Here is a 57671-nt window from a genome sequence, read left to right as displayed (position 1 = left end):
TGGTATCCTGAATCGTATTTAAATTTTTCCACTCTGTCAACATCGCCAGATCCTGCTGGCATTGCTCCATCCGGTAATCCTCAAAATGAGGATCTCTTTTTAATGCTTCAAACACATCCTCCTGATAAAGCCAATAGTGAAGTTTTTCATAATTATCAAAAAAAATGCGCATAATGCAACGGTATCTGCTGACATTATCCGCATTTAGATACTTTACCTCTGTCAATGGTTTCATTAATTTATCTGTAATTTGCACGTTTCCCCTCCGGTCACTATAAACATTTCCATCAGACTCTCTTTACATCAGTTGGGGATAAAATATCTTTCGATCCCAACATCATTAGTATAATATATACCCTTTCCCGTAGCAAGCGCATGACGCCTCAGACACGGCATTTTTATGACTCTGCCGTGTCTGAAACGGCAAATTCTCTATTTTTAGCTAATATTTGTCTCTGTTTTTCACATTAAATCATATACAATGACGAAATCAAGAAAAACCAGCATTTCCTCTCGACATTCCCTTAACAGGGTGTTACAATCATTGCAAGTCAGAAAACGATCATACATTCTCAGAAACATAATCTGATAGGAAAGCTTTGAAATCTGTATAGATCAATAAGCTTTCATCTGACCTTTCAAAATTTCATTTTATTTTCAATGAACAAAACACCTTAGATTCTGTTATTGAATTTTAACCGAAAACGGCATATAATAGGGAAAATATACGAAAATAACTTGTTCTGCACAATATTTTCATCACACTCCATTCTGAGTTCCAACATGCCCCGGATATGCTGTTTTCTACAGAAAGGAGCACTATTTGGGAGAGAAAGATATTTCAGAAAAGCTGCTTGCAGATTACGAGGACGTCTTTGCAGATATTGTAAATGTCCTGTTGTTTCACGGCGAGAGACGGGTGCATCCGGACTCCCTGCGATCCACCAAAACTGTATCTCATTATAAGGCAGATGACTCCAGACTCCATGAGCAGGAACGCGATATCCTCAAGGCATGGACAGACGGCAGGATCCAGATTGCTTTGCTGGGGCTGGAGCATCAGACAGAACCGGAGAAGCAGATGGCAGTACGCGTCATTGGCTATGAAGGTGCCAACTACCGCAGCCAGTACAAGGCAAAGCAGATCACTCCGGTGATCACATTAGTATTATACTTTGGCACAGAGAAACGATGGCAGTATCCACAAAATCTTAAGGCACTGATGGATATTCCGGACGGTCTGGAGTCTTATGTCAATGATTACCATATCCATGTTTTTGAAATCGCATGGCTGACCGATGAGCAGATCAACATGTTCCAGAGTGATTTTCGTGTTGTGGCAAGGTATTTTTCCGAAAAACGCAAAAATAAAAACTATGTTCCCCATGACAAGACCATTCTCAGACACATCGACGCCGTCCTCAAGCTTCTCGCTGTGATGAGCGGTGATCACAGATACGAGACTATTCTTGCCGATCCGGAACAGAAAGGGAAGGTGAAGACGATGGATGAGGCTCTTACAAAGGTGATCAACGAGGGACACGCCAGAGGATTAGCTGAGGGACAGATCAAAATTCTGGTATCTCTCTGCAGATCCGGAAATATCTCTGTCGAGATTGCCGCAGATCAATTAAAGATTTCAACGGACGAGTTTCGGAAATATCTGGACAATGATACTGCAGATTCCCAGAAAGCCTGATTTTGTCTGCGCAGATCCGGAAATATCTCTGTCGAGATTGCCGCAGATCAATTAAAGATTTCAACGGACGAATTTCGGAAATATTTAGATAGCGATATGACTGATTATTAACGAAAACTTCCCACACCAAATAGCAATACCAAAAGTTTTCGTTATTATTTTTCAGATATCACCTAATTTAAGAAACTCAAAAGACCACCACGAACCGGTTACAATCCGTACCAATTCATGGTGATCTTTCTTTACACATTTTTACTTGCAGCTGAACTTTCTACGCCACGTACTCAATTCCTTCCATCGAATTACTGAAGGAGTGACAGTACACCCTGGTTTGCCTGATTAGCCTGTGCAAGCATAGACTGACCGGCCTGCTGAAGGATACTGTTCTTTGAGTATGTAACCATCTCTTCTGCCATATCTGTATCACGGATACGAGACTCAGCGGCCGTTGTGTTCTCAACAACGTTATCTAAGTTTGCAATGGTATGCTCCAGACGATTCTGAACAGCACCAAGAGCGGAACGCTGATCGGAAACTTTCTGGATTGAAGTTTTAATGGTGTCGATTGCATTCAATGCATTTGTATCATCACCACCATCTACTTTCAAGCCATTAATTCCAAGACCTTTTGCACTCATAGCTGCAATATTGATAGAAATCTGATTATTTGATGTAGCATCAGCACCAACATGAAGCTTAACAGTAAGGTCAGCTGTAAGGTCCTGAAGATATCCTATATCATCTTTACTGATAGTTGTTGCTTTGCCTAATGCGTCGTATACCTTCGGTGAATCACTACGAGGAGACACATTTGTACCATCAAATTTCACATAATTAGATAACGCATTAGCTGAAATTGCATTTCCATCCTTATCGTAATACTTTGCCTGAGCATTATTGGATTTAGCAACAGTTAAATCTGCATCCTTTGTAATTATGGTATCTGACTGTTTTGGCGAGTTTGCATCTGTCACCGCTGTACCACCTAACGTAACTGTTCCTAATTTGGTACCTTCTTTATCAGAAAGTGTAAATGTTGCTGCACCATCTGCTGTCTGAGTCAGTGTAAACTTATCAGCAATAGAACCCGTTAAGGAAATCTTGTAATCAGCAGCCGCAGTTTTCAGTGATGTATTCCAAAATGACTCAACTTTAACTCCCTGATCACGGGTTGCATTCAAAAACTCGTTTGTCTCATCCTGCATTTTCTGTGTTGTAGACGCTACCGCTGTAAATGCAAAGGTCAATTTTGACTGACCTGTTGTTTCAGCAACAGCACCTGCAGATGGTGTCTTAAAATTCTTATAACTATAAGTATACTGCTTATCCAGGCTCTTATCACCCTTCAGCAGATATGTCTCATTATACTTCGTTGTCTCAGATACACGATCAATCTCTGTAGAAAGCTGATCGATCTCGTTCTGAATTGCGGTACGGTCAGACTCAGAATTTGTACCATTAGCAGACTGTACTGCCAACTCGTTCATTCTCTGAAGCATAGAGTGAATCTCATTCAGTGCACCCTCTGCAGTCTGTACACAGGAGATACCATCCTCTGCATTTGTAGATGCCTGGCTAAGACCACGGATCTGCTTACGCATCTTCTCGGAAATAGAAAGACCTGCTGCGTCATCTGCTGCACGGTTAATCTTGTAACCGGAAGAAAGCTTCTCTGTTGACTTGGAAAGGGAACCTGTTGTCAGTCCCAGCATTCTGTTTGCGTTCATCGCTGTAATGTTGTGTTGTACTATCATAATATTATCCTCCTTGTTCCACATATCGTGGTTTATGATTGGTTGCCCTCTGGAAATCCGTTTCCCGAGGAAGTGATCTATAACAAGCAGAAGTCCCGGGTGTGTTTCTGCCTATTACCATATTGGATTTCTAATTTTCCGCCTCACCCTTATGACGCTCTTCCCACAGAATTCTCTGAATTTTTTTCTGGGCTTCTGCAGAAATTTTTTCCTCCGGATAGTAAGTTTCTCTGCGACGTTCCGGATTCTCCTCAATGTTGCTTCGTACAATCGGGATCTCCTTGGGGGCATCGATCATCAAACGACCGTGGCCACCGCTTCCGCCAACATATACGACGCGGATGTTGTCACCAATATTGATGTATTGTCCCTGTTTCAATGATAATTTCAGCATGCAGTCTCCAATCTGAGTGCCTGCCGTCATAATACGGCGCACCTCCATGTGTGTTTTGTCATTCCTTTGTGCTACGTTTTGTATCTTTTATATCGTCAAATTGTTATTTATATTTAACATTATTTTCCATTTTATGCTACGGATTGTAGCGTTTTGTTTACTTTGTACACCGGATGCCCGAAAATATGTACATTATGCACAACATATCTTTCTTAAATTTCTTGTAAAAATGACATTTTCGCAACATTTCGTATCTCTTTTTGTTAATTTTACATCATTCTTTTAACGTCATATTGTGCATTTGCTACAATCAATAACATCCGCGTTAATAGGGAAAAATACACTAAATAAAAAGAAGGCGGTATTAATTTATGAAAAAAAGTTTACTTCCACAGAAATTAAAACAACTAAGAAAAGTGCACAACTACACACAGGATTATGTTGCAGAGGCACTTGGAATCGTCCGACAGACATACAGCCACTACGAAACGGGCAAACGAATGCCGGACGCCGAATCGCTCTATAAACTGGCTGGATTATACAATATATCCGTAGACGACTTAATGCACCTGACACTACAAATTGACCGGGATGTTTCATATGATGCTCCGACACCTACTTCTTCCAGTTCAGAACTTTCCGAATATCTTGAATTTTATAATAATCCGGCAAACCGCAAAAAATATATGTTTACCTCGACTCTGGAAAAAGAGTTTCTTTTTTATTTTCAGAAAATGTCCGATGAAGACAAGAAAGAAATGATAGAATTTGCAAAGATTAAAGCGCGAAAGCAGATCACAAGGGATGAAAAAGAAATAGAAGAAGATGAATGAAAATATTATGGGTATACCACATCATTCTGTGTGGGAAATTTGAGTAATTATTCTATTCGAGTCCTTCTTTTGCCAATTTCCTGCGGCAAAGGAAGAACGCTGGGATTAAAAATGCATCTGCAAAGATCCATGCCAATGTATTGGCCATGCAGATTCCAAAATATCCACTAACAGCTACCAGGAGTGTTCCCGCCAGAGTTCTCGCTGCCATTTCAAACACTCCTGCAAGAATGGCAATTCCGGAAAATCCCATTCCCTGAATGGTGAACCTCACTGTATTAACAAGCGTCAGCAGACAATATCCGGCCGCTGTGACTGTCATATACTGATATGCATATCCCATCGCCTCAACCTCGTTCGCATCAAGAAACAGGACGGACATTCTGCGTCCAAAAAGAACGACGATTGCCAAAAGCACTGCTGACACACAAAAGCCCATCAGTGATGCCGCTTTTAACCCCTTTCCTACCCGGTCCAGTTTTCCGGCTCCCACATTCTGACCAACATATGGTGCCATGGTCTGTCCAAGTGCTTCTATTGGACAGGAAAGGAAATTTCCCAAACGTCCCGCTGCGGTCACTCCTGCCATAACAGTGGCTCCAAATCCATTGACTGCCGCCTGGATCACAAGAGTTCCGATCGCTGTGATAGAATACTGCAGTCCCATAGGAATCCCGATTGTACATAGACGTACCATATATTTGGGCTGTGCCCTCCACTCGCTTCGGCTGCCATGCAGGATTGGAAATGTCTTCCCCACATACCACAAACAGCATATACCGGAGATTCCCTGTGAAAGCACTGTTGCAAGCGCAGCCCCGATCACTCCCCAGCGGAATAATAAAATAAACAGCAAATCAAGTCCAATATTCAGGACAGACGAAATTGCCAGAAAAACAACCGGTGTTCTGCTGTCTCCCAAAGAACGGATCAATGCCGCAAGAAAATTATATAAAAAGGTACATGGAATTCCCAGAAATATGATCAGCATATACCAATAGGCATACTGAAATACATCCTCCGGCGTCCGCAAAAAAAGCAGAATATCCCTGCAAAAAACAGACGATGCCAGTGTCATCACGACCGCAAAACCGACACAAAGCCATGTGGCGTTTGCTACAAAACGACGTAAAGCACTTTCATCCTTCGCGCCAAATTTTTGTGCAACCGGTATGGCAAAACCATTACACACACCGATGCAGAAGCCGATGACCATAAAGTTAAGAGATCCCGTAGACCCTACCCCCGCCAACGGTTTTAATCCCAAAAACTTTCCCACGATCATCGTGTCCACCATACTGTAAAACTGCTGAAACAGCATTCCCAAAAACATAGGAATTGCGAAGCCGATGATCAGCTTGGCCGGAGAACCTTCCGTCAGATTTTTCATTTTACTTTTTTTTGCAGACATTTTCTTTCCCTCCATTGCAATATTCCAAAAAGCGAAATTATTATACAAAACGGTTATCGGAAATACAATGAATAATCCATTAATAATATGTTTCTTTTTCTTTAACAAAGATACCTCCGGAAATAAATTCCGGAGGTATCTTCAGATCACTTGCTTATACTGCAATTACGTTATTATTTTACTTCTTTACGATTATCTTACACTTTGCTGTTGCGCCGCTTTTCATAATAACCTTGATCGTAACTTTTCCCTTTTTCTTTGCTGCGACAACACCCTTTGCATTGACCCGGACAATCTTTTTCCTGCCAATTACTTTATATCGCTTCACCTTATCGCCGGATGCTTTTACCTTAATAACAATACGTTTTTTCTTTCCACGCTTGATCGTTAATGTTTTCTTTGCTAAACGAAGTGTTATTTCCTCTCCATCCTCTGTCAGATCCTCGTCCTCTGTAGATGGAGATTGTGCCGTACTGCCGGAAGGTGCTGTTGTCGTCTTGCCGCCACCGGATGACGTAGATCCATCCTGGCTCTTTGTCGGTGTTGGAGAAGTTCCCGGTTTTGATGATGTATCCGGTACCGGCGTCCCGGAGCTTCCCGGTACTGGTCCTACAGACTCTCCTGGTACCGGTGCCTCAGAACTCCCCGGTACTGGTCCTACAGACTCTCCGGGTACCGGTGCCTCAGAACTCCCCGGTGCCGGTCCTGCAGACTCTCCTGGTTTCTGCGATTCTCCGGGTACCGGTGTCTTATCCGTTGCTGGATTGGAACTGACCTCTGGGTTGCTGCCTGGATCTGTCCCCGGTTTCGCACTGGCACTTGTTGACGGTTTCTCACTTGAACTTGTACCCGGCTTTGCGCTGGCACTTGTTGACGGCTTCTCACTTGAACTTGTACCCGGCTTTGCGCTGGCACTTGTTGACGGCTTCTCACTTGAACTTGTACCCGGCTTTGCACTGGCACTTGTTGACGGTTTCTCACTTGAACTTGTACCCGGCTTTGCGCTGGCACTTGTTGACGGCTTCTCACTTGAACTTGTACCCGGCTTTGCGCTGGCACTTGTTGACGGCTTCTCACTTGAACTTGTACCCGGCTTTGCGCTGGCACTTGTCGACGGCTTTGGCGTCACCTTGGTATCGATTCCCTCTTCAATATCCTGATGTGCACGATATGTATTGACGAGCCAGATGCCTGTAGTCGCAAGATCTGAAGCTACATATCCTCCTGTGGTCTTACTGCAGGAAGTACTCAAATAAGATGCTGATTCACCTTTATTGCAAAAACTCCAGCAGGCATAACTGATATTATAAGAATCACACAGTTTAATCCACGCATCTGCATTGGCTGTGTCAAAACCACCATTTCCTGAAGCATCACAAATACCAAACTCGGTCACAAAGATCGGTGTGCCATCTGCCGTAGCCGTCTTTACTTTTGCCATTTTATCTGCATAGTGACTTCCGGAATAAAAATGAAACGTATAAAGAATATCTTCAAATCCATCGTCCTTTAACGGCTTCTTTGCAACATCCTCCACATCCTGAGACCATGTATTAGTTCCACAGACGATCAATGCATCACTGCCGCAATCACGGATAATACCGGCAATCTCTTTGCAATAGCTGTACAGATCATTGCCTCCGCCTGTATACCACTGTACACCTGTCGGTTCATTACAGATCTCAAAAATCACATTATCATAATCTTTATATTTCGTTGCATATTTCTTAAAGAAATCCTTTGCCCAGGATTTCGTCGTATGAGGATTTTCTGCGTGAATATGCCAGTCTACGATCACATACATTCCCAGCTCTTTCGCTGCCTGAACACCCTCCTCGATCTTCTGATCCATTCTGCTCTGGGCTCCTACCGTATAACCATCCTGTGTTACATAGCATGCCATGCGGAACAGATTGACACCCCACTCGTCACGAAGACTTTGCATAGCTCCTTTATTGACATAATTATATCCAACATCCCACTGAATACCATGGGAACTTGCCCCCCGCAGCTGATATGGATTGTCGTTCTTATCCACGATAACCGGAGCATTTCCGTAGCCTGCCACCTTCTTCAGATGAAGCTTGCCATGCTTTCCAACCGGCGTCTGTGCATCGGGAATATCTTTTGTGGTTCCGGTCAATTTATAATTTAGTTTGCCGGATTCTGTGCTTTCCCCGGATGGCGGATTGCAGTTTACCGCGCGCACATAAGCTGAACCAACCGTGACAGAGGTAGGATCAAAGCCAATCTTTCCATTAATATTAACTGTAGCTCCTGCTGCAATCTCCCCGGCATAATAAACGATCACGCCGCCAACAGTCGCATTATATACCGCATTGATCGATTCAAAAGATTTAAAGCCTTTTGGCTCTCCACTGGTCTTCATCACTGCCTGCACCTTAGAAACTGCCTGTGATGTATGATTTGTAATAGAAAATGTATATTCTGTCCAATACTGATTACCCGGTTTAGCGGTATATGATGCCGAATACAGGCTGGAATCCTCTCTGGCATTGGCATCCAGACCATCCTCTGTGGTGCCTCCGGCAGAACCGCCTGTGGAAGAAGAATCATCCACAATCACTTTTGCAGAACTGATTTTATATGAAATGGTCGATGTATTCACTGCATTATCAGCAAAACGGATCGCAATATTTTTCAATATTGTTCCCTTCCAATTCATATCGGACAGCTCATAGCTAAGTGTCATTTCTTTCCCTGCCGTCACACTCTGTGCTTCGCTCTGATTCCATGATTTGTCATAATCATCATCCTGTGTGTAGAGCATAGCGTGAATGCTTCCCGTATCACTGCTGACACTATTGATCTTTAATGTCACTTCAATCCTTGAACTACAAGCCTGAACCTTATCCTTCGTAGATATCACATCCGGTACATCAAAGAGAATATCAGATATGTAATCTGTTCCATACGGATTCTTTGCCATGGTCAAAGGACTCTGTCCCTTCTTGACCGTCAGATCATACGACGTCTCCGCCGCCTTTGCTTTCTGTCCGTTTGGCAGTGCCAGACCGGACAATACCATGGCCATAACCAGAAGCCATGATAAACCCCTTCTTTTGATTTTCTTCATATCGTCCCTCCTGTTACTTCATTAGAAATTTTACTTTCTAACAAAAGAAAAACTGCAATATTGTACAACAATACTGCGCCCTGCTCTGTTTCAGAATATATCAGTATAATTGTATCAAATATTGCAGTGTAAGACTACCCTAAAAAATTGACAAATCCATCATTCCTTAAAAAGGACAGATGCCTTTTCAAACGGAATGCCGGCATATACCATATGCATCACGCCCACATTTTCCAGCATCCGCATGGCTTCCTCACGGGATACGGTGATCGTTCCGTCTATAATAAACGTCACTAGTCCCTGTGTATAGATCACGACCGTATTCATAAATTCCCTGGCTTTCTCCTCGCTAATCCCCACAACACGGCAAAGTGCTTCCCGGAGAGATTTGTTCTTCTCCTCATTAAATACAGCTCCGATGCCGCCAAGATTGACAAGTCCCTTTGAATCCGTCCGCAGATAACGGATCAGATTTGGCTCATCAAAGGCCATATTTACATAGGTCTCCCCCACAGAAAATAATGCCGCTGCCGGATTCTTTCCATTGGGTCTCATTTTGGAATTCATATAATTTAATGCATATTGAAAGAGCTCCTCCCGAAACGCTTCCATATTGCCAAAGGACCAGGAAATCGGCTGCGTAGAACAGCCAAGCTCCTTTGCCAGACGTTTAATATTGATCACTTCATAGCCTTCCCGGATCACCAGATCCAAACCGGTCTTTAAAATCATTTCTTTTGGTATTTGTGTCTTCGGTGGCATTGCTGACGTATCTCCTATCATAATAAATATTATATATAACCCGATTTATATATTAGGCGCATGTTGTGCTTTTGTCAAGAAAATTCGCCGTTTCAAGCCTATTTATTTACGAAAATGATTACGAGAAAAACTAAAAAACTGCTTCCCGAAAAACCGGAAAACAGTTTTATTTTTACCATAAATCTTCATCCACATCATCCAGCAAAAACTCTCCAACCCCTTTGAGTTCATCACCATCTGACAGCGAAAAACCTTTCTCTTCTAATATTCGTTTATCTTCCTTCTCCTGTGCTTTCAAAGCCTTCTCTTCCTCTTCTCCAAAAGAAAATAAGTCTCCATCCATAATTTTTCTGCCTTTCTTTTTTGTCTTTACACAGTAATGCTTTGTTTTTTCCTATTACCGTACTGCTTTTACATTACTAAAGGAACTGAAATATTTCTTTCCAAGAACCACTTTGTAGGTTTTTACTTTGTAATAATATTTTTTATTCTTTTTCTGCTTTTTTACCTTCTGGGTACATTTGCAGATTTCCGCTTTTTTAATGGTCTTCACCTTTTTGTATCCGCCATTTTTCTTTTTGGAACGATATATCACATAGCCCTGGGCATCTTCTGTCTTTTTCCAGCGGATCGTCAGTTTTTTTCCTTTTCTTTTTGCGGACTTAAGAGTTGTTTTCTGCACTTTTATATTCAATGCGATCGCGGATGTATCCACGCCCTCAAAGCTTGTATTAGAAATGTAGGTGACACCCTCCGGAATATTGATGGAATGAATATTCCGGCAGCCTGCAAATGCTCCATCTCCAATAGTTTTCAGTGTGCTTGGCAGCACAACGGTATTCAAATTCTGGCAGCCGTTGAAGGTATTGTTTTCAATCGCGGTCACTCCCTCCGGAATATTGACGGTATGAAGATTGCCACATTTGGCAAATGCCCCTTCCTTGATCTGTCGAAGTGCTGCATCAAAGATTACTTCATTCAGATTGTTGCAATCAGAAAATGCGTATGCTCCTACGGTTGTCACGGTCACCGGCAATGTAAGATTGTGAAGATTGTCACAATTATAAAACAGATAATCCGGAATCTCTGTGATCGTGGATTTGGAAATATCAATCTGTATATTGGAACATTCTGCAAAAGCATAAACTCCCAGCTTATTTACTGATGCCGGCAAAGCTGCCTTATCCAGAAGCCGGAGATTGGTGCATTTGTAAAATGCGTATGTTCCTATGATCTGTGTGCCTTCCTCCCAGACACTGACGCCATTAAAATTCTGTGTATTAGCAAAGGCGTAGTCACCGATCACGCGGACATTTGCAGGAATTTCAATACCTGGCGTATTGTAACCTTCAAAGGCATATCCACCGATATTCACAACACTTGCCGGAATACGGTATGTCCCGGAGCTCTGATGCTTTCCTACCGGATAACGCACGCATACTGTGCCATCCTTGCTCAGAAGCACTCCATCTCCGTCGCTGCACAGACTCTGATTCGCCGGATCCACTTCAAAGGCACTGATCCCATAGCAGCCTGCAAATGCCGTTTCATTTACTGATGTGATGCCTGCCGGAATTTTCACTTTGGTAATCTTATTGTGATTCTGATATGTGCCTGACAACGCAGAGACACTGATACCGTCCATGGTTGCCGGCACTGCCACTTCTGTATCCTGTCCCAGATAAGAGGTCAGCACTGCATGTCCGGCTGCATCCAGCTCATAGGTATATTGACCATCCTGCGAAACTGCTGCATTTACTGTGGTAGTATTTGCAAAAATCAATGCGCACAACAGAAATGCCACTGTCAATAAAAATCTTGATCTGCTTTCATTCCATTCTTTTTTGCATCGCTTCATATTATGTATTCCTCACTTTCTGTCATTTTAATTTGTTCGGATAAACGTTTTCTCCGAACTACTTCTTTCAAGTATAACGAATTTCATCCCAAAAAGCGATAGTTTTTTTATTTTTACGGAGGTCTTTATCTATTTTCAAAAATATTGTATACTATATTATAAGTATATCTTGTACATAAAGGCGGTAAGAATGTGATAAAACGATATTTTGTGAGAACACGAGATCTCCGTAAGGGGATGCGGATCGATCAGGAGATTAAAAACAGCTGGGGGCATTCCCTGATCGTACGCGGCTCTTATCTGGATGAATACCAGATTGAGGCACTCAAAAAACTTAATATCAATGGTGTGTATATCCGGGAGGGAGAAGATGATGAGGATCCCTCTTCTGTTGCTGAGCCTGCTTCTGCCATTGCCAAAAACAATATTGCTAAATACCGCGAGGCAGATCCCGCCAAGGTAAGCCTTTCCGTCAGTGTAAAAAAACGTATTTCTGAAGGTATACAACATCTGTACAGCGATACCAACAATCCGCATTTCGCCCAGACAACGACCACGATCACCAGCGATCTGATGCGCGCCATTGATGACAACGCTGCTATAGCCGTGGATATCAGTGCCCTGAAAACAAGCGATGAATACACCTTCAAGCATAGTGTAGACGTCGCTACCATGTCTATGATCGTTGCCAAAAATATGCAGATGTCCCAGCAGGATGTTTACAACATCGGCATCGCCGGACTTCTTCACGACATGGGTAAGTCAAAGATCCCATTAAATATCCTGAACAAACCGGGACGTCTGACGGATGATGAATTTGCAATAATAAAGGAGCATTCCCTGTTGGGCTACCGCATCATTAAAGAGAAAAACGAATTCAACGACAGCATCTGTTTTGCGGTGCTTCAGCACCACGAAAAAATGAACGGATCCGGTTATCCCATGGGCGTTGGCAGCGATAAGATCGTTCCATATGCCAAGATTTTATCCGTCGTGGATGTATATGACGCTCTTGTCACGGAACGTCCTTACAAAAAGGCATTTTCCCAGAGAACAGCAGTAGAGATGGTCATGTCCATGTCCGGTGAGCTGGATATCACAGCCATGCGTAGCTTTCTCTCCAGTGTCATTCTTTATCCGGTGGACTCTACCGTAGAGCTGAGTAACGGCGAGAAAGCCCGTGTCGTAAAAAACAGCGCACTTTCTGTTCTGCGTCCTACCGTCGTGGGGCTGCAAAGCGGCAGGGTCTATAATCTGGCAGAGGATCTTTCCTGTGCTAATATTGTTATTTTATAGCTAGTGGCAAATTCTGCATTTTCTATACACAAAAAACGGACCTGCTCAGGCAGGTCCATTAATGTGTTCGTCTAACTTTTGAATCAATTCATCCACATCGCAGGAATGTACCTGACACGCCTGCTCCAATGTCTCTCTCGGCGACATATGGCAGGATACACAATGCATCCCCATTTCATTAAAGCATTTCTCTGCGGAAGGGTACATCTGAAGCACCGCTCCGATCAGGGAATATTTTGTAATTACCATAACTGACTCCATTCTGCCGCCCCTTTATGCGGCCCGGTCACATAAAACAACATTTTAATATATTCTACACCCTTTTCTTTACAGATATGCTGCAAAAATATAGGCAACCGCCACCAGCACGATCTGATAAATGCAGAACCGAAAGACCACCTGTGTGTCTGACCACTCCTTATTTTTGCGGACGTGATCGTGAAGAGGGGTCAGCGTATTTTTCAAAATACTGATCTTAAAGAATCTCTTCAGGAAGATCTTTACCAGTCCGATTCCTCCATCTATGATAACCACCAGTGCAAGAATTATGTATGCAAACGGATGACCCGATTTCATAGCAATCACGGCAAGATAAAATCCCAGTGCTCTGGAACCGGCGTCTCCCATCAGCATAGAGCTTGGTTTGGAATTAAAATACAGGTATGCCAGCAGGACACCCATAAACATCAGACTTGCAATGCCATACTGTCCCAGCTCTTTGGAAAAGATCACTGTAAAACCGCCCAGCACGACCATACAGAGACTGGCACAAAGCCCATCGACACCATCCGTACAATTTGTGACATTGACCGATACCCACAGTAAAACGACTCCCAAAATGAAATAAACAGGAACCGGAATGGAAATGGTGCTGCCAAACAACATAATATCTGTAGAATTGTTGGAAACAAAGGTCCACATTGCCACCAGTGAAAGAATCAGATCAATGGCTCCCTTTTTGTAATCGTTCCATGGCTTGTCAGAAGCATCATCCAGATAACCGCTGAGCATCATAGCAAACAGGAGAATACAATAAATAACATATTCTCTGGTAATTGGTAAAAATAAAAGAGAACATACAATAAATGCACAAACAAAGGTCAATCCCACACCACGAAGCTTTCCTTTGGAAAGTGCTCCATTTACTGCGAAAGCACGTCCCTGATCCTTCGGCAGAAACGGAAACGGAAACTTCAGCATCAAAAATGTCAGTATAAATGCAGCCAGAACTCCCAGCATAGCAATTTGATTGGTTGTCAATACATCTTTTAGTACATAATACATAATTTATCCTTCCTCACTTGTGTATAACTTCAAATTTATAAGAGTAAAGAGAAAACGCCCCAGATACAAAGTGCCATTACCGCAATAACAACAAGCGCAATGATCCGGTTCTTCCACGCAGCCTTTGTCTCCAGACGAACGATCTCCTTTTTGCAGGCTTCAATCCGTTGCCCACTATCCTTATACTGAGGAAAACGCTCCAGCTCCGTGATCGCTGTACGGTAATCCATTTTGGTTACTGCCTCCCTGCAAAGCTTTACTGCCTGCTGATAAGCCTTTTCCATACCCTTTTTCTCATAGTCTTTCGCCTTTTTGCGGCATTCCTCCGCAAGTCTGGCACTGTCCTCATAGTCGTCAATCTCATCAAACAGCGCTGCTGCATCTAACAATGTTCTGACACCCTGCTCATACCGTTCCACACACTCCAGCGAATCTCTCAGATCTTTTGCGCTGCGGTATTTTGCTTCCTCCGTGGTCAGTTCCTCATCCTCAAAGGAATCCTCGTCCGGCAATGCGGCTCTATTTTTATCTTCTTCCGTCTCTTCAATGATTATCATATCATATACCGATCTTTCTATTTCGATTATATACTCCTAAAGCTACCTACTAATAATAAGCAGAAAATCCCTGCTTGTCAACGCAGGGATTTTCATTCTTTTTTATCGGCCTGCCGACGTTTCCTTTTTATCGTACTATCGTGCGGCATTTATCAACAACCTTCCGTACAACGCCTCTTTTTCCTGCTTCCAGCTGTTTTACTTCTGCACGCTGCAGCTCCAGCTCTCTTTTCATATCCAGCAATGCCTTGCCAAAAAAAAGAACCGTATCCTCATATTGAAAGGAATTGTCCGGTGTCCACTTGGGAAGCGTCCGGTTCTTTTCCTCATTTTCTTCAAAAAGATCTTCACATCCCAGATATTCCTGAGCAATCCGGTGATTGATCTCCCGGAAATTCTCCATATATTTCTGACGATCTTCTGTGGAAAACATAGAACTTTCATACTGCCTTTTTTCTTCTCTGGAACAATCCACCACAATTTTTCCCAGCCATTTCTGCTCCCGTCCCCATTGCTCCGGATCCTCTGAAAGAATACGATTCAAAATCCGTTTGATCTCCGCATAATTATTATTCAGACTGAGATTTGCCTTTGTCTCTAACGGTTGAAATATTTCCGTATGCCGGATACCAAGGAGATGCAGAAATTCAACGCACAGATCAAAATTTTCTTCATGATAGGACTGAACAATCATATTTTTACGGCCTATTTCTTCTGCCAGTTCTTTGAGATGCTCATAATAATTCAGGACAATATATTTTGGCGTCTTTTTTACCATCTTTTTCCATGTCCATGTCACGCCGCGTTTACGAATCTGCTGTTTCCAGTACGACTCCAGATAATAATCCTGGCGGCGCAGATAAACGATCAATTTAATTTCTATATTTCTTTCTTCACAAAATGTCCGGATCAATCGCAGACAGTCCGGCTTATCCGGCTTATATACATTCCAGATTGCCTCATCACTGAGAATCACCTTATCTGCTTTTTTAAAGGTCTGATCCAGCAGTTCAAAGGATTTTTTTATCATATTTTCTGTCTGTGCCGGATCCTCCCGCCCCTGCTCATCCGTAAGCTTTCCAATCAGAAAATGGGCATTTCGGCTTGGTGAAATCATCGGATATCTTCCCGGCATCATAGGATATGCGACTCCATACTGCGCCAGCGCCTCTTCATTTTGCATTAAAAACACCTGCAGAGAACTTGTCCCCGTCTTTGGCATTCCTATATGTAGATATAAAATTTTTCTGTGATCCATTGCTGTGTACTCCTCTTCTATCGTGTCAACGATATGATATTAATCTGTAAAAATGGCATAAATGTTGGAAATTTATGTCATTTTTTTGATAATTTGTCCGTATGAATTTTTCAATATCTACCATACTATTTTTAGATTAAAAAAGAATTAAAATATGGATGGTGTGTTATGGACGTATTTTTATCCGCATTTCAACAAATGCTTTATATGTTTTTATTTATGCTTCTGGGATATGTGCTGCGAAAGAAGAAATGGATTCCTGAAAATTCCAGTTCTGTATTATCAAAGCTGGAAAATCTGATATTTATGCCCTGTCTTGTACTAAATACTTTTATAACCCGGTGTACGGTTGAAAATCTTACGGAAAAAATGTCCTTTCTGCTTTACAGCCTCCTTTCCCTGGCCATCGCCCTTGGTCTGTCTTTACTTCTGACTCCGGTTTTTGCCACAAAAAAAGAAGAGCGCGGTATCTACCGCTACTCTTTTGTGGTCGCAAATATTGCTTTTATGGGGAATGCCGTCGTGGAAGGCATCTTTGGAAACGATATTCTTTTTGACTATCTGATGTTTACCCTGCCGATCAATCTGTTTTTGAACAGTATCGGTATTTCCTGGCTGATGCCGGATAACGGCGAATTATCCTGGCGTCAGAAATGGTTTGGTCCCATCAATCTCGCCTCCCTGCTCGGAGTGCTCCTTGGTATCACGCAGCTTCCTCTGCCGGCACCGCTTCCCGCCGTCATTGCTTCCGGAAGTGCCTGTATGGCTCCTGTCGCTATGATCCTTACAGGTTTTATCATCGGCGGTTATCCTCTGCGTAGCCTGCTTTCTGCCGGAAAAATCTATGTCGTCGCTCTTTACCGGCTGCTCTTTATGCCTGTTCTCTTTGCTCTGCTTGCCCGGTTGATCCGGCTGGCTCCGGATGTCCGTCATGTATTGATCTGCGCCTATGCCATGCCGCTGGGCTTAAATACCATTGTGATTCCGGCCGCCTACGACAGCGACACGACAATCGGTGCATCCATGGCTCTGATCTCCAATTTTCTCGCCCTGATCACAATTCCCGTTGTCTTTTTTGTACTATTGCAGGATTAAAATCTGCCTGGTGCAGCCTGTCCCCGAATACAGTCTGAACCCCGCCCGATTATTTGTTTTTATTAAAGAAACGCATCTCTGACTTCTGCTCTGCATACTGCTTCGCTACGATCTGCAATCCCTGCATTCTATGACATTCCGGGCATAATGTACCAAATTCGATGGGTTTTCCACAAATCTGACAATGAACACCGGATATGGACTGTCCTGCTTCTCCCTTGTACTGTATCCGGCCTTCTCTGATCCACTTTCTCACCTTTGATACCGGGATATCAAAATGCTCCGCCACGTCCATTTCCCGAACATCATTCTCCCGTATAAAATCCTTCACCTCTGCAAACAGGTTTGCTTCCTTGCAGACCGGGCAGATATCATCCTCCTCATAAACATCAGGAAGAATTCTCCCACACTGTGTGCATCGAGGCGCCTCACTAAATAACTCCGCTGATCTTGTAACCACGGAAACACCTCCTCTTCATATCAATATATTTATATTTAATATACCGCATATACCGTATCTCTGCAAGAATGAGTTTGGCGACATCCCATAAGTCTGCCCAAGGATTCTTTTTATCTGTCATTATTCACGACTGTACTGCAGAGATGTTTCTTCTCCCGATGACAGACTGTACAGATATGTTCCCTTAACTGCCACATCATCCTTTGCGCTGGCTGCGAAGTTCACCTTTAATGTATCGTTATCATCAATCTCCATCAGGGAATATACCACGGCTCCGTTTTTTTCAAAGGTAATATCATCGGAAGCACCATATTTCCGAAAAATCTTTTGCAATGCTTCATTACCATTTTGCGGACGGTAACACAGCCTTTGTTCTTTTATATCGTACAGAGAAAAAGTTCTGCCGTTGGTTCCATTATAAGTAAGCAGCGCATATCTCTTCTGATCTTTATCGGCCGGAGCCCACTGCAGATCCAGATAATAGCCCTCCACATCTGTCATGGTTTTTGTCCCGGTTCTCTGATCCAGTCCATCCGGATTGATCCGAAGCTTTTTCACGGACAGCCCTCCATTTTCCTGCTCACTCACAGCCACATCCATCACTTCCCTGCCTTTATCACCCGTGAGCGAATATCGTGTCTGCGCTTTCTGCGTGCCTGCACTTTTCTCGCTACATCGCTTTTCCAGCTGTTCCTCGGTCATCTCCTGCTGCTCATACCGCTCTGTCTGCGTGTTCCAGACATAATAAATCGTCTCATCATTCTCCGTAACCGTAATGACTCCTCCGGCCCCCTGCACATAGGACAACACCATAGAGCCTTCCTGCAATGCTGTAACGTGCTCAAAATGAATCGCCGGACTGACGACCTCCAGATCATTCTTCCTGATATCAATAATATAAAAATCGTATCCCGTTTTTCCCTTTGCTGCCGCCTTTTGTCCAACCGCAAGCTCCGGATTGCCATCCTCATTATAATCTGCAGTTTCCAAAGAAACATTTTCATTAAAATACAGAGTCTCTCTGTCAGAAAATATTTTATTCAGATCAAGGGACACTGTCTGTTTCCCCTGTGTTCCATTCAGCTGAAGCTGACAGGTACCCCGGTATCCTTCTCCTTTCTGATATGTTCCCTTCGATACAACAAGAGACAGACGTACAGCGCTCCCACTGGACACCTGTACATCGCAGCCCGCAATGACACGGTCCGCCACACTCCTTTTCTGTGTACTGTCAAAAAGCTTCTTCGGAGGTTGATCATTTCCCTTTCCACTATGAAAAGCTGACAAAGCAAATGCCCAGAAAACGAATAATGTCACAAGAAATGCCGCCACACCATTCTGCCATAACGGTCTTTTTTTCAGATATAACAGATTTTCCGCCCGGCGGAACAAGTCTCCCTCATAACCGCTCTCCAAAGAAAATGATATTTGTCGTTCCTTATCCTTTTTCATGTTTGCCAGCACCTGCGCACACTGAGCCGGTTCCATTCCTGTTTTTTGGACAAACACTGCATCACATGCCATATTCTGGTCGCGCCAGAACAGATAATACGCCAGCCATATTCCCGGATTCCACCAGTGAATACAACATACCAGAAAGGCAAATCTTCTCCACAGATCGTCTCTCCGCCGCTTCCGGAGCTGTTCATATGCTATAATGTCCTTCATTTCCTTTGCCAGAAGTCCATCCGGCAGATAGATCCTGCCCTTAACAATCCCTGTCCTGACCGGAAATGCGATTAGTCCGGACTGATAGATCCTGTCAAACAGACACCGGGAATGCTGTTTCAATTTTCGCTCAAGCCGCAGCTGCTTTCCTGTGGTCCCAAGAAGTAAAAGTATCATTCCACCAAGCCAGATCAACACACAACTCCGATAGGTGGCTGATGCGCTGATATTCCCTTGAAATACATATCTCCAGCCGGTTAACAGTCCTTGATCCGGTGAAATCTCTAACCCCAGCGAACGCAGTAAAGTATGAAACTGCCGGTTCCACGGATCATACAGGCAAACCGGGCTGCTCATTCCCAACGGACAGACCGCCCGCAAAAACAAGATTCCCCATAAAGCCATAGTGATTTTGCCGGAATGTCCACGAAATACAAACCGGAAAAGCAACACCACCGGAAGCAGTACCAGAGCCATACAGCTCATGGAAAATACGGTATAAAATAACTGATATAAAATATCCATCATATTCCTACATTTCTTTCTCTGCCCGCAAACCTTAGTCCGCAGGCACATTATTTGCAAAACAACAGCATTATCATAACACAATTCTCTCCTGTGGAAAACACCTACTTCCCCCGTCTGTTCCGCCCGCCATCGAATAACGCCTTCCCGTTGGACAGTGATTGCTTTTTCCGCTCTTTTGGGTATAATTAGTAATAATCGTTTATTTATTCAGGAAAGGATGACATTCTTATGAAAGATGGATTTATCAAGGTCGCAGCAGTCACACCGGATATCGAAGTCGGTAATACTGCCTACAACACAGAGCAGATCATTCAATGCATTGGGCTTGCCGGAAAAGAAGATGTCCGGCTTCTGGTCTTCCCGGAGCTTTGTATCTCAGGATATACCTGTAATGATCTCTTTCTGCAAAATATCCTTCTGGAGGGCTGTCTGGAGGGTCTGGAACAGATCCGTTCTGCGTCCCGGACCCATGACATGCTGATCGTTGTGGGACTTCCTTTCCTTTTTAATGCCCGGCTGTATAATATTGCGGCTGTGATTTATCAGGGAGAGGTTCTGGGACTTGTGCCAAAACAGCACATTCCAAACTACTCCGAGTTTTATGAAGCCAGACATTTTGCACCGGCACCTGCCGAAAATGAGGCTGTAGACATTCCGGCTCTGGGCACCCATGGCAGACAGATTCCTTTCGGGGCAAAGCTTCTGTTTGCAGCGGACAATCTGCCGGACTTTGTCCTCGGCATTGATATCTGCGAGGATCTATGGATGCCGATTCCTCCATCATGCCATCATGCCCTGGCGTCGGCTACGGTGATTGCAAATCTTTCAGCCAGTGACGAAACCACCGGCAAGGAAATTTACCGCCGGGAACTGGTAAGTAACCAGTCTGCCCGCCTGATCTGCGGATATATTTATGCAGATGCCGGAGAGGGAGAATCCTCAACAGATCTTGTTTTTGCAGGTCATAATCTGATTGCAGAAAACGGCAGTATCCTGTCACAGTCTGAACGCTTTCATAATGAAATGACGATGTCTGAGCTGGATCTTGGGCGTCTTGTAAGTGAACGCCGCCGTATGGGAACTTTCGAGATCACACCGCCTGCCCAGGCCGGTTACAAAGTATGTCACTTTTCCTTCCGGAATCTGAATAAAACAAAGCTGACACGCTTCTACTCCCGCACCCCGTTTGTTCCAAGTGCCAAAGCAGACCGTGACCGCCGCTGCAACGAAATTTTTAATATCCAGGCAATGGGACTGAAAAAACGTCTGGCTCACACCCACTGTAAAAGTGCTGTTCTTGGCATATCCGGTGGTCTTGACTCGACACTGGCACTTCTTGTCACTGCACGGGCATTTGACCTTTTAGGACTCGACCGTACCGGCATCAAAGCTATTACCATGCCGTGCTTTGGAACCACAGACCGTACCATGAAAAATGCCTGTACACTGACAGAAAAGCTTGGAGCTTCCCTGCAGGAAATCCCAATTCACGAAGCGGTAAATCTGCATTTTCGCGATATCGGTCACGATCCGGAAGTTCATGACGTTACCTACGAGAACTCCCAGGCACGCCAGCGCACCCTGATCCTTATGAACATCGCCAATCAGGCAAACGGTATGGTGATCGGTACCGGAGACATGTCAGAACTGGCTCTCGGCTGGGCAACCTATAACGGAGATCATATGTCTATGTACGGCGTCAACTGCTCCATTCCGAAAATGCTGGTACGCTATCTCGTTCTATATTACGCTGAAACCACCGATGACGAGGAACTCCGTGCCGTGCTGCTTGATATTCTGGATACCCCGGTCAGCCCGGAGCTTCTCCCTCCAAAGGATGGAGAAATCTCACAAAAAACAGAGGATCTGGTAGGTCCATACGAGCTGCATGACTTTTATCTCTATTATATGATGCGTTTTGGTTACACTCCTTCCAAAATCTATCGTCTCGCCTGTTATACCTTCCGGGGGGCTTACGATAAGGATACGATCTACAAATGGCTCCGCACCTTCTACTGGAGATTTTTCTCCCAGCAGTTCAAGCGTTCCTGTCTTCCGGACGGTCCGAAGGTCGGAAGTGTCGCTCTTTCTCCGCGAGGCGACTGGCGCATGCCCAGCGATGCTTCCGTGGCAATGTGGATGAGGGATCTGGACCAGATCAAACTGTAAGTATTACAACAATAAACTCAAACTTCCCGCATCATAAATTGGTAAAACCAAATATATATTTTAAATAAAACGTGTAAGACCACTTTCGGATCTCATACACAGAAACGAGGACTCAAATGGATAAAATTATTGAAAATAACGTAAATGACATTGTTGATACCATATTAAAGGACTACACCCATGATCGTTCCATCGACAAAATGAAACTATTTACCCAGCCGGATCGTTTTGTGATCATCAAGATCATTGACAACCTGATGAAGATTATGTATCCGGGATATTTCCGGGATACCTCCCACAAAATATATATCATGGAAAACAGCACCCGCGTTTTGATTGAGGATACACTGTTTCGTCTGAATAAACAGATCGAACTGGCGTTAAAATATTCTCCAAACTACGAGAATGCAGATGATTGTGAGCTTCATGTAGAAGCACAACGTCTGACCGTGGATTTTTTCCACACATTACCAAAGGTACGCGCCCTTCTGGAGACGGATCTGCAGGCTGCTTTCGACGGCGATCCTGCCGCCTACTCCAAAGAAGAGGTAATCCTGTCTTATCCGGGACTTCAGGCAATCACCATTAACCGTCTCGCCCATGAGCTGTTCCTGTTAAATGTGCCTCTGATCCCACGTATTATGACAGAATACGCACACAGCACCACCGGCATTGACATTCATCCGGGTGCCACGATTGGCGAATATTTCTTTATTGATCACGGAACCGGCATTGTTGTCGGAGAGACTACAACCATAGGAAATAACGTCAAAATTTATCAGGGTGTTACACTGGGAGCTCTTTCTACCCGCGGCGGCCAGAAGCTGCAAGGCAAGAAACGCCACCCTACGATCGGCGATAATGTCACCATCTACGCCGGTGCCTCTATTTTGGGTGGAGACAGCATTATCGGCGAAAACTGCGTGATTGGAAGTAATGTCTTTATCACAACCTCTATCCCTGCCGGAACAAAGGTAAATATCAAGAATCAGGAATTAAAATATCACCAAGGTAAGAAGACAGTCAACGAACCTGTTGATCCTGATGAGACCTGGTTTTATATTATCTGACAAAAAGCTTCCCCTATTCCAAACCTGGATACGGGAAGCTTTTATTTTCTTTACAGAAAACAACGCATGTTTTATCGGAAAATTTCCGGGATTACCATTACTGCTCCGTCAAATACAAATAATACTTTCCGCCTCTTTGTTCCACTTTTATCTCCCCTTTTATCCTCTCCCCTGTCTTGTTGTTTTTCTTTGAAACAGAAATAGATGGCGATACTGTTTTATCCGTTATATCTGCAGATCGAAGAGAGCAGCCAATCTGCGTACCGGATACGCAGGTTATCTTTGATTTCTTATTTCCCTGTAATATAATCTTCTTTTGTTCTTTATCATTTTCTGCGATCAGCTCCATAGATAACCCGGAAGCCTTTAATGTATAGCTGATCCGGTTATCTGTTTCCCCAAACTGTAATGTAAACTGTACCTTTTTATTCTCCCCTTTGCCTATAATATTGGTATGGAGAAGCTGTCTTTCTCCTGCCTGAAGCTGTTCTCCGGCAGAAACCGGATCGTTATCCGATGTATTCTTTTCCGGCATCGGAGCTGTCTCTTTATCTTTAGACTCTCCCCGGCTTTCTTTCTGATTATCTGTACCTCTCTCTTTTTTCACATCTGCATTTTCATCAGAGCTTTCATCCTGACAATCAGAATATACGGTTACTTCATCTTCCGGTCCGGAAGCCATGCACCAGATATCCAGCTCCTCCTGTGAGGCAGACTGCATCTGATCAGAGGCTTTTAACGCAGTCTTTTCTTCTGTCTTATCTATATCTGCCGTCCGTCCTGATATCAATGTGTGATCACTTCCATACAGTACAATAATACATATGACTGCTGCCGCCACCAGACCACCGAAAGCCTCTATGCGATGTCTCCGTTTCCGTTTCTGTTTCCTCCTTATTTTTTCAAACTCCAAAGCATCACAGATCATCTGTTCCGGCAACTCTCCAATGGCATCTGCAATCTGTTCTGCCCTTTTATCTCTATCCTGTTTCTTCACAGATAAACCGCCTCCTTCTCCAGCCATCCCCGCAGATCTTTACGCATCCGGCTGAGTATTGATCTCACAGTCCCTTCCCTTATTCCAAGCTTTTCTGCGATCTCCTTCGTCTGCATCATATAGAAATATCTTTGCAGAAATATCGCCCGGTTTCTCTCAGACTGCCGGTTTAAAAATTTTGCAATACTTGTTGATAATTCCCGAAGTTCTATCTGCTCCTCCACTGTCCTGCCATCGGAGACACATTCCTGTAATTCTTCCAGAGCAATATCCACACTATTTCCCCCTCTTCGTTCTGTATGCATATGTCTGTATCTGTTTAACGACAGATTTCGAACAATCTTTGCCAGAAAACCGGGCAATACTGCCGGCCGTTTCGGCGGGATGGCATTCCATGTCCGAAACCATGTATCGTTAACACACTCCATGGCATCCTCTTCATCATGGACAATCCGATACGATATACTATAACAGTAGTTATTATATTTATCAGATAATTCCCTAAGCCCCTGCTCTTCTCTGTCCCAGATCAGCTGTATGATCTTTTCATCTTCCATACGTTTCTCCATATCTGCGCATCCCCCCTTCCTGTATAATGTTTCGCCCAAACGCTATCCTCTGACCTTATGTTCTGTAATATACCATAGATTCTGACCAGTCATTCCTTATAACTCCGGTCACTCAATCCGGCTCACTGCCCCAACAAACAATGGAATCCCCTTTTCATCCGACACAATAATAATAAATGGCCGGTTGCACTTCATTGTCATCTGTATGTCGGGAATCATCATGGATTCCGTTATTGCAATCTCTGTATAGGATGCCACACTACAGCCATTCTCGTCAACCTTTACCGCCCCCGCTTGTCTCGCCTTGCTTACATAGAGATCCGGTACCGATGTCTCCGGTTCTTTCTCCTTCCAGACACGTCCAAAGTCTGCGTTTTCCACCTGAAAAGCATCCTTAATCCCCATTTCCTGCAGCATCGGGATAAGGTCCAGATCCGACTGAAATTGGAGCTTCGGGAGGGACAGCTTTACAAGACCCTGCTTCCATTTTGGACTCTCCGGATCACACAGCTCTATAATTTCTTTTATACGCTCTGTACTGCTCACCTTATCAAAAGATATCCCTTTCCTTGGGAGCACCAGTGTCATCCGTGTATTCTTCATAGGGATAGATACTGCCTGAAAGTGTTTGTTCTCTACACAAAGACCATTCCAGGAGGTATTCATAAAATCACATGTCACCTTATCCAGCTTTTCCTCCTCAGTGGTATTTCCACAGGTATAATAATTACGTCCATAAAATGTATCCTTTCCTGTATCTTTCCGGTCAAATATGGGTTCCTCCCATTCATCCTTAAAATTAGCAGCAGACAAAAGCAGCATTGCCATATCCGGCTTTGTTTTTATGTTGGAAGAAATCTTCTTCCGAAGCTTTCCTCCTGTCTGATGATCCAGCCACTTCTGTATCTTTTCATCAAAAGCCGGATCTCCCATTCTGCCAGAGTCATATTTTGCATCATAGTTGTTCTCCAGAATATCCTTTATCCGGTCAGAAAAATCATACCGGTCGCTGAACCAGACTGAATTTCCAAATGAGCAGACACCGGAGGCTGCTTTGCCGTACAGCCATTGAGAAGTCTGCCGTATCATAGTCTGCCTTCCATTTCCTTTTCGCTGCTGCTCCTCAGAAGAAACACACATATGATTCTTCACTGCCGCCTCCTCATCCAGGCCGCTTAAGCCGTCCTGTAACTGTAGTCTCGTCTCTCCATCTCCCATCTCCGACAGCATTCCCAATGCCATATAAAGATTTACCGGAGAGTACAATACGGTTCCCTGTCCGGGATTCTCTCCCCAATTTAACTGTAGGAATTTCGAAATCGACGCCTCGCAGTAAGACTGATACTGCTTTTTGAAATCGGATTCCGTGATTTCATCTTCATCATTTACACGGATTTCTGTCCCTCCTTTACTCTCTGAAGAATTCACTGGCGTTGCTTTACCTCCGTTTTCCTCCGGAACCGCAGACTCCTTCTCCTCCACACCTCTGCCATTTGGGCCGGTTCCCGATACTCTGCCGCATCCTGCCGTCCCGATCAAAGAAAATACCATGAGCACTGCCAAAAACTGCTTTCTCCTCCAATACTTCATCTGAAAATCCCCCTTTGTCATATATTAGAATAAAGCGTCTTTACAAAAAACTGCACGTTTCCTGTTAATAAAAAAGGGCAAAACCAGCGTTTTGCCCTCCAAGAATTGCTTCGCAATTCTCGTTGGCTTCCCTCTACGCTACAAGCATTTTCTTATACACTAAAAAAACGCATCTACCTATATAGACACGCTTTTTTTAAAAATGCTGCAATAAAAGCAAAAAATTTATTCAGCTCTGTGACCGTCCGGACTGCACCTGATCCTGCAATCTAAAAACCATATCCCGTGGAATTAAACCATACATCCTGCCCAACATTTGTTATGACCCAGTCTGCCCCTGCCATACACATGGAAAATCCCGTCAAAAGAAATATTACAATGATCGCGGCAAAATCATATTTTTCTGCTTTGCCTGATGCGATACAGGTGTAAAATAATATTTCCATTCCCAGACCGATCAAAATCAACGGCCATAAATGAAAGATTAATTCATAATTCAAAAAACCTCCAAAGATATGTACCAAAAACAGTACACCGAATACTACCAGACAAACTCCCATAGTAATCGTTCCAATCCTGCGCTCTCTCATTCGTCCTCTCTCCCTTCCAGATATTTATCATCGTCATCCTGCAGATCTGATTTTTTGCCAAGGATCATTTTAATACCAAGTCCAATGATCAAGAATGAGATCAACATCTGCGGAATATAACGGGTCAGAATCCGGCTCAGCTCATAGGAAAGGTAAATGCCACACTGTGCCATAATTGCCACGACATCATTTCCCAACAGATAAATTCCAAACAAAATTAGAAATACAGCTGCAAATTTTCTCCCCCTGCCCACAGATAATCTCGGCAGCTCCTGAACATTTTCCAGCAATACATAATGATCCTCCAATGCCGCAAACTCCTCATCCGGCATGGAATTTTTGTTTATTGCGTCAAAAAATGCGTAAAACCAGACAACGATTGCCAGTAAGCCAAGTACATCCACATACAGCCAGCTTGATAATACCAGAACTCCGATAAAAAGCAGCATCAGACTGACGCCCTCCTTAAAAAATCCCAGATACATCTGTCCGGCTCCCGGAATGCAGGATAGAATAAATGTCATAAACGGTCCTCTTTTTCGTTTCATAATGATCCTCCTAATTTCTAATATTTTCTTAAATTTAAAACAGATAAATTTATTTCTTCTTTTTCAGAAACCAGTTACTGATTTCCCTCTTACTTTCCTGCTGCCTTTTTTCTACAAACTTTTCTCTCTGCTCCTTCTGTTTCTGCTTTTCCTCCGCTAATTCCTGTTGGTAAGCAAGCTTTTCAGAATCTTGCTTTGATATGATCTTCTCCGGATCATCCCCGGAAACGGATGTCTCCCAGCCTGAAATGATATGTGGCCGGGTCGTTACCGGCAGATCCACATTTCCCTGGAAATTTGCCGCCACCATAAGTCCCAGTGCCATGCAGACTCCCAGTGCCACTCTGGTGCAATACCGGTAATATTCTCTCTGTTTCTGCCTCCGGTCAGGAATCTTTGCTGCTTTTTCCAAAATTCCTGCTGTTACTCCCCGTGGCAGCGATATCATTTCTATCTCCGGGAGGCCTGCCGCCAATCTTCCGGCACAGTATTCGCACTGTGCTGCATGCTGCAATATTTTTATTTCTTCCTTTGCCGTCAACTCATGCTGATAATATTTCGTGACCTGCTGATCTGTAATATGTGCCATAATATTCCTCTCTTTCTGAGCGTTTATCGCAAAGTGGCGAAGTGAAATTCGTGCAGGCGATTTCACTTCTGCCATCAAAGCTATTTGCCTTCACTCAGAAGCAAATAGCCGTGTGAAAAATGCTGCATCAGTAGTATTTTTCACACTTCCCTCCTTTCATGGTCTGACTATCTTTGGCCCCAGCTTTTTCTGAAGCATTTTCCTGGCTCTCAAAACCTGCGTCTGCACTGTCTTTAATTTGATTCCCTTCTGCTCTGCGATCTCGCGCGCGGTCCTGTCGCAGCAATAAAATTCGTAGGCAATCTGCCCGTAGGGAGGCTTCAGATCGCGGCATGCTTTTGCAAGCTCATCCTTCACTTCCTCCTCCAGGAACCTTTCCTCCGGTGATGAAACCGTCCCGGCCCTGCTTTCCAATACCTCCGATTCCGAAGGCATTTCTTTCCTTCCCTTTTGCTTCAAAAAGTCCAGACATTTATTCGTCGCAATCTTTGTCAAAAATGCTTTCTCATTCTGTCCGTCAAAGCGGTCCAGCACTTTGTAATATGTAAGAAATGTTTCCTGTGTCGCATCCTGCGCCTCAAAATAATCACCCACCATACGATAGCAGATGGAAAAGATCAGTCTCTCATATTTTTCCAGAGCTCTTTCCAGCTGCGCTGTCTGTATGGAATTGTCCGTCAAGTCTCACCACCTCCTTTCTCACCCCTCTCATTATATACAAACGAGTGGATTTTACAAAAACCTTCAGTTTTTTAATTTTTTTTGATTTTTTTTGATATTTATTTTTGACATTCCCTGTTTCATATGTTAGTATAGAACCCGTTCTAAAACTTATGTGGATTTTTCTAAATGTGTAAGCACATTTACTTTTCGCCGCATGGCCATCCGGTCATGTGGCGTTTTTCGTTCATAGAAAAATGCCGGGAAACATATCGCAAAAAGGTAAACACTGTTTTTTCATTTCACAGGAAAGGAAGAAAGATTATGATGAAAAACACAGATCAGACTTATATGAAAACCCAGCCGGTGCTCCGGCTGCTTCTGACCACGGCACTGCCTATGGTCATTTCTATGCTGGTAAACTCTCTTTACAATATTGTGGACAGCTTTTTTGTGGCAAAGATCAGTGAAGATGCCATGACCGCATTATCTCTGGTGTATCCTATGCAGAATCTGATCAATGCCGTGATGATTGGATTTGGGGTCGGGATCAATGCCGTGATCTCCTTTTATCTTGGTGCGCAGAATCAGGAAAAAGCAGACCGCGCCGCAACGCAGGGTGTCATCCTCAGTACAATTCACGGAATCCTTTTAATGGTATTCTGCCTGCTGACGATCCATCCATTTTTAAAACTGTTCACCTCTGATACAACGACGATCCAACTGGGACTGCAATATTCCCATATTGTATTTGCTTTTTCCGTCATGTTCGCCTGGGAGCTCGTCTTCGAAAAGGTGTTTCAAGCAGTGGGACGCATGGCTGTTTCCATGGTTTGCATGATGATTGGGTGTATTGCCAATATTATCCTGGATCCGATCCTGATATTCGGACTTGGACCTTTTCCACGCATGGAGATTAAAGGGGCCGCCCTTGCCACAGGACTCGGCCAGACCATCAGTGCTCTGTCCTACGTTGTCATTTATTTCTGCCGTCCACTATCTGTCCGGATCCGCCGTGACTGCGTTCGTCCTGACCGCCGGATATGCCGTAAGCTATATGCCATCGGCATTCCTGCTTCCCTGAATCTGGCGCTTCCGTCCCTGCTGATTTCTTCCCTCAATGTCATTCTGACGGCATATTCCCAGACTTATGTTTTTATCCTGGGTGTTTACTATAAACTACAGACATTCCTGTATCTTACCGCAAATGGCGTTATTCAGGGAATGCGTCCTTTGCTGAGCTACAATTACGGTGCCGGGGAACATGTGCGTGTACGCAATATTTTTAAAGATGCTCTGATCATCGTTTTTCTGATCCTGCTTGGCGGTATGCTGCTTTGTCTGACAATTCCTCAGCAGCTCATGGGACTTTTTTCGAACAATCCGGACACGATCCGCTCCGGTGCTCTGGCTCTTCGTATTATCAGTGCAGGCTTTATCACATCCTCCCTTTCCGTCACCGCTTCCGGTGCTTTGGAAGCATTAGGCAAAGGGCTTTCCTCACTGATCATCTCCTTATGCCGCTATGCGGTATTGATCATTCCGATCGCCTTTATCACCAGTCGTTTTCTCGGTGCTGTGGGCGTATGGCATGCCTTCTGGATCGCCGAGGCTCTTACCGCTGTTCTGGCTGTCCTGATTTTCGAACATACACTAAAACAGGCAGAGTAATACTCTGCCTGCTCTAATATGATCAATTCTGAATTTACTTTAGCAGATCCTTTAAAAGAAGTATATCATTCTTCTGACAGCCTTTTAGAGATTTTCCTATATCCTGAAAAAAGGCCGCCATACATCGTATAGCAGCCCTCTTCCGGCATATTATTTATTTCCATTATTTTTTCTTTTTCTTACGTTTTACTGCTGCGATCACAGCCTGTAATACGATAAAGAAACAAAGCAGTGCTGACAGTGTAATTCTTACCCACCAGCTTGATAAGGTTCCCTGTGTGGTGATCAGACTGGAAATCGTACCATTGATCAGTACACCAAACAAGGTTCCAACAACGGTTCCAACACCACCGCTGAGGAGTGTACCACCGATTACGGCAGAGGCAATGGCATCCATCTCAAGACCCTTTGCCTGCTCAACAAATCCGGCACAGCTGTTCAGACAGAACAGGAAGCCTCCGAGACCTGCCAGAAAACCATCCAGCACATAAGCCTTCATTTTCGTTTTCTTCACGTCGAGTCCCATCATTACGGCACTCTGCTGATTACCGCCAATCGCATAAAGGCTTCGGCCAAATTTTGTAAATTTCAGCATAAGCGTGATCAGAATGACAACCGCCAGTGCGATAATAACGGTGGGATATATGTATGCCGGAATAAATACTCCTCTCCGGTTATATGTACCAAACGGAAGATTGATGCGGTAGTTTGCCCACTTCAGAAATGTTTTATTCTGAATGGCGATCATATCTGTACTGATCACCGCCGTCAGTCCGCGGCCAAAGAACATACCCGCCAATGTTACGATAAACGGCTGAATTTCCAGATAAGTTACCAGATAACCCTGTACGATGCCGAATAATATTCCGATCAAAAGAGAGATGGCAACGGCTGCCACCGCACTCATTCCTTTGTTTTCCATGGCATATGCGGCAGACATACATACAAGAGCGGTCACGGAACCAACGGAAATATCAATTCCTCCGGTGATCATTACAAGAGTCATACCACATCCGATCACGATAAGTCCTGCATTCGAGATGAACAGATTCATAAACATCTGAGGCTTTGCAAAACCTTTATCGTTGAAAATAATCATTCCTGCAATATACATTACTGCAAATAATACGATAGTAATCATCAACAGGAATGTGCTGCTATTAATTTTCTTTTTTGTCTTTTTCTTTTCCATATCAATGACCACCTTCCAACGCTTTGTTTTTCAAAGCTCTTTTCTGCTTCCAGGCTTCCATATTTCTACGGAATACCGGACTCTGGATGACAACAATAATGATAACAACGATTGCTTTGTAAACCGGGAGCTGATCTGCGGATACTGCCATTGCGTAAAGAGTTGTTGTCAATGCCTGAATGGTATATGCACCGATCACAGATCCCATAATGCTGAATTTACCACCACTCAGTACATTGCCGCCAAGAGCAACGGCAAGGATCGCATCCATCTCAAGATTTAATCCGATATTGTTTGCATCAGCAGAATAGATACGGCTGGATGCCACAATGCCTGCTACACCTGCCAGTACACCACAGATCACATAGGTCAAAAACTTGATCATCGTAGAATTGAGACCTACCAGTCTGGATGCGGAACCATTGATACCTACACTTTCAATATAAAGACCAAGAGCCGTTTTCTTTAAAACAATATTTACTATTATGATCGTTGCTATTGCAAAGAAGATTGGGGTAGGTACCGGACATTTTCCAATATAACCTCCCATTACCTTAAAGGAATCTACTCGTACATATGTAATCTGTCCTTTTGTTACAAGCTGTGCTATACCACGACCTGCAGTAAACAGGATCAGGGTCGCAACCATCGGCTGGATTCCAAGATTTGCCACAAGAAATCCATTAAATGCACCGCATAAACCGGCTACAATGACTGCTGCGATAATGGCTAATGCCATAGAGTTCATCAACTGATCTGTAGTTACCTGGCCACCGGATAAAATCTGACAGCATACAGCCGCTGCAACTGCCATAACAGCACCGACACTGATATCCTGTCCTCCGGATGCTGCTGTCACAAGTGTCATACCGATTGCCACGATCACCAGTTCGGAAGCACGATTTACAACGTCCACCAGATATCCGTAAAGAACCCCGCCTTTCATGGAGATCACAAAGAAATCCGGTGTTTTTATGACGTTTACTAAAAGTACAACAAGCAGACAGACAATTGGTAAAAATAAATGATGATGCGTGATCGCTTTCCAATTAAATTTTTTCTTTTCATTACTCATTGGACTTTCCACCTCCTGCTATGGTCTCCATGATCTTCTCCTGTGTCAGATCGTCGCCCTCAATCTCGCCGACCTTCTTTCCGTCACGAAGAACCGCCATTCTGCTGCAGGTACGAAGCATCTCCTCTACCTCCGAAGAAATAAATGCAATGGATTTTCCTTCATCCGCCAGACGAAGCACCAGCTTCTGGATCTCTGTTTTCGTACCAATATCAATTCCTCTGGTTGGCTCATCCAAAATCAAAAATCTGGGATTTGTCAGCAGCCAGCGTCCCAGGATCACCTTCTGCTGATTTCCTCCGGAAAGACTTTTGATCGGTGTCTCCATACTCGCTGTTTTAATCTGCAGCAAATTGATAAAGTTTGTTGCTGCATCCTCCATCTCTTTTCGTTTCATCGGATGGAACATTCCGCGCTTTGCCTGAAGAGCAATAATAATATTTTCCCGGACGGACAGATCTGCAAGGATTCCGTCCTTCTTTCGATCCTCCGGCAGATATGCCATTCCTGCTTTCATTGCATCGAGCGGCGTGTTAATTTTGGCTTTCTTGCCAAACACTTTTACCTCACCGGTATCCGCCTTATCGGCTCCATAGATTGCCCGGACCATCTCGGAACGGCCGGAACCAAGAAGTCCGGTGAGACCAACAACCTCGCCTTTGTTAAAGGTCATATCGAACGGCTTAATACTTCCATGATGAGAAACTCCGTTTGCTTCGATAACCGGTTCTCCTTCTTTTACCGAACCGACTCTGTCGCTCTTGATATCCGCCAGATCATCAAAGTCTTTTCCCATCATTTTGGCAACCAGCTGAACTCTCGGAAGATTTTCCACATCATATTCACCCACCAGTGTGCCATTTCGAAGAACCGTGATCTTATCACACACCTCATAAACCTGCTCCAGGAAATGTGTGACAAAGATAATGCCGACACCCTTTGCCTTTAACTTTTTCATCAGACCAAACAGCTTTTCTACTTCTTCTTCATCCAAAGAAGATGTCGGCTCATCGAGGATCAATACCTTGCATTCCATATCTACTGCTCTTGCAATGGCAATCATCTGCTGGATCGCAATGGAACATTCATCCAGTAATGTCGTCGGTGCCACATCAATGTCCAGAGATTGAAGCAGCTTACGGGAGCGTACATTCATTTCCTTCCAGTTGATCATTCCAAGTTTTCTCGGCTCCCTGCCAATAAACAGATTCTCTGCTACCGTCAGATTCGGACAAAGGTTTACTTCCTGATAAACGGTACTGATACCATTGTTCTGGGCATCCTGCGGGGATTTATTCACCATCGGTTTCCCATCCATTATGATCTCTCCGGCGTCAAAAGGATAGATTCCTGTCAGCACCTTGATCAGTGTTGACTTTCCGGCACCATTCTCTCCCATCAGAGCATGAATGTCGCCTTCACATAATTTGAAATCTACATTAGATAATGCCTTTACGCCCGGGAAAGTTTTTGTAATGCCTTTCATTGTCAAAATTGCTTTCTCAGCCATTGATTTCACCTGCTTTCTGCCCAAAAAGGGTACAAAAATAGCGCAATACAGCTTCGTGTTGCTTTCTATATTGCGCTATCCCTGAAACACTTTAGCGTTGCTTTTTATGAGATTATATTATGAAAGATTAATATGCACGGCCTTTGATCACCTTGTCATCAACAACTGTGACATCATAATCTTTTCCGTCAGCATTTACGCTTTCTACATCTTTTACTGCTGCGAAGATCTCTTCATCTACATACTGCTGTTTCTCCGGTGTCTCACCGTTTTCCAGAGCCTTGATGATCTCCTCTACACGAGGACCGTGAAGTGGATTACACTCGGTATCAAGAATGATCTTTCCATCCTTTACATCGGTCAGACCGGTCTTAGTAGAATCGAAGGACATTACCAGAATGTCATCCTTGCCGGTTCCAACGGTCTTACCTGCTGCCGTGATGGCATCAATGGCACCAAATGCCTCATTATCATTCTCGCAATATACAACATCAATGTCATCTTTGTGCTTCTTTAACAGAGACTCCATAACCTCCTGGCCTTTTGACTGTGTAAATTCACCTGTCTCTTTTGCCAGCAGATTCCAGTTTTTATTCTCCTTGCAGGCATCCTCAAGTCCTTTTGTACGTCCGATCTGGGCAGATGCACCGATCGTACCCTGAATATCTACGATATTGATCTCTTCATCGCCACGTCCTGTCTTGTCTAAGTATGCCTTTAACCACGCTGCTGCTTTCTTGCCTTCCAGTTCGAAGTTTGAACCAACCCAGGCGGTGTAGAGACTGTCATCGGATACTTTAACCATACGATCTACGATGATTACCGGAATACCGGCATCCTTTGCTTCCTTAAGTACGGTGTCCCATCCGGTTTCTGTTACCGGAGCAAGTACGATGTAATCAACCTCCTGCTGGATGAAGTTTCGGATTGCTTTGATCTGATTCTCCTGCTTCTGCTGTGCATCATCAAAAATTAATGTGTAACCATTTTTTTCACTGAACGTTTCTTTCATAGAAGTGGAGTTTGCGGTCCGCCAGTCTGACTCCGCTCCTACCTGTGAAAAGCCTACGGTAATGTTACCGCTCTTTGCATCGCCTCCGGTCTTGGCTGCCTTCTTGGAGCCACATGCTGTCATTGCAAAGACCATACAAGATACTAATAATGCTGAACATATAATTTTTTTAATTCTCATATTGTTTTCCTCCTCTATCTCCTAATTTGAGTTTGTATGTCGCTTACAAGTATTATTATAGATTTTTTTCTATTTTTTACCATAAAGATACTTATGCAAAAAGTTTAATATTTTATCAAATGATTATATCTTGTTTGTTTTTTTATCCGAAAAGTTAAATTTTTTCGGAATATTAACACGAATGACAGTACCCTCCTGATATTTTGAACAAATATCAAGACCATATTCCTCTCCGTAATAAAGCTTCAGACGCCCCTCGACTGCAGACATTCCAAAGCCTACGCTCTGGTTGTTCTTAAGTCCCTCCTGTACCTCACGCAGACGATCCTCTGTCATACCGATCCCATCATCCTTCACCTGAATGACGATATCTCTGCCTGCATCCTCAAAAGTGATCCAGATGCTGCTCTTTCCTCTTTTTTCCTTTACTCCATGATACAGCGCATTTTCTACCAGCGGCTGCAATGTCATCTTTGGCAGACGGATCTCTTCCATGTCCTGCGGCAGCTCGATGGTATAATCAAGAATATCACTGTAACGGATCTGCTGGATCTCCAGATAACTTTTCGTGTGTAACACCTCGTCATGCAGCGAGATCACATCCTCCCCCTTGGATAAAACAGTCCGGAAAAAGACGGACAAATGGGTCAGCATCTCAATTGCCTCATCATGCATATCTGCCTCCACCATCCATACGATCGTATCCAGAGTATTATATAGAAAATGCGGATTTACCTGTGCCTGGAGAAGCTCCAGCTGGATCATATGCTGCTTCCGTTCTTCCTCCTTAACATTTTCCAGAAGAGTCTGGATGCGCCCCGCCATTTTCAAAATACCGCGGTCCAGTTCCTTTACCTCGATCACATTTGTTTCCACCGGTATGATGTCAAAATTTCCGTGTCCCACTTTTCGGACATTATCGCTGACGCCACCTATGGGATCTGTAATCTCCCCGGCAAGCCGGAAGGATTTTTTTACCACCAATGCAACGATCACAAACACAAATATTCCCAGAATGATCCCCACGGCAAGAATCCGGGCAAACATATCATTTTCTACCTTTTTCAGATATCCTGCCTCATAATAAATATAGTCTCCCATTGCTTTCTGTGTCAGCTCCGTAAGCACATATACATTATTGGTGAGCTGTATCTGTCTGGAATCATACCCTTTCGTTTCCGCAATGGCACGCATTCGCTTTTTCAGATTTTTACAATCTGCGATCACAAGCTCGATAGCTCTGCGGCTTTCCTTTCGTACCGTCGTTTTTTCCAGCTTTTCCGCCAACCGGATCGCCCGGTTCACGTCCTTCACAGGAAGCGTTTTCTGTTCTGCGCTTCCCACACAATAATGGTACATTTTCAGATCCATATTTTCCTTAAAGCTCAGACTGAATTCACTGCTGAGATTCATATTATGGGTGATCGTAGAATAATTTCCGATGGAAATGCACATAGAAGCCACCAGCAGCAAAATACAAAACAGCAATGGCAGTGCAAGGCTCCAGATCAGATATTGTATTTTTTGATTTATGTTTAATTCCTCATATTTTGTCTTTCTCTTTTTCACGAAACTGCCCCCTGATTACGATATTCACTCGGTGTACATCCCTGTGTTTTTTTGAACAAAAAACTGAAATAATGGGAATCCTTATATCCTACCTCCAGTGCAATTTCTCCGGATCGTTTATCTGTACAGCGCAAAAGCTCCTTCGCACGGTTCATTCGCAGACTCGTCAGATATTCAATAAAGGTCTGTCCCATTTTTTGACTAAACATGGCACTGAAATGGTTAGCACTGACATTTGCCACACATGCCACCGTATTTAATGTAAGATTCTCGTCTGCAAAATTTTCTTCCATATATTGAACGGCATTTTGCAAAACATTCTGGTATTTCCCTTTACTTTTCTCTTCCCGCAGCTGAATTGCCTGTTTTAAGGCACCGGATATGCTTGCCGCAATTTTGTCATGATCCAGCGGCCGCCCCATACCGGAGGCTTCCAACAGAGAATGATCTACCACATCCTTTTCATATCCCAGCTTCTGCAAAAAGGATACAATACAAAAATGAATGTTCAAAAGAATGTACTGGCGAAACATTTTTGATTTCAATGCGGACTCTCCTACCATCTGAAGATAATTTTCTACAAAACCGGCAACTTCATTTTCCAGACCATTGCAGAGAAAATTCTGAACGATTGCCGGATTCACAACATTACTGTCCACGCTGACCAGATCCTCGATCTCATTATCCCGGGATTGACTTTCGCCCATGGGAACCATATCCTGGGATATCACATGAGAATATCCAAAATAACGATATGCAAAAAGCTGCATTCCCTCCTTATAGCAATCCGGCATCTGACTGAGACGTTCCACCGGCTTTGATGCACATACGATCCACTCCAGTCCGCTCTGGTCCTTTTCCAGAATATCCTGAAGCAGTTTTACACAGTGCTCCGTATGTGCCTGTATATTTTCCACATCCCCGGTCAAAAGCAGTACATAGCTGAAGGTCTGATTCCGGAACATATATAGATTTTTCTCCTTTTGCAGCGTGTCATCGATCTGCTTCTGTACATCTGCCGCCCTTTGGGAATATTCCTGATCGATCGTATCCGTATCCCGGCTTTCCGCCAGCGAGAAAAATACCAGATTATAGCTTTCTGCCATAATGTCAATGGAAAGCTTTTCTGCCCTGTCATAAATCTCCGGCAGATCTGCGTGCTTTGTCACCAGCAGCTCAAAAAAATCACGCCGGGAGTGGTTTTCATATTTCTTAATTTCCTGTTCAAATTTTTCATAATAATCCTGCTGCTTTCCCTTTTCTTCAAAGTCCTTCTGGATCTTCTGCAGAACACGGACAAAATCTGCTTTGGCAATCGGCTTTAATAAATAATCATCAACGCCAAGAGCAATCGCTTTTCTGGCATATTCAAAATCGTCATAACCACTGACAATAACAATGCGGATCTCCGGAATTTCCTTCTTTACAATACCGCTTAACGTAAGTCCGTCCATAAACGGCATCTTGATATCCGTGATCAACACATCCGGCTTTGTCTTGCGGATCATAGGAAGTGCGATCTCTCCATCCTTCGCCTTACCCACCAGTTCAAAACCATATTCATTCCATGGAATCATCCGTTCCAGTGCTTCCCGAATCACAATCTCATCCTCGATCAAAAATACCTTATACATACACGCTCCCCATTTCTTACAGAACCGGTTTCGATTCTCTCTTATGTCCTATTGTATCAAATCAATAGTAAAATATCTATATAATGCAAGAGTCAAAAGCAGATAACAATGTATGTTTACATACAAATTGCTATCCGCTTCTGACCCCGGCATCATCTATATTGATCTAAATCTTTAATTTTTATCATTGACCATAATATGCGTTTGCACCGTGCTTGCGATAAAAATGCTTATCCCGGATACAGTCCGGTGCCGGCTGTACCTTCGGATTGATCAGCTCCGTCCTGGTTGCCATTTTAGCAACCTCCTCCAGAACTACTGCGTTATGCACTGCTTCAGCGGCATCCTTCCCCCATGTGAAAGGTCCGTGATTCTTGCACAGAACGCCCGGTGTATGCATCGGATTCAGTCCCCGTTCCTCGAAGGTTTCAATGATCACCAGTCCCGTATTCTGTTCATAGGCTGCATCAATCTCCTCCGGTGTCAGACTTCTGGCACATGGAATCTCCCCGAAGAAATAATCGGCATGAGTGGTTCCATATAATGGAATCGACCGGCCTGCCTGTGCCCATGAGGTTGCCTCCGGCGAATGGGTATGTACCACGCCGCCGATCTCCGGATATTTTTTGTAAAGCTCCAGATGAGTCGGTGTGTCAGAGGACGGCTTATATTTTCCCTCGATCTTATTGCCCTCCAGATCCATTACCACCATATCCTCCGGTGTCAGCTTATCATAATCAACGCCGCTTGGCTTAATAACAAAATAACCGCTTTCTCTGTCAATACCACTGACATTTCCCCATGTGTATGTGATCAGCCCCCGCTTCGGCAGCTCCATATTTGCCTCGTAAACCTGCTGTTTTAATGCTTCTAACATATTTCTCCATGCTCCTTTCATCTGTGCCATATTTCGTACACATAGATTTTCTGCTATATATTATCCCATATCTCAGATAACCAGTCTGTAATCCGCTTTATATACTCTCTACTGCGGCACGCTCTATCGCAAGTCCCTTATTGTAACGCACCAGGAAATCATCAAAGCCCTTCACATCTGCAGCATCCGGCTCCAACGTAGTTCCCGTCTGTCCGGCAAACACCTCCTGATCCAGATAATCTGCCAGATCTTTTCCGGCTCCTGTCACCAGATACTGTGCCAGTACCGCAATGCCCCATGCACCGCCCTCACTTGCCGTATCCATCACGGACACTGGTGTATTCATTGCTGCTGCCATAATCTTCTGTCCGGCACCCGGCACGGTGAAGAATCCACCATGTCCGTAAATCTTATCCACAGGCACCTTCTCCTCCTTCAGCAGAATGTCCAGTCCGTTTTTCAATGCACCAAGGGCCGTGAAAAGATGAACCCTCATAAAATTACCAAGGCTGACCTTATCATTTGCATGACGTACAAATAACGGCCGTCCCTCATCAAAGCCTGTAATACTCTCTCCTGAGAAATAATTATAAGAAAGAAGACCTCCGCAGTCCGGTTCTCCCTCCAGTGCTTTCTTGAACAACAGATCAAACAACTGACCCCGGTCAATCTTCATTCCTGCCGCTTCCGCAAACTCCTCAAAAAGATTCACCCATGTATTGATATCAGAGGTACAGTTATTGCAGTGCACCATAGCCACCAGATCCCCTGCCGGCGTAGTCACCAGATCAATCTCTGTATGAAGATTTTTCAATGCCTTCTCCATAACGATCATGGCAAAAACAGAGGTTCCTGCCGATACATTTCCGGTACGCACCTTCACACTGTTGGTTGCTACCATACCGGTTCCGGCATCGCCCTCCGGTGGACACATTGGCACACCTGCCTCCAGTGTCCCGGTAGGATCAAGCATTTTTGCACCGGCCTCCGTCAGGACGCCTGCCTTTTCCCCTGCCGTGAGTGACTTCGGTAAAATATCCTTTAAAGTCCATGGGAAATGATATTCTTCTACCAGCTTGTCGAACTTCGCCAGCTTTTCCTTATCATAATCCTTTGTGCTGCAGTCAATCGGAAACATTCCGGAGGCATCTCCCACGCCCAGTACCTTCTCCCCGGTAAGCTGCCAGTGAATATAGCCCGCAAGAGTTGTAAAAAATGCAATGTCCTTTACATGAGGCTCCTTCCTTAAAACAGCCTGATACAGATGGGAAATACTGTACCGCTCCGGCACATTCACCTGAAACTCCTGCGTCAGCTTTGCAGCGGCCTCCTCGGTCATGGTATTTCGCCAGGTGCGAAATGGAACCAGCAGTTCATCCTTCTCATTAAATGCCATATAGCCATGCATCATAGCACTGATTCCCAGAGAGGCCAGCTTCTTAAGCGGCACCCCGTACTGCCCCTGCACTTTCTCTGCCAAAGCCTTATAACACGCCTGCAATCCCGTATGGATCGCCTCCAGACTGTAGGTCCAGACACCATCCACCAGTTGATTTTCCCACTGATAAGAACCCACCGCCAATGCTTTACAATTTTCATCCACAAGCACTGCCTTGATCCTGGTAGAACCAAACTCAATGCCAAGTGCTGCTTTTCCGTTCACAATACTTTCTTTTGCATTCATAGTAATGATACCTTCCTTTCTCAACCCGTGGACCCGGTCCCACGAGTACAACTTTTCTCCAATACATGTTCTATTATCAAGTTTGTAAGCACATACCGTTTATTCTATCTTTATCATACAACTTGTACACTCGTATTTACAAGTTGTTTTTTCTTTTTTTACATGAGTTTCCCTCTACCAGCTCAGGCTCTATCATAATCCGGTCCTTCTCCCCGTTTTCTTCTCCATGGATCAGCCGCAACAGCAGCTCTGCCGCCATCACCCCCAGCCTCTCCTGTGGGTGCGCAATGGTGGTAAGCCGCAGATTGCCGGACAATGCCATGGAAGAATCATCATATCCACATACCGATATATCCTCCGGCACACGCAGACCATTGTCCTGCAATGCCCGGATCACCTCCCACGCAATCTGGTCATTATAACAGACAATGCCGTCCATAACGGCGGTCTCCCGAATCATCTGGCAGATCTTTTCATAGGGATGCACCGTCCTGTCCTCCGTGTGAAACCAGATCACCTTCCCCGGATCATAGGCAATACCCGCCTCGCCAAGAGCCTTTGCATATCCCTTATGACGATTCTGCCCCTGGGTATCATCCGCCTTAAATACACCGATAATATTCCGATGTCCCAGCCCAATCAGGTGCCTGGTGATCAGGTACCCCCCCTTGCAGTCATCCATCAGCACCTGCGGCTGCTGTTTCATCTGCTCATAGCACCCCTGAATAAATACACAGGGAATCTGAAACTCCCAAAACTTTGCAAACAGCTCCGTGTGCTTGCAGTAAATCTGACTTTTGCTTGGTTCGATGATCACCCCATCAATATCCTTTTGCAAAAGCTCCTGCAGACAACGGATCTCCTGCGTCCGGGAATTTCTTGTGTTTTTGAGAATGATACTGTAACCCTCCCTGGTCAGAACCTTATCAATCCCCCGGATCACCTGCGGAAAAATATAGTCAGACAGATATGTGGTTATCACCGCAATATTTCCCGATTCATGCTTATGACGGACCAGCTCCGTACAAAAGGTTCCTCTGCCATGCTCCGCATAAACATAACCTTCGTTTTCCATAATGGCAATGGCTTTCCGTACCGTCTGACGGCTTACCTGATACTGTGCCGCAAGAATATTTTCAGATGGAATCTTCTCTCCCGGCAGGATCTCGCCGGACAGGATTTTTTTCTTTAGATCTGCCATCAGCTGTACATACTTTAACTGTTTTCCCTTTTGATTTTCCATGTGTCGATGTATTCCTCCGTTTTTTTTCGGCACAAAAATACTCTAATGTATTGATCAAAAATTTTTGCACCTATCCCATAAAAGGGACACGCTGGTTCGTGTCCCTTTATAATTCCACAATAAAAACAATTGTCTCATTGGAGCTCTCACAGGAAATTTTGCCGCCATGAAGCTCCACGATCTGCTTGGCGATCGCCAGTCCCAGTCCGGTGCCGCCCGTCTTGGAATCTCTGGAGCTGTCCAGCCGGAAAAACTGTTCGAAAAGATAACTGAGCTTTTCCGCCGGAATGGTCTGTCCGTGATTTTGGACAATCAGCTTCATTCCCTGTTCCCCGTTTTTGTCCAGATATACATGGATCATACTATCCGGATATCCATAGTTGATCGCATTTTTCAGCAGATTGTCAAACACTCTCTGCATCTTCTCAATGTCACAGTACACCATGATCTCCGGCTCTGCTTCCAGCTCATAATCCATGCCCTTCTCTGCCAGAAGCGGTTTAAACTCATACATAAACTGCTCCACCATCATCGTCATATTGACCATACTGCGTTTTAATGTCATATGGGCAAAATTCATTCTGGTAAGCTCAAAGAATTCGTTGACCAGATCCTCCAGACGTCCCGCCTTATTCCAGGCGATATCCAGATATTTCTGACGAAGCTCCTGTGAAATTTCCGGCTCATCCTTTAGCAGTGTCAGATATCCGATCACTGAAGTCAGTGGCGTTTTCAGATCGTGCGCCATATAAATGATCATATCGTTTTTGCGCTGCTCGGCATCCTTCGCCTCCTGCTGGCTGGCACGGATCCCCACCATGATCTGATTGAGTTTACGCTCCACCTCCTGCAGCGAGGAAGGAAGCTTCACACTGTTGATCCGGTTGGCATACAGGTCATCCACCGCATTGGTCACAAGCTCCAGCAGCCGCGCCATCTGATAAAAATGAACACATGTTATGGCAACACAGCCCACCAAAAGCACACAGAGAAAAACCGGAACAACATTGACATGAAGCCAGTGTACCAGCGGATACAGCTCATCCCACGGATACCATACCTGACTGCCGCACCAGCGGTAAGCTATGCCAAGAAAAGCCAATACCACAACGATATAGACCAGCATATGCACCAGATATCCCTTTACCAGCTGCTTCGCAACCTCCTGACGAACTTCACCATCCATGTATATTTATCTCTCCATTCTGTCTTTTCCGGCTTTACTCCCTTTTATCTGTCCCCACTGTACTTCTTATCTATCCATTTTATAGCCCACACCCCAGACCGTCTTAATGAACTTCGGCGCACGGGCGTTTTCATGAAGCTTCTCACGGATCCGGGCAATATGAGCCATCACCGTGTTATTACTGTTAAGATACTTCTCCCCCCAGACAGCCTCAAAAAGCTCCTCTGCCGATACCACTTTCCCCAGATGGCGGCAAAGATAAACCAGTATGTCGTATTCAATCGGAGGCAGATCGATCTTCTCTCCGTAAAGATAACAGGTATGCATATTGGGCGTCAACTCCAGCCCCCGGATATTGTAGGTTTCCTCATCCTCCTGCCCGGTCATGGATGGATTGTAAGTCTGGGACCGCCGCAGCTGCCCCTTGACTCTCGCCACTACCTCCAGTGGATTAAACGGCTTTGTAATATAATCGTCTGCGCCCACAGTAAGTCCCGTGATCTTATCTACGTCCTCTACCTTCGCCGTAAGCATAATGATCGGAAAATACCAGTTCTCCCGGATCTGACGGCAAAGCTGAAAGCCGTCGATATCCGGCAGCATCACATCCAGGATCGCCAGTGAGATTTCATTTTCCTGAATGCAGTCAAGCACCCCCTCTGCCCGGTAAAACTTAAATACCTGATATCCTTCATTGGCCAGATACACCTCCAGAAGATCCGCAATCTCCTGTTCATCATCAAGTACTATAATATTCTGCATATTTATCTCCATTCTGCGGCCGGTTCCCCAGCCCGCCGCACAAACTACATTGTCCCGTTTTTACATAGAAATCCTTTTCCCCTTTATTATAACCTCAGTCAGAGAAGATATCTACATCCAAAATCATAAGTTTTTATTACAAAGCATCCCCCTGATTCATCAAAGTCTGTCTATTACAGATTTTCATTGCGAAGCGCTTCCATCGTGTTGTCTTTTCGAATTTTGCTCATGGCATAGATCATCGTAGTAAACACAACAATAAATACGCTGACTACAGATATCGCCATTCCCTGCCATGGAAATATATATTTTACCTCAAGACCACCTACAACCGATTTATACATAAGATAACTCAGTCCCCCGGCAACCGGCAGTCCGTAAAGAAGCCCCTTGAACCCATACAGCATACACTCATAATTCATCATCCGCCGGAAGCCTTTCTGCGTCATTCCTACGGACTTGAGCATGGCAAACTCCTGACGCCGCAGCAGAATATTGGTAGAGATCGTATTAAATACATTTGCTACGGAAATCAGTGAGATCAATATAATGAATCCATAGGAAAATACATCAATGATCAGGATCAATGCCTGATTGGAATCCCGGTTTGCCGCCAGATCCATAATAGAGCCGGAAGCGCTGCTGTCCTTCAACTGATTTTCAAAATAATCCGAAAGCTCGGTACATGCCTTTTCATGCTGCTCTGCCATCAATGCAAATGATGTATAAGGCATTGGATTTGCCATATCATCAAACACTTTATCATCTGCAGCACGGTACGGCAAAACGATCGTAACCGCTTCATTCCACTGGGAATTTGCCACTCCCTCCGGAGGAGCTGCTGTCATTCTCTTTCCCAGATGTATCGGATGTTTTTTGACTGCTTCTGCCGCAGAAATCCGTTTTTCCCCGTTATCCTCATCACTCAGATAAACATAGTCACTTCCCTCATGCATACTGTAATAATATCCTTTCATTGCCTTCGGGATCAAAAGCTGCGCATCCGTTTCTCCTGCCTTTAAAATATTCATGGTTTTTATCTTTTTTCCACAATATACGGAAAATCCGTCCCAGACTAATGCGTTCCACGACTTTGTGTCCATATATTTGGACACATCCATTTTCTTTTCCTGTAAATACGTTTGATACGCTTCCTCCTGAAGCAGCTCCAACTGCACTGCAATTACAACTGTTTTTTTTGCTTCATTGATCCTCTCCGGATCAGTCTCCTCCAGATAATCCAAATACTCCTTACTAATCTGCTCCTCCGGCACCTCTACTTCGCCACCCCCTTCCTTGCGGTATGTGGCACTGTCCACAGATCCGATCTGCTCAATCTCTTTCTCAATCTCCGACACTGTTTTACTGCCATCCTTCGGCTCCGTCACTTCACAACTGATATCATAATCCTCCTCCCTTCCCAGCCCGGAAGTAGACACCTTCATATATGCACTAAAGCTGGTGGCACTTACAAACAATACAATACTGATAAAAAGTGAAAAAACAGTGGTGCGGTATTTCTTGCGGTTTCTTTTAAAGTTCTTACCTGCCAGCATGCCGGAAAATCCAAACAGCTTATAGGTCAGTCGTGACGTCCTCACCTTTTCCCCGCGAAGCTTGATCTCATCACTCTGGCGGATCGCCTGGATCGCCGGAATACGCACGGCTTTGGAAGCCGGGATCATTGCCGAGATCAGTACAGTAATAAAACTGACGAGCACTGCGATAAGAACTGCCTGCCATGTCACCACCAGATACAGCTTTGTTTTTTCTCCTGCTGACCAGAGCTCACCCATCAATCCGGAAATGGCATGAAGCGTAATGCCGATTCCCCCAAGCCCGGCCGCAAGTCCCAGCGGAATTCCCGCCGCACACAGAACACATGCCTCAAAGATCACACTGTGCCGTATCTGCTTTTTGGTAGCACCAATGGATTTTAAAAGTCCCATCTGCTTTGTCCTCTCACTGAGAGAAATGGAAAATGCGCTGTAGATCAGGGATATGGCACCGATCATAATAATTCCTATCAATATGGCTCCCATAGAATATAAAACCCGATTATAACGGTCATTTGTACTGTTTCCCATAAAGCGCAACAGATCCTGATGCGTTGTATATGCTCCCGTTTTGGTATATTTTTCCAAAATATCGTAACTTTTTTTGGGCTGGGTAAATGTCAGAAATGCATCATAGGATCTCGCTTTCTCTTCCCCCTTTTTGGTGAAAGCGGAATAACCCGCTGCCGAATAATCCTCAGAGACAGGACGATCACAGATTCCTACGACGGTGTACGTTTTTTCGGACTTCTCCTTTAATGTCTCCCCCGCCTGAAAAGGCTCCATTTCAACCGGCAGTTGTTTGTCTCCCTTTTTCTCTGCATAATATCTGGTGCCAACCTGAAGTTTTAATGTATCTCCCACATCAAACTTCACACCACCGTTGTATTCCAGATGCTTCGAAAGCACGATCTCTGAAGAATTCTTCGGCATCCGGCCTTCGATCAGATTGATCGGGCTGTAATCGGTAAAGGAATCGTCAATAGCCTTCACCATCAGATACGGCTTATCCTCATTCTGAATATCACCCAGCCTGGCAAACCCAAGATTTTCCATTACGGTCATACCTTTGACCTGTTTATCCTTTGAAATATCCTGAATACACTGTTCATTGGTTGCTATCATACGGCCTTCCCATGTACCATCCCGGACAATCTCCATATTCATCAGATACTGCTGAAAGCTTACGATAATTGAAGTAACCGAAGTAAACATTGCCACAGAAAGAGCAATTCCGATAATGGTCACCAACGTACGCATTTTATTTTTCTTTAATGTACGAAGTGTAAAACGACTGAAAATATTCATGACCGGATCACCTCATCTCTTGTGATCCTTCCATCCTCAATGGCAATGATACGGTCTGCCTGCAGGGCAATATTCTCGTCATGAGTGATCATGATCAGTGTCTGGTTGTACTGTTTATTGGACTCCTTCAAAAGCTCCATGATCTCGTGACTGTTGCGGCTGTCCAGATTACCGGTCGGCTCATCAGCCAGAACAACTGCCGGCGCATTCATAAGTGCTCTTCCAATGGAAACTCTCTGCTGCTGTCCACCGGAAAGCTGATTGGGCAGATGCTTTTCCCGCCCCTCCAAACGAAGGGTGTGGATCATCTCCTGCAAGCGTTTCTCATTGATCTTACGTCCGTCCATCAGAATCGGAAGTGTAATATTTTCCCGGACATTTAACACCGGAATCAGATTATAGAACTGGTAGATCAGTCCCACCTGACGACGGCGAAACACAGCCAGCTCCTCCTCGTTCTGCGCAAAAACATCCTGTCCGTCCATGTACACCTTGCCTGCCGTAGGTACATCCACCGCACCAAGAATATGCAGCAGAGTGGACTTTCCGGAGCCGGACGGTCCGATGATCGCAGTAAACTCCCCCTTCTCTACTGAAAACGACACATCATCCAGCGCATGTACTGCATTTTCCCCCTCGCCATATGTCTTTTTCAAATGTTCTACCCGTAAAATCTCCATGACTTTCCCATTCCTTTCTGAACTTTTTACCATATTGGTTACTTTTGTAACCCGTTCCCTACACTCCATAAGATAACGGAATGAGATGACAGAGCGGTGACTTTATTGTGACAGATCTGTCACTTTGGATTTTATTTGTATAGACTTCCCATTTATATGACACTCTTGTAGAAGCGTATCGTGAACACAGCACCCCGTTTTGTTCCATTTTTTACCTGTATCGTTCCATTCTGCTGTGTAATGATCTTCTGCGCTAAGGACAGACCAATCCCCACACTCTCCGTACTGTTATGCTTTCCACGATAAAACCGCTCAAACAAATGAGGCAGATCCTCCGGTGCAATGCCTTTGCCTTCATCCCGTATCATAAGCTCTGTATAAAGAGGATTCTCTGTCCCCTCTACCGTAATTGCTCCACCGGGTTCCGAATATTCCATGCAATTTTTTAAGATATTCCCCACCGCCTCTACACTCCAGGACAAATCTCCCTGAAAGCTGCAGCCGGGCTCCACATGACATTTCCAGCGGATATCCCGCAGATCCATGGAAACCGCCACCAGTTGATATGCCTGCTCTGTCAGCTCTGTTACGGATACTGTCTCCTCCTTCATTCCGGAGGTACCCGCATCCAGACGTGACATTTTCAGAAGTGCATATACCAGCCAGTCAATCCGCCCAAGCAGGGTAATAATATCCCTTGCAATCTCCCGGCGCCTCTCAGGGCTCACCTCATCCTCCTGCAAAAAACTCGCCAAAAGCTGCAGAGAGGTCAGCGGAGTCTTGAGCTGATGAGAAATATCGGCCAATGCATCGGCCAGATAGACCTTGTCCTGTCTTAACACGTCTGCCTGTTCCCTCATACGTCGTACCAGCTTGTTGAGCTGTGTATGAAGAATCGCAAGCTCTCCCTCCTGACAATCCTGCAGCAGCGTCTCCCCATCATCATGCAATATACTGTCCATTTTTTCGGACATATCGGCAATCCTTTTATAACGTTTCCCGATCAATCCCAGATGCAGGATCAATGCCACAGTTCCGGCTAATACCACCATGCCGGCCGCCACACTATCAAATTGCCAGAATGCCCATGCCGCTCCTGCCAGATATATTACAATATAATATAGAATTTCTTTCCGGATCTCCGGATTTCGAAATAACTCCATAGAGCCCTCCTTTTGCTGAACAGATAAAATTACGCCCGGTATCCCATTCCCCGGACAGTACGGATCAGCACAGGCTCCTGCGGATCGTCCTCAATCTTTTGCCGGAGTCTTTTGATGTAAACCGTCAGCGTATTGTCATTGACATACTCTCCTGCAGCATCCCAGATCTCCTCCAACAGCTTATTTCTTGTGAGTACAATCCCTTTATTGTTGATAAATATCAGAAGTAAGCGGTACTCTAAAGCAGACAAAATGATCTCCTGTCCGTTTTTCGTCACAGTGCCTCCCAGCGTATCCACCCGGACATCCCCCAGCTCCAACACAGCCTGTGTCCTTCCACAGCGCCGCAAAACACCTTTCATACGGGATATCAGCTCCCTTGGCCGGAAGGGCTTGCTGATATAATCGTCCGCCCCCATATCCAGTCCCGTTACCGTACTGTACTCATCACCGGAGGCCGTCAGAAAGATCACCGGAATCTCTGTATTTGCCTTGACCGCCGCACATACAGCAAATCCGTTGCCATCCTGTAACGACACGTCTAACAGCACCAGATCGATCTCCTGTCCGTGCTCCTCGATCTGCTTCAATGCGTCCTTCTGTCCGGAGACAGCCCTTACCCAAAAGCCTTCCTCCTGTAAAAAAAGACTAAGATTTTTTACGATTTCCTTATCATCCTCTACCAGCAAAATGTTTGTCATGCGTCTTGTTAATTCTCCATTTCAATATAATTATCCCCATGTGGCGTTCCGTGATACAATGCAACTCCATACACTGCTGCACAGATCATCACAAGCAATAAAAGTACACTAGCTACAATCTTCTTCGAATTATCTTTTCTCTTCATAATAAATCACTGCCTTTCGAATCCCTTATAAACCAAGTCGCATCATTTAAGATGCTTTAACACCTGACCAGATGCCGTCATCCTGCAACAACACAAGAATAACAGACAGATCTTTCGAAATCCGAAGCTTTTTCTTAAGAAAAGATTATTTTTTTCTGACATTGACATTATAACGCAACTTCTACGGCATATGTACTCAAACTTACTAAAGCAATCAATGAAGAATCCGCACGAATGCAGCCACACTATGCCATCTCATTATAATGGGCATAAATTCCATTCATCGCCAGAAGCTCCTCGTGCGTTCCCCTCTCCACAATTCCGGTATCTGCCACCACCAGGATCTCATCCGCATTTCGTATGGTGGACAAACGATGTGCTATCGTGATCGTGGTCCGGTTTTTTGCAAGCTCCTCCAGACTGTGCTGGATCCAGCGTTCACTTTCATTATCCAGAGCACTGGTGGCCTCATCCAGGATCAGGATCGGCGGATTCTTCAAAAAAACACGGGCAATGGAGATCCGCTGCTTCTGCCCTCCGGACAGACGCGTTCCACGCTCTCCCACAAAGCTGTCATAACCATCCGGCAGCGACATAATAAAGTCGTGAATATTTGCCTTTCTGGCAGCATCCTCAATCTCCTTCATAGAGGCCCCCGGCTTACCGTATGCAATATTCTCCCGGATCGTACCACAGAACAGATAAACATCCTGCTGCACCAGACCAATCTGATTCCGAAGACTTTCCAGTGTCAGTTCCCGGATATCCTGTCCATCAATACGGACACTTCCTCCCGTCACATCGTAAAACCTCGGAAGCAGAGAGCATATCGTGGTCTTGCCGCTGCCGGAAGGTCCCACCAGAGCCACCGATTTTCCCGCCTCAATCTGAAAGGATACATTAGAAAGCACCAGCGTGTCATCATCGCTGTAATGAAAGGATACCTTGTCATATTCCACGGTTCCTTTGACATTTTCCAGAGGCTTTGCATCCGGGGCATCCACAATATCCGGCTCTGTCTCCACGACTGCCAGAAAACGCCGGAAACCTGACAATCCCTTCTGCATCATTTCCGTCAGCTCCACCAGGATCTGGATCGGACTGATAAAAATGCCGATATACAGCGCATACATTGCAAGATCAGCCACCTCCATCTGACCTCTGGCAATGAGCCATCCGCCAAATACAAGAGTTACCAGATACATCAATCCCTGAAAAAATAAGTTGCCACTCATAAAGGAGCCCATACAACGGTAATTGGCATCCTTGGAACGCAGGAAGTTCTCATTGCTGCGCCCAAACTTCTCCCGTTCAATCTCCTCATTGGCAAAGGACTGCACCACACGGATACCCGCCAGCGTATCCTGCAGACTGGAATTGATCTCCCCGATCTTCTGCCGGTTATCCATAAAAGTTGCCTGCATTCTCCGGTTCTGACTGTACGAAAAAAGAACCATAAAAAAGACAAGCGCCAAAAGCGGGACAGCCAGCCGCCAGTTGATCAAAAACAAAAAGACAAAGGAACCAATGATCTTGATCAAAGAAATAAATAAATTCTCCGGACCGTGGTGTGCCATCTCGGAGATATCAAACAGATCCGACACCAGCTTACTCATCATCTGACCGGAATTATTCTGATCATAATAGGAGAAGGACAGCTTCTCATAATGGTCAAAAAGCTGCTGCCGCATATCCCGTTCCATATTGGCTCCCATCATATGTCCCTGATAGCTGACATAATATTTGCAAAGTCCCTGAATAATGTACATGAACAGCATAGCCAGACCAATGGGCAGCAATGCCTTTAATATGGCTGACGGCTCCCCCGCAAAAACGGTCCGGGTCATCGTCCGCAGGATCTGCGGATACGCCAGATCGATCAGACTGATCGCTGCTGCACAGATCAGATCTAAGAAAAATACCGCTTTGTACGGCGAATAATATGGTATGAATTTTTTTAATGTATGCACGTATGTCACCTCGTTTTTATATAATTATGAATTATCTTAAGAAAATCGCAGGCATTGTTGAAATGCCGGTTCCATTCTCTCTATTTCTCCTCTATTGATTCCATATTTTTTAGCCAAATCAATCCAGTTTTCACAAACTATTTTCGAGATTTCTTTCACAATTTTTTTTGCATCCTTTTGAGATACACCAAAATAATCCGCTGAATCAATTGCCAAATCAAAATCTATATCTGAATCACTTTCATTTACATTTAATGACAGATCATCTCCATATATATCAGGATTTACATCATATAAAGGTGACAATCGCCATCCGCCCTGTTTTATAATAAATCCGTGATTTCTAAAATGATCGTCTGTATTCGATACTGCCATATTTAACACAATTCTTTTCCATAATTGCAGTAAATCTTCCCGCGGAGATGCACCATTTGCCTTTAGAAAAGAAGCAATTTCCAAATAACTGCTTCCATCTACAGCAGAAGCTCCATCATTCTTTCCTAACATCGTCATTGCTGACGAAAAGTGTATCCTCTGCTCTCCTTGCCGGTCGAATCTTTTTACCAAATAGGTACTTCCAAGCTTAGAAAATTTTCCCAATCCAGCCTCTGGAACATCAAGACCACACATTTGAGCCAAATCATGCACAACCATCTCCCAGGCCCCCATATTCCACTCATCATTCCGTGATGGAAATTTAGCAATCCATAAAGAACCATCCGGCGCTTTGACTGTTGCTTTCGGCCTGGCTCCTCCTAATGATGATCCTGGAGCAATCAGTTGTTTCAACCACTTCTCCTCCAAACCGCTATCGTCCTTTTCGAAGGCAACAGACGCCTGTTCCAATTTTCGCAAAGAAGTCCACGGTGGAGTCGCAAGTAATTCATCATCAGACAAAAAATCACCCTGTGCTTCTGTCTTAAACCGAAGGCCGCCCATTCTGGATTGATCATATACCCCAAGTAAATAATCGCTCTCCAACAACCTCCTTGGTTTAACTCCTTCTTTTTTGGCACGAATCATCTCTCTTCGCTTCATTAGTACCCTTCCCCAACGATCCGGGCAAGAATCAGCAAACACTCCAAATATATTTTTACCATCACCAATATACTGTCTTCCTCTATACAAATGCAAATCCGGATCTATCAGTAAGGCATTTGCCTGCGAAATCCATTTTTGATCATATTCAAAGGAATATATCTCCCTTCCCTTTTCCGGTGATACATACAAACGACCTATTAGTTCATTATGATATGGAAAAAAATCCGCATACACATATATCGTTTTCCCTTTCATTTCCCATCACTCCGTTTCGAAGCCCGTTTTCTAATAGGCAAATTTAAATCCTGCAGTTTTCGCCCCAGTTCATCATCCTTTGCTACCAGCAGCAAATCCTTATCCATATAATTCAACGCGTGAAGCACTGCCGCATAGCATCCTATTGCCACAGATGATGCTCCCTTCTCAATAGAACACAAAGTCGCCCTGCTGATACCGGCCCGTTCCGCCACTAATTCCGTGGAAAGCCTTCTACGCAATCGTGCATATTTAATCTGAGTCCCCATCTGTTCTAAAATTTCCTCTGTCTCTGGTAATAATACGACTGATTTTTTCGGCATATATCCACCTCCATAACGTATATAATATAATACATTATCTCATCTTTTGTCAATTTTTATTTACATTATAACAAAAAAGCAGTGAATTGATTACAGATTATACTAACCAAATCACTGCCCATTAAATATTTTATGATGCAAGGAGCAAAATACCTTTTGATCCCAACACCATTTTATGTCATTAGAAACTTCTCCCTATGACATCCGGTTTACTGTCTTATATTTATACAACATCTCCGCATGATTCTGCTCCTCGACCTGGATATCTGCCAGCAGCTTACGCACTCCCGGCTCCCCAAACACGAAAACATCCGTATTATATTCCGATGAAACCAGCTTTTCTGTACCAATGCAGTCAGTCGCCAGAAAACAGTCATCTGTTTTGTCCTGTGAATTATCATCGGACATATAGGTTGCTTTCGGTGAATAGTCCTTTCCCTTGCTGTCGTTGCAGTCACATTCCGGCACTGTGCCGTTCAACACCTGACCAAGGGAATCATAATGCTTCTGCTCCTCCTTCTGAATTGTCTGGAACAGATTCTTTAGCTCCGGGTCCTTTGCCTGCTCACTGTATTTCTGATACTTCTGTGCACAAGTTTTTTCCTGAGACTGCAGATCCTTTAATGCTGCTGTTTCTTTTTCCGTTAATACCATTTTACTTTCCTGCCTTTCCTAAATTTTCCTTTTGACAGTCATAGTATCTGCGGATACTTCAAAAATATTCATAAATAACATCCATTTTTTAATTCACACAAATATTGTATCATTCGCATTGCGTGTAATTCAGATTTGACTTTATCCACGGATTATCTTAAACTATCTGTGAATATACAAAAAACGCCGGAATACCAGAAGAAGACCATCCGAACTCTTCTTCTCACAGGCGATACAGAAATGAGGTATCTATGCGATTACGAAATATCCCCGGCTCACAGGAGCGCATATTAGAAAACAAATACACGATACAGACCGACGGTGCTGACGGTGCCGATTACAGGGGCAAATGGGCAAAGGAATTCTTCCACAATGATCATCCGGTTCACATCGAGGTCGGCATGGGCAAGGGCAAGTTTATTTTGGAGATGGCCCGACAGAATCCCGATATCAACTATATCGGCATCGAGAAATATTCCAGCGTGCTTGTCCGGGCACTGGATCAGCGGGAGGAACTGGAAAGTGACAATCTTCTGTTCCTTCGAATGGATGCGGAAGACATTGATCAATATTTTGCACCGGGCGAGGTTGCCAAAATATATCTGAACTTCTCCGATCCATGGCCAAAGGACCGGCACGCAAAACGCCGCCTAACCTCCCGTCAGTTCTTGGAGCGGTATGACCGATTTTTGGTACAGGATGGAAGCATTCAATTTAAGACAGACAACCGTCCTCTCTTTGACTTCTCTGTGGAAGAGATCAAGGACACCGGCTGGATTCTGGATGAATGCAGCTTTGATCTGCACGCAGACGGCCCGGCTCCAAACAATGTTATGACAGAGTACGAGGAGAAGTTTTTCCGAAAGGGCAACCCGATCTGCCGTCTGGTATGTCACCGAAATCCCGGACAGACTGATTATTCCGAAAAGGAATAAACTATAACCTTTTTTTAATAAAGAAATTTGTTACATTAAATAGAATTGATTTGCAAACTACAAATCTCAACGTCAAAAGGAGGAATTTATTATGGCTCAAGCATGTATTTTTTTAGCAACCGGTTACGAGGAAGTGGAAATGCTGACGGTAGTTGATATGCTCCGCCGCGCAAAAATTTCGATCGATATGGTTTCCATTACCGATCAGAAGGAAGTCACCAGTTCCCACAATGTAACGATCACCGCAGACAAGACATTGAGCGAAGCAAACTTTGATGAAACAGAAATGCTGATCCTTCCGGGCGGCATCCCCGGCACCCCAAACCTTCGTGCCTGTGATCTCCTCTGTGAAAAGCTCAAAGAATTTGCTGCAAACGGTAAAAAAGTCGCTGCTGTCTGTGCGGCACCGACCGTTCTCGGAGAGCTTGGCATCCTTGCCGGCAAAAAAGCAACCTGCTACCCATCCTTTGCCGATAAGCTTGCTACCGGCGATTATGTGAAGCAGCCGGTTGTCACAGACGGCAATGTGATCACCAGCCGCGGCATGGGCACCTGTATCGAATTTGCCGGATCCATCATCGAAGCCCTGAAGGACAAGGCCACAGCCGATGCTGTGAAAGAAGCGATCATTTATAATGACGTGTATTGATGATTGAAACCGAAGATAGGACAGAGATAAGTTTTATACAAAAGCCACCCACTGTGGAAAATACCGAACAACATCGATATTTACTACAGCGGGTGGCTTGCTCTTATTATATTACTTTCAAGAAATAGACATTCTCTCTATTATTAAATCATTCATCTGATCGTAAGAATCCCAATAATCCTTCTTTACAGATATTCCTGTATATGAAAATAAACGCTTGATCATATCCATAATTTGAGTCGTAGTAAATCCGGTTCTTTGACGTATTGTCTCATCCGTTACAGATATGATCTGATGAGCCGCTAAATTCCGTACCCCCTCCTCCACACTCCTCACATTGTTAATTAATTGGATCAATTCCGTATCTGTTGATATATTTTCAATCAATAACTTTAAATGAACAGAATATACGTCTTTATATTGAAAACGCTCTTTATATTCTTTTTCTAATATTTCTCCAACTTGCGTACCTGCAAGCTTTTTTCTCGACCATCGTCTCACCTGATTTCGTTCACTGACATCACAGTAGGCATTTACATCCACACCGCACTGTTTCTTTAATATCATCTCAAACAGATCCACTATTAATGGTGTGATTGCCCGTACAAAATCCGCATATTCTTCTTTTTTTAACTTAATGCCTACCGACAATGCATATTCAAAATATTTCCGTTCTGATGACGCACGAATTGGCAGACATTGTACTCCACTTTTGACCGCCAGTTTGTCCACACCGGAAAAGTCAAGCAAAATCCTTCTGGATGCAAGTTCAAGAAGATCCCAATATCTCCTGAAATTCTAACATCTCTTTCGACATATACATAATAATTTTATCAGGTTGGTATGCTCTACAGATATGTAACATGGAACCATCCTGACAATTCGTTGATGATATTGGATCTGTTCCACCAACCGGTGTAAATAAGATTGTTTTCCCCATTTTTTCTCCTTTTCTTTAAATAATAACAACTTCTTCATTTTCTATTTGTATACTCTCACCAAATAAAGTAACCTCTCCCTGCCCTCTTACTTTATAAACTCTGACATTGTCCTCCTGTGCATTAATCAGCATTGGAATTTCTCTAAGCAAATTTCGATATAAGTTTTCCGGTATCATCGCCTCAAACGCTGATTTTTGCACTCTAAAACCATATCCACTCATTTTCTTTGCAAATCGAATTGGTGTTAGAATATAAATAGTACAAGTCAAAGTGAGAGCTTTTCATTCCGTCGATTAGTGATACAATAAAAGTATCGTACTGAAGGAGGAATTTATCATGGCAAAACATTTTGACAAACAGTTTAAACTGGATGCCGTCCAGTACTATCATGATCATCGTGAACTGGGATTGGTCGGCTGTGCATCAAATCTAGGCATCAGCCAGCAGTCTCTGTCCAGATGGCAGAAGGAGCTGCGGGAATCCGGTGATCTGGAATGCCGTGGATCCGGCAATTATTCTTCGGATGAGGCAAAAGAGATCGCCCGTCTGAAGAGAGAATTACGTGATGCCAAGGACGCGCTTGATGTGCTAAAAAAAGCCATAAACATTCTGGGCGAATAACGGAAGCTGTTTATCTCGAAGTTACCGTTAAAGCAGAAAACGCTAAAAAAGCAGGACGCCGGGTTTCTGTTTCCGGAATGTTAAAATATTTAGGCGTTTCACGGTCAGGGTATGCCGCATGGAAACGGCATATACCATCCGATACTGCCAAACGCAGGAAACTGCTCAAGGACAAGATCAAAAAGATTTATGACGATTCTCATCAGAATTATGGTGCCCCTAAGATCACAAGGGAATTGCGTAAAACAGGGGAAAACATTTCTGAAAGAACTGTCGGTAAATACATGAAACAAATGGGCATCAAAGCCCAATGGATCCGTCCATGGACAGTAACAACCAAGGATTCCGATTTCAGTAATGAATTGCAAAATATCCTTGATGAGCAGTTTAATCCTGA

The 57671-nt window shown here is 44.2% G+C and carries 54 protein-coding genes (1 of these 54 running past the window's edge); 11 read left to right on the top strand and 43 right to left on the bottom strand.

All coding sequences use genetic code 11. The annotated features are described in order from the left end of the window. Positions 1 to 256 carry the beginning of a TIGR02677 family protein gene (locus H8704_RS09355; protein WP_249298086.1) on the bottom strand. Its footprint begins 1232 nt before the window's first position, so only the first 256 of its 1488 coding nucleotides appear in the window; it begins with the start codon at positions 254 to 256; the stop codon falls past the left edge of the window. A gap of 567 nt (positions 257 to 823) precedes the next feature. Between H8704_RS09355 and H8704_RS09350 the strand changes: the two genes are divergently transcribed. Next, a complete protein-coding gene (locus H8704_RS09350; protein ID WP_249298085.1) occupies positions 824 to 1699 on the top strand; it encodes an Rpn family recombination-promoting nuclease/putative transposase in 876 nt (291 codons plus the stop codon). A gap of 302 nt (positions 1700 to 2001) precedes the next feature. Here the strand turns inward: H8704_RS09350 and H8704_RS09345 are convergent, their stop codons facing one another. After that, positions 2002 to 3453 (bottom strand): flagellin N-terminal helical domain-containing protein, encoded by a 1452-nt coding sequence (locus H8704_RS09345; protein WP_249298084.1) that lies wholly within the window; start codon positions 3451 to 3453, stop codon positions 2002 to 2004. 130 nt (positions 3454 to 3583) lie between these two features. Beyond that, positions 3584 to 3877 carry a carbon storage regulator gene (locus H8704_RS09340; protein WP_249298083.1) on the bottom strand — a complete coding sequence of 98 codons (294 nt, stop codon included), beginning with the start codon at positions 3875 to 3877 and terminating at the stop codon, positions 3584 to 3586. A 341-nt stretch (positions 3878 to 4218) separates the two neighbouring features. Between H8704_RS09340 and H8704_RS09335 the strand changes: the two genes are divergently transcribed. Beyond that, the gene (locus H8704_RS09335; RefSeq protein WP_022464636.1) at positions 4219 to 4680 is read left to right on the top strand and encodes a helix-turn-helix domain-containing protein; all 462 of its coding nucleotides are present in this window, start codon (positions 4219 to 4221) and stop codon (positions 4678 to 4680) included. 52 nt (positions 4681 to 4732) lie between these two features. Here H8704_RS09335 and H8704_RS09330 read toward each other — a convergent pair whose 3' ends face one another. From H8704_RS09330 to H8704_RS09310, 5 genes are all read right to left on the bottom strand, one after another. Next, positions 4733 to 6091: an MATE family efflux transporter gene (locus H8704_RS09330; RefSeq protein ID WP_249298082.1), complete on the bottom strand. Its 1359-nt coding sequence runs from the start codon at positions 6089 to 6091 to the stop codon at positions 4733 to 4735. Positions 6092 to 6269: 178 nt separating this feature from the next. Continuing rightward, the gene (locus H8704_RS09325; RefSeq protein ID WP_249298081.1) at positions 6270 to 9188 is read right to left on the bottom strand and encodes a glycoside hydrolase family 5 protein; all 2919 of its coding nucleotides are present in this window, start codon (positions 9186 to 9188) and stop codon (positions 6270 to 6272) included. A gap of 159 nt (positions 9189 to 9347) precedes the next feature. Beyond that, positions 9348 to 9950 (bottom strand): TetR/AcrR family transcriptional regulator, encoded by a 603-nt coding sequence (locus H8704_RS09320; RefSeq protein WP_249298080.1) that lies wholly within the window; start codon positions 9948 to 9950, stop codon positions 9348 to 9350. Positions 9951 to 10122: 172 nt separating this feature from the next. After that, positions 10123 to 10293 carry a hypothetical protein gene (locus H8704_RS09315; protein WP_182439674.1) on the bottom strand — a complete coding sequence of 57 codons (171 nt, stop codon included), beginning with the start codon at positions 10291 to 10293 and terminating at the stop codon, positions 10123 to 10125. A 54-nt stretch (positions 10294 to 10347) separates the two neighbouring features. Then, the gene (locus H8704_RS09310; RefSeq protein ID WP_249298079.1) at positions 10348 to 11808 is read right to left on the bottom strand and encodes a leucine-rich repeat domain-containing protein; all 1461 of its coding nucleotides are present in this window, start codon (positions 11806 to 11808) and stop codon (positions 10348 to 10350) included. A gap of 210 nt (positions 11809 to 12018) precedes the next feature. On the opposite strand from H8704_RS09310, the gene H8704_RS09305 reads away from it, so the two are divergent. Continuing rightward, entirely contained in the window at positions 12019 to 13104 is a 1086-nt protein-coding gene (locus H8704_RS09305; protein ID WP_249298078.1) for an HD-GYP domain-containing protein, read from the top strand. A 45-nt stretch (positions 13105 to 13149) separates the two neighbouring features. On the opposite strand, the gene H8704_RS09300 is transcribed toward H8704_RS09305, so the two are convergent. The 4 genes from H8704_RS09300 to H8704_RS09285 form a co-directional block, all read right to left on the bottom strand. Further along, the gene (locus tag H8704_RS09300; RefSeq protein WP_243101896.1) at positions 13150 to 13365 is read right to left on the bottom strand and encodes a DUF1858 domain-containing protein; all 216 of its coding nucleotides are present in this window, start codon (positions 13363 to 13365) and stop codon (positions 13150 to 13152) included. 66 nt (positions 13366 to 13431) lie between these two features. After that, positions 13432 to 14388, bottom strand: a complete 957-nt coding sequence (locus tag H8704_RS09295; RefSeq protein WP_022464166.1) for an MraY family glycosyltransferase — start codon at positions 14386 to 14388, stop codon at positions 13432 to 13434. A gap of 35 nt (positions 14389 to 14423) precedes the next feature. After that, complete coding sequence (locus tag H8704_RS09290) at positions 14424 to 14945, bottom strand: hypothetical protein (protein WP_249298077.1); 522 nt, start codon at positions 14943 to 14945, stop codon at positions 14424 to 14426. A 127-nt stretch (positions 14946 to 15072) separates the two neighbouring features. After that, positions 15073 to 16203: a hypothetical protein gene (locus H8704_RS09285; protein WP_022464168.1), complete on the bottom strand. Its 1131-nt coding sequence runs from the start codon at positions 16201 to 16203 to the stop codon at positions 15073 to 15075. A gap of 168 nt (positions 16204 to 16371) precedes the next feature. On the opposite strand from H8704_RS09285, the gene H8704_RS09280 reads away from it, so the two are divergent. Then, the gene (locus tag H8704_RS09280) at positions 16372 to 17298 is read left to right on the top strand and encodes an AEC family transporter (RefSeq protein WP_249298076.1); all 927 of its coding nucleotides are present in this window, start codon (positions 16372 to 16374) and stop codon (positions 17296 to 17298) included. A gap of 49 nt (positions 17299 to 17347) precedes the next feature. Here H8704_RS09280 and H8704_RS09275 read toward each other — a convergent pair whose 3' ends face one another. Next, positions 17348 to 17758, bottom strand: coding sequence for a hypothetical protein (locus tag H8704_RS09275; RefSeq protein WP_118678278.1), 411 nt, complete (start codon positions 17756 to 17758; stop codon positions 17348 to 17350). Between the two features lie 120 nt (positions 17759 to 17878). Beyond that, on the bottom strand, positions 17879 to 19954 hold the full coding sequence (locus H8704_RS09270; RefSeq protein WP_249298075.1) for a M56 family metallopeptidase: 2076 nt from the start codon (positions 19952 to 19954) through the stop codon (positions 17879 to 17881). A gap of 228 nt (positions 19955 to 20182) precedes the next feature. On the opposite strand from H8704_RS09270, the gene H8704_RS09265 reads away from it, so the two are divergent. Together H8704_RS09265 and epsC are read left to right on the top strand one after the other, a co-directional pair. Next, entirely contained in the window at positions 20183 to 22123 is a 1941-nt protein-coding gene (locus tag H8704_RS09265) for an NAD(+) synthase (RefSeq protein WP_249298074.1), read from the top strand. A gap of 116 nt (positions 22124 to 22239) precedes the next feature. Continuing rightward, positions 22240 to 23193, top strand: a complete 954-nt coding sequence (gene epsC, locus H8704_RS09260) for a serine O-acetyltransferase EpsC (protein WP_249298073.1) — start codon at positions 22240 to 22242, stop codon at positions 23191 to 23193. Between the two features lie 97 nt (positions 23194 to 23290). Here epsC and H8704_RS09255 read toward each other — a convergent pair whose 3' ends face one another. From H8704_RS09255 to H8704_RS09225, 7 genes are all read right to left on the bottom strand, one after another. Continuing rightward, positions 23291 to 24190 carry a hypothetical protein gene (locus H8704_RS09255; protein WP_249298072.1) on the bottom strand — a complete coding sequence of 300 codons (900 nt, stop codon included), beginning with the start codon at positions 24188 to 24190 and terminating at the stop codon, positions 23291 to 23293. Then, positions 24187 to 24759: an RNA polymerase sigma factor gene (locus H8704_RS09250; protein WP_249298071.1), complete on the bottom strand. Its 573-nt coding sequence runs from the start codon at positions 24757 to 24759 to the stop codon at positions 24187 to 24189. The genes H8704_RS09255 and H8704_RS09250 overlap by 4 nt, the downstream gene beginning before the upstream one ends. Before the next feature lie 108 nt (positions 24760 to 24867). Continuing rightward, positions 24868 to 26349: a serpin family protein gene (locus tag H8704_RS09245; protein ID WP_249298070.1), complete on the bottom strand. Its 1482-nt coding sequence runs from the start codon at positions 26347 to 26349 to the stop codon at positions 24868 to 24870. 269 nt (positions 26350 to 26618) lie between these two features. Further along, positions 26619 to 26939 carry a LiaI-LiaF-like domain-containing protein gene (locus tag H8704_RS09240; protein WP_249298069.1) on the bottom strand — a complete coding sequence of 107 codons (321 nt, stop codon included), beginning with the start codon at positions 26937 to 26939 and terminating at the stop codon, positions 26619 to 26621. Continuing rightward, positions 26936 to 27487 (bottom strand): hypothetical protein, encoded by a 552-nt coding sequence (locus H8704_RS09235; protein WP_249298068.1) that lies wholly within the window; start codon positions 27485 to 27487, stop codon positions 26936 to 26938. Before H8704_RS09235 ends, H8704_RS09240 begins: the two co-directional genes overlap by 4 nt. A 49-nt stretch (positions 27488 to 27536) precedes the next feature. Then, a complete protein-coding gene (locus H8704_RS09230; protein WP_249298067.1) occupies positions 27537 to 28076 on the bottom strand; it encodes a hypothetical protein in 540 nt (179 codons plus the stop codon). Positions 28077 to 28232: 156 nt separating this feature from the next. Continuing rightward, positions 28233 to 28757 carry an RNA polymerase sigma factor gene (locus H8704_RS09225; RefSeq protein ID WP_118678260.1) on the bottom strand — a complete coding sequence of 175 codons (525 nt, stop codon included), beginning with the start codon at positions 28755 to 28757 and terminating at the stop codon, positions 28233 to 28235. 303 nt (positions 28758 to 29060) lie between these two features. On the opposite strand from H8704_RS09225, the gene H8704_RS09220 reads away from it, so the two are divergent. After that, positions 29061 to 30407 (top strand): MATE family efflux transporter, encoded by a 1347-nt coding sequence (locus H8704_RS09220; RefSeq protein ID WP_249298066.1) that lies wholly within the window; start codon positions 29061 to 29063, stop codon positions 30405 to 30407. Between the two features lie 163 nt (positions 30408 to 30570). On the opposite strand, the gene H8704_RS09215 is transcribed toward H8704_RS09220, so the two are convergent. The 20 genes from H8704_RS09215 to H8704_RS09120 all read right to left on the bottom strand — a co-directional run bounded on the left by H8704_RS09215 (position 30571) and on the right by H8704_RS09120 (position 54128). Continuing rightward, positions 30571 to 31599 carry an ABC transporter permease subunit gene (locus H8704_RS09215; protein WP_022464185.1) on the bottom strand — a complete coding sequence of 343 codons (1029 nt, stop codon included), beginning with the start codon at positions 31597 to 31599 and terminating at the stop codon, positions 30571 to 30573. Between the two features lies 1 nt (position 31600). Beyond that, on the bottom strand, positions 31601 to 32674 hold the full coding sequence (locus H8704_RS09210; RefSeq protein ID WP_249298065.1) for an ABC transporter permease: 1074 nt from the start codon (positions 32672 to 32674) through the stop codon (positions 31601 to 31603). Further along, positions 32667 to 34184 (bottom strand): sugar ABC transporter ATP-binding protein, encoded by a 1518-nt coding sequence (locus H8704_RS09205; RefSeq protein ID WP_118678254.1) that lies wholly within the window; start codon positions 34182 to 34184, stop codon positions 32667 to 32669. The genes H8704_RS09210 and H8704_RS09205 overlap by 8 nt, the downstream gene beginning before the upstream one ends. 127 nt (positions 34185 to 34311) lie before the next feature. Continuing rightward, positions 34312 to 35370 (bottom strand): ABC transporter substrate-binding protein, encoded by a 1059-nt coding sequence (locus tag H8704_RS09200; RefSeq protein ID WP_118678304.1) that lies wholly within the window; start codon positions 35368 to 35370, stop codon positions 34312 to 34314. Positions 35371 to 35499: 129 nt separating this feature from the next. Then, positions 35500 to 36945, bottom strand: a complete 1446-nt coding sequence (locus tag H8704_RS14270) for a sensor histidine kinase (RefSeq protein ID WP_249298064.1) — start codon at positions 36943 to 36945, stop codon at positions 35500 to 35502. Beyond that, the gene (locus tag H8704_RS09190) at positions 36942 to 38579 is read right to left on the bottom strand and encodes a response regulator transcription factor (RefSeq protein WP_118678248.1); all 1638 of its coding nucleotides are present in this window, start codon (positions 38577 to 38579) and stop codon (positions 36942 to 36944) included. The genes H8704_RS14270 and H8704_RS09190 overlap by 4 nt, the downstream gene beginning before the upstream one ends. Positions 38580 to 38763: 184 nt before the next feature. Further along, positions 38764 to 39456: an L-ribulose-5-phosphate 4-epimerase gene (locus tag H8704_RS09185; protein WP_022464191.1), complete on the bottom strand. Its 693-nt coding sequence runs from the start codon at positions 39454 to 39456 to the stop codon at positions 38764 to 38766. 97 nt (positions 39457 to 39553) lie between these two features. Then, a complete protein-coding gene (locus H8704_RS09180) occupies positions 39554 to 41140 on the bottom strand; it encodes a xylulokinase (protein WP_249298063.1) in 1587 nt (528 codons plus the stop codon). Positions 41141 to 41276: 136 nt separating this feature from the next. Then, on the bottom strand, positions 41277 to 42383 hold the full coding sequence (locus H8704_RS09175) for a GntR family transcriptional regulator (protein ID WP_249298062.1): 1107 nt from the start codon (positions 42381 to 42383) through the stop codon (positions 41277 to 41279). A gap of 106 nt (positions 42384 to 42489) precedes the next feature. Further along, positions 42490 to 43569 (bottom strand): sensor histidine kinase, encoded by a 1080-nt coding sequence (locus H8704_RS09170; RefSeq protein ID WP_207665514.1) that lies wholly within the window; start codon positions 43567 to 43569, stop codon positions 42490 to 42492. Between the two features lie 66 nt (positions 43570 to 43635). After that, positions 43636 to 44331, bottom strand: coding sequence for a VanR-ABDEGLN family response regulator transcription factor (gene vanR, locus H8704_RS09165; protein ID WP_022464195.1), 696 nt, complete (start codon positions 44329 to 44331; stop codon positions 43636 to 43638). A 173-nt stretch (positions 44332 to 44504) separates the two neighbouring features. After that, positions 44505 to 47195: an ABC transporter permease gene (locus H8704_RS09160; protein WP_249298061.1), complete on the bottom strand. Its 2691-nt coding sequence runs from the start codon at positions 47193 to 47195 to the stop codon at positions 44505 to 44507. Further along, entirely contained in the window at positions 47192 to 47875 is a 684-nt protein-coding gene (locus H8704_RS09155) for an ABC transporter ATP-binding protein (RefSeq protein WP_022464197.1), read from the bottom strand. The genes H8704_RS09160 and H8704_RS09155 overlap by 4 nt, the downstream gene beginning before the upstream one ends. Positions 47876 to 48027: 152 nt before the next feature. Then, complete coding sequence (locus tag H8704_RS09150) at positions 48028 to 49038, bottom strand: sensor histidine kinase (protein WP_249298060.1); 1011 nt, start codon at positions 49036 to 49038, stop codon at positions 48028 to 48030. 29 nt (positions 49039 to 49067) lie between these two features. Next, the gene (locus tag H8704_RS09145) at positions 49068 to 49739 is read right to left on the bottom strand and encodes a response regulator transcription factor (RefSeq protein WP_249298059.1); all 672 of its coding nucleotides are present in this window, start codon (positions 49737 to 49739) and stop codon (positions 49068 to 49070) included. Positions 49740 to 49747: 8 nt separating this feature from the next. Beyond that, positions 49748 to 49885, bottom strand: a complete 138-nt coding sequence (locus H8704_RS09140; RefSeq protein WP_022464200.1) for a hypothetical protein — start codon at positions 49883 to 49885, stop codon at positions 49748 to 49750. Between the two features lie 245 nt (positions 49886 to 50130). Beyond that, positions 50131 to 51855: an ABC transporter ATP-binding protein gene (locus H8704_RS09135; RefSeq protein ID WP_249298058.1), complete on the bottom strand. Its 1725-nt coding sequence runs from the start codon at positions 51853 to 51855 to the stop codon at positions 50131 to 50133. Between the two features lie 36 nt (positions 51856 to 51891). Then, positions 51892 to 53151 carry a type II toxin-antitoxin system HipA family toxin gene (locus H8704_RS09130; protein ID WP_249298057.1) on the bottom strand — a complete coding sequence of 420 codons (1260 nt, stop codon included), beginning with the start codon at positions 53149 to 53151 and terminating at the stop codon, positions 51892 to 51894. Continuing rightward, complete coding sequence (locus tag H8704_RS09125) at positions 53148 to 53474, bottom strand: helix-turn-helix domain-containing protein (protein WP_118678234.1); 327 nt, start codon at positions 53472 to 53474, stop codon at positions 53148 to 53150. Before H8704_RS09125 ends, H8704_RS09130 begins: the two co-directional genes overlap by 4 nt. Positions 53475 to 53669: 195 nt before the next feature. Next, entirely contained in the window at positions 53670 to 54128 is a 459-nt protein-coding gene (locus tag H8704_RS09120; RefSeq protein WP_022464202.1) for a ferritin-like domain-containing protein, read from the bottom strand. 251 nt (positions 54129 to 54379) lie between these two features. Here H8704_RS09120 and trmB point away from each other — a divergent pair, with 251 nt between their 5' ends. After that, positions 54380 to 55063, top strand: coding sequence for a tRNA (guanosine(46)-N7)-methyltransferase TrmB (gene trmB / locus H8704_RS09115; protein ID WP_249298056.1), 684 nt, complete (start codon positions 54380 to 54382; stop codon positions 55061 to 55063). A 91-nt stretch (positions 55064 to 55154) separates the two neighbouring features. Continuing rightward, positions 55155 to 55712 carry a DJ-1 family glyoxalase III gene (locus H8704_RS09110; RefSeq protein WP_249298055.1) on the top strand — a complete coding sequence of 186 codons (558 nt, stop codon included), beginning with the start codon at positions 55155 to 55157 and terminating at the stop codon, positions 55710 to 55712. 117 nt (positions 55713 to 55829) lie between these two features. On the opposite strand, the gene csm6 is transcribed toward H8704_RS09110, so the two are convergent. Continuing rightward, positions 55830 to 56462 (bottom strand): type III-A CRISPR-associated CARF protein Csm6, encoded by a 633-nt coding sequence (gene csm6 / locus H8704_RS09105; RefSeq protein WP_249298054.1) that lies wholly within the window; start codon positions 56460 to 56462, stop codon positions 55830 to 55832. A gap of 205 nt (positions 56463 to 56667) precedes the next feature. Then, positions 56668 to 56922, bottom strand: coding sequence for a CRISPR-associated endonuclease Cas2 (gene cas2 / locus H8704_RS09100; RefSeq protein WP_283241974.1), 255 nt, complete (start codon positions 56920 to 56922; stop codon positions 56668 to 56670). A 67-nt stretch (positions 56923 to 56989) separates the two neighbouring features. Between cas2 and H8704_RS09095 the strand changes: the two genes are divergently transcribed. Beyond that, a complete protein-coding gene (locus tag H8704_RS09095; protein ID WP_249298052.1) occupies positions 56990 to 57274 on the top strand; it encodes a transposase in 285 nt (94 codons plus the stop codon). 77 nt (positions 57275 to 57351) lie between these two features. Then, positions 57352 to 57671: IS3 family transposase (locus H8704_RS09090; protein WP_249298051.1), on the top strand; the 320-nt coding region annotated here is incomplete at its 3' end.

The sequence above is a fragment of the Jutongia huaianensis genome, assembly GCF_014384985.1.
Taxonomy (GTDB): Bacteria; Bacillota; Clostridia; order Lachnospirales; family Lachnospiraceae; genus Jutongia; species Jutongia huaianensis.
Note: the sequence above shows the minus strand (reverse complement) of the source record. Positions and strands in the feature narration are given on the sequence as shown.

What these genes read in the sequence shown, in the direction of transcription:
- H8704_RS09345 (WP_249298084.1), bottom strand. Translation starts at nt 3,453, where the DNA reads ATGATAGTACAACACAACATTACAGCGATGAACGCAAACAGAATGCTG.
- H8704_RS09340 (WP_249298083.1), bottom strand. Translation starts at nt 3,877, where the DNA reads ATGACGGCAGGCACTCAGATTGGAGACTGCATGCTGAAATTATCATTG.
- H8704_RS09335 (WP_022464636.1), top strand. Translation starts at nt 4,219, where the DNA reads ATGAAAAAAAGTTTACTTCCACAGAAATTAAAACAACTAAGAAAAGTG.
- H8704_RS09330 (WP_249298082.1), bottom strand. Translation starts at nt 6,091, where the DNA reads ATGTCTGCAAAAAAAAGTAAAATGAAAAATCTGACGGAAGGTTCTCCG.
- H8704_RS09325 (WP_249298081.1), bottom strand. Translation starts at nt 9,188, where the DNA reads ATGAAGAAAATCAAAAGAAGGGGTTTATCATGGCTTCTGGTTATGGCC.
- H8704_RS09320 (WP_249298080.1), bottom strand. Translation starts at nt 9,950, where the DNA reads ATGCCACCGAAGACACAAATACCAAAAGAAATGATTTTAAAGACCGGT.
- H8704_RS09315 (WP_182439674.1), bottom strand. Translation starts at nt 10,293, where the DNA reads ATGGATGGAGACTTATTTTCTTTTGGAGAAGAGGAAGAGAAGGCTTTG.
- H8704_RS09310 (WP_249298079.1), bottom strand. Translation starts at nt 11,808, where the DNA reads ATGAAGCGATGCAAAAAAGAATGGAATGAAAGCAGATCAAGATTTTTA.
- H8704_RS09300 (WP_243101896.1), bottom strand. Translation starts at nt 13,365, where the DNA reads ATGGAGTCAGTTATGGTAATTACAAAATATTCCCTGATCGGAGCGGTG.
- H8704_RS09295 (WP_022464166.1), bottom strand. Translation starts at nt 14,388, where the DNA reads ATGTATTATGTACTAAAAGATGTATTGACAACCAATCAAATTGCTATG.
- H8704_RS09290 (WP_249298077.1), bottom strand. Translation starts at nt 14,945, where the DNA reads ATGATAATCATTGAAGAGACGGAAGAAGATAAAAATAGAGCCGCATTG.
- H8704_RS09285 (WP_022464168.1), bottom strand. Translation starts at nt 16,203, where the DNA reads ATGGATCACAGAAAAATTTTATATCTACATATAGGAATGCCAAAGACG.
- H8704_RS09280 (WP_249298076.1), top strand. Translation starts at nt 16,372, where the DNA reads ATGGACGTATTTTTATCCGCATTTCAACAAATGCTTTATATGTTTTTA.
- H8704_RS09270 (WP_249298075.1), bottom strand. Translation starts at nt 19,954, where the DNA reads ATGATGGATATTTTATATCAGTTATTTTATACCGTATTTTCCATGAGC.
- H8704_RS09265 (WP_249298074.1), top strand. Translation starts at nt 20,183, where the DNA reads ATGAAAGATGGATTTATCAAGGTCGCAGCAGTCACACCGGATATCGAA.
- epsC (WP_249298073.1), top strand. Translation starts at nt 22,240, where the DNA reads ATGGATAAAATTATTGAAAATAACGTAAATGACATTGTTGATACCATA.
- H8704_RS09250 (WP_249298071.1), bottom strand. Translation starts at nt 24,759, where the DNA reads ATGGAGAAACGTATGGAAGATGAAAAGATCATACAGCTGATCTGGGAC.
- H8704_RS09245 (WP_249298070.1), bottom strand. Translation starts at nt 26,349, where the DNA reads ATGAAGTATTGGAGGAGAAAGCAGTTTTTGGCAGTGCTCATGGTATTT.
- H8704_RS09240 (WP_249298069.1), bottom strand. Translation starts at nt 26,939, where the DNA reads ATGAGAGAGCGCAGGATTGGAACGATTACTATGGGAGTTTGTCTGGTA.
- H8704_RS09235 (WP_249298068.1), bottom strand. Translation starts at nt 27,487, where the DNA reads ATGAAACGAAAAAGAGGACCGTTTATGACATTTATTCTATCCTGCATT.
- H8704_RS09230 (WP_249298067.1), bottom strand. Translation starts at nt 28,076, where the DNA reads ATGGCACATATTACAGATCAGCAGGTCACGAAATATTATCAGCATGAG.
- H8704_RS09220 (WP_249298066.1), top strand. Translation starts at nt 29,061, where the DNA reads ATGATGAAAAACACAGATCAGACTTATATGAAAACCCAGCCGGTGCTC.
- H8704_RS09215 (WP_022464185.1), bottom strand. Translation starts at nt 31,599, where the DNA reads ATGGAAAAGAAAAAGACAAAAAAGAAAATTAATAGCAGCACATTCCTG.
- H8704_RS09210 (WP_249298065.1), bottom strand. Translation starts at nt 32,674, where the DNA reads ATGAGTAATGAAAAGAAAAAATTTAATTGGAAAGCGATCACGCATCAT.
- H8704_RS09205 (WP_118678254.1), bottom strand. Translation starts at nt 34,184, where the DNA reads ATGGCTGAGAAAGCAATTTTGACAATGAAAGGCATTACAAAAACTTTC.
- H8704_RS09190 (WP_118678248.1), bottom strand. Translation starts at nt 38,579, where the DNA reads ATGTATAAGGTATTTTTGATCGAGGATGAGATTGTGATTCGGGAAGCA.
- H8704_RS09185 (WP_022464191.1), bottom strand. Translation starts at nt 39,456, where the DNA reads ATGTTAGAAGCATTAAAACAGCAGGTTTACGAGGCAAATATGGAGCTG.
- H8704_RS09180 (WP_249298063.1), bottom strand. Translation starts at nt 41,140, where the DNA reads ATGAATGCAAAAGAAAGTATTGTGAACGGAAAAGCAGCACTTGGCATT.
- H8704_RS09175 (WP_249298062.1), bottom strand. Translation starts at nt 42,383, where the DNA reads ATGGAAAATCAAAAGGGAAAACAGTTAAAGTATGTACAGCTGATGGCA.
- H8704_RS09170 (WP_207665514.1), bottom strand. Translation starts at nt 43,569, where the DNA reads ATGGATGGTGAAGTTCGTCAGGAGGTTGCGAAGCAGCTGGTAAAGGGA.
- vanR (WP_022464195.1), bottom strand. Translation starts at nt 44,331, where the DNA reads ATGCAGAATATTATAGTACTTGATGATGAACAGGAGATTGCGGATCTT.
- H8704_RS09160 (WP_249298061.1), bottom strand. Translation starts at nt 47,195, where the DNA reads ATGAATATTTTCAGTCGTTTTACACTTCGTACATTAAAGAAAAATAAA.
- H8704_RS09155 (WP_022464197.1), bottom strand. Translation starts at nt 47,875, where the DNA reads ATGGAGATTTTACGGGTAGAACATTTGAAAAAGACATATGGCGAGGGG.
- H8704_RS09150 (WP_249298060.1), bottom strand. Translation starts at nt 49,038, where the DNA reads ATGGAGTTATTTCGAAATCCGGAGATCCGGAAAGAAATTCTATATTAT.
- H8704_RS09145 (WP_249298059.1), bottom strand. Translation starts at nt 49,739, where the DNA reads ATGACAAACATTTTGCTGGTAGAGGATGATAAGGAAATCGTAAAAAAT.
- H8704_RS09140 (WP_022464200.1), bottom strand. Translation starts at nt 49,885, where the DNA reads ATGAAGAGAAAAGATAATTCGAAGAAGATTGTAGCTAGTGTACTTTTA.
- H8704_RS09130 (WP_249298057.1), bottom strand. Translation starts at nt 53,151, where the DNA reads ATGAAAGGGAAAACGATATATGTGTATGCGGATTTTTTTCCATATCAT.
- H8704_RS09125 (WP_118678234.1), bottom strand. Translation starts at nt 53,474, where the DNA reads ATGCCGAAAAAATCAGTCGTATTATTACCAGAGACAGAGGAAATTTTA.
- H8704_RS09120 (WP_022464202.1), bottom strand. Translation starts at nt 54,128, where the DNA reads ATGGTATTAACGGAAAAAGAAACAGCAGCATTAAAGGATCTGCAGTCT.
- trmB (WP_249298056.1), top strand. Translation starts at nt 54,380, where the DNA reads ATGCGATTACGAAATATCCCCGGCTCACAGGAGCGCATATTAGAAAAC.
- H8704_RS09110 (WP_249298055.1), top strand. Translation starts at nt 55,155, where the DNA reads ATGGCTCAAGCATGTATTTTTTTAGCAACCGGTTACGAGGAAGTGGAA.
- H8704_RS09095 (WP_249298052.1), top strand. Translation starts at nt 56,990, where the DNA reads ATGGCAAAACATTTTGACAAACAGTTTAAACTGGATGCCGTCCAGTAC.